Annotated in this window: 49 protein-coding genes and 1 tRNA gene; 21 read left to right on the top strand and 29 right to left on the bottom strand. The window is 38.5% G+C overall.

Features of this window, described 5'->3' with window-relative positions:
* Positions 1–192 precede the first annotated feature (192 nt).
* Positions 193–1248: a dTDP-glucose 4,6-dehydratase gene (gene rfbB, locus QZ574_RS17815; protein ID WP_297092054.1), complete on the bottom strand. Its 1056-nt coding sequence runs from the start codon at positions 1246–1248 to the stop codon at positions 193–195.
* A 154-nt stretch (positions 1249–1402) separates the two neighbouring features.
* Complete coding sequence (gene galE, locus QZ574_RS17820; protein ID WP_297092056.1) at positions 1403–2431, bottom strand: UDP-glucose 4-epimerase GalE; 1029 nt, start codon at positions 2429–2431, stop codon at positions 1403–1405.
* Between the two features lie 148 nt (positions 2432–2579).
* On the opposite strand from galE, the gene QZ574_RS17825 reads away from it, so the two are divergent.
* The 3 genes from QZ574_RS17825 to QZ574_RS17835 all read left to right on the top strand — a co-directional run bounded on the left by QZ574_RS17825 (position 2580) and on the right by QZ574_RS17835 (position 4685).
* Positions 2580–3728, top strand: a complete 1149-nt coding sequence (locus QZ574_RS17825; RefSeq protein WP_297092059.1) for an SPOR domain-containing protein — start codon at positions 2580–2582, stop codon at positions 3726–3728.
* A gap of 149 nt (positions 3729–3877) precedes the next feature.
* Positions 3878–4243: a DoxX family protein gene (locus QZ574_RS17830; RefSeq protein WP_297092062.1), complete on the top strand. Its 366-nt coding sequence runs from the start codon at positions 3878–3880 to the stop codon at positions 4241–4243.
* A gap of 232 nt (positions 4244–4475) precedes the next feature.
* Positions 4476–4685: a dodecin family protein gene (locus QZ574_RS17835; RefSeq protein WP_297092064.1), complete on the top strand. Its 210-nt coding sequence runs from the start codon at positions 4476–4478 to the stop codon at positions 4683–4685.
* Between the two features lie 61 nt (positions 4686–4746).
* On the opposite strand, the gene QZ574_RS17840 is transcribed toward QZ574_RS17835, so the two are convergent.
* The 3 genes from QZ574_RS17840 to mtnA form a co-directional block, all read right to left on the bottom strand.
* Positions 4747–4989, bottom strand: a complete 243-nt coding sequence (locus tag QZ574_RS17840; protein ID WP_297092066.1) for a hypothetical protein — start codon at positions 4987–4989, stop codon at positions 4747–4749.
* 341 nt (positions 4990–5330) lie between these two features.
* A complete protein-coding gene (gene mtnP, locus QZ574_RS17845) occupies positions 5331–6083 on the bottom strand; it encodes an S-methyl-5'-thioadenosine phosphorylase (protein ID WP_297092068.1) in 753 nt (250 codons plus the stop codon).
* A complete protein-coding gene (gene mtnA / locus QZ574_RS17850; RefSeq protein WP_297092071.1) occupies positions 6080–7192 on the bottom strand; it encodes an S-methyl-5-thioribose-1-phosphate isomerase in 1113 nt (370 codons plus the stop codon). The genes mtnP and mtnA overlap by 4 nt, the downstream gene beginning before the upstream one ends.
* A gap of 230 nt (positions 7193–7422) precedes the next feature.
* Here mtnA and QZ574_RS17855 point away from each other — a divergent pair, with 230 nt between their 5' ends.
* The gene (locus tag QZ574_RS17855) at positions 7423–8046 is read left to right on the top strand and encodes an HAD family phosphatase (protein ID WP_297092073.1); all 624 of its coding nucleotides are present in this window, start codon (positions 7423–7425) and stop codon (positions 8044–8046) included.
* On the opposite strand, the gene QZ574_RS17860 is transcribed toward QZ574_RS17855, so the two are convergent.
* From QZ574_RS17860 to QZ574_RS17870, 3 genes are read right to left on the bottom strand one after another with little or no spacing between them, the layout of a single operon-like run.
* Positions 8038–9378, bottom strand: coding sequence for a peptidylprolyl isomerase (locus tag QZ574_RS17860; RefSeq protein WP_297092075.1), 1341 nt, complete (start codon positions 9376–9378; stop codon positions 8038–8040). The two genes, QZ574_RS17855 and QZ574_RS17860, sit on opposite strands and share 9 nt — an antisense overlap.
* 4 nt (positions 9379–9382) lie before the next feature.
* Positions 9383–10192, bottom strand: coding sequence for a peptidylprolyl isomerase (locus tag QZ574_RS17865; RefSeq protein ID WP_297092077.1), 810 nt, complete (start codon positions 10190–10192; stop codon positions 9383–9385).
* Between the two features lie 3 nt (positions 10193–10195).
* On the bottom strand, positions 10196–11017 hold the full coding sequence (locus QZ574_RS17870) for a peptidylprolyl isomerase (protein ID WP_297092079.1): 822 nt from the start codon (positions 11015–11017) through the stop codon (positions 10196–10198).
* A gap of 54 nt (positions 11018–11071) precedes the next feature.
* Between QZ574_RS17870 and QZ574_RS17875 the strand changes: the two genes are divergently transcribed.
* The 4 genes from QZ574_RS17875 (at position 11072) to QZ574_RS17890 (ending at position 13837) form a co-directional block, all read left to right on the top strand.
* Positions 11072–11974 carry a hypothetical protein gene (locus QZ574_RS17875; RefSeq protein WP_297092081.1) on the top strand — a complete coding sequence of 301 codons (903 nt, stop codon included), beginning with the start codon at positions 11072–11074 and terminating at the stop codon, positions 11972–11974.
* Complete coding sequence (locus QZ574_RS17880) at positions 11961–12500, top strand: GNAT family protein (protein ID WP_297092083.1); 540 nt, start codon at positions 11961–11963, stop codon at positions 12498–12500. The genes QZ574_RS17875 and QZ574_RS17880 overlap by 14 nt, the downstream gene beginning before the upstream one ends.
* A gap of 145 nt (positions 12501–12645) precedes the next feature.
* Entirely contained in the window at positions 12646–12912 is a 267-nt protein-coding gene (locus tag QZ574_RS17885) for an acyl carrier protein (RefSeq protein WP_297092085.1), read from the top strand.
* A 109-nt stretch (positions 12913–13021) separates the two neighbouring features.
* Positions 13022–13837 carry a mechanosensitive ion channel domain-containing protein gene (locus QZ574_RS17890; protein ID WP_297092087.1) on the top strand — a complete coding sequence of 272 codons (816 nt, stop codon included), beginning with the start codon at positions 13022–13024 and terminating at the stop codon, positions 13835–13837.
* A 29-nt stretch (positions 13838–13866) separates the two neighbouring features.
* Here QZ574_RS17890 and QZ574_RS17895 read toward each other — a convergent pair whose 3' ends face one another.
* The 3 genes from QZ574_RS17895 to QZ574_RS17905 all read right to left on the bottom strand — a co-directional run bounded on the left by QZ574_RS17895 (position 13867) and on the right by QZ574_RS17905 (position 15858).
* Positions 13867–14838 carry a DUF4252 domain-containing protein gene (locus QZ574_RS17895; protein ID WP_297092089.1) on the bottom strand — a complete coding sequence of 324 codons (972 nt, stop codon included), beginning with the start codon at positions 14836–14838 and terminating at the stop codon, positions 13867–13869.
* Between the two features lie 86 nt (positions 14839–14924).
* The gene (locus tag QZ574_RS17900; protein WP_297092149.1) at positions 14925–15380 is read right to left on the bottom strand and encodes a hypothetical protein; all 456 of its coding nucleotides are present in this window, start codon (positions 15378–15380) and stop codon (positions 14925–14927) included.
* Positions 15325–15858, bottom strand: coding sequence for an RNA polymerase sigma factor (locus QZ574_RS17905; protein WP_297092091.1), 534 nt, complete (start codon positions 15856–15858; stop codon positions 15325–15327). The genes QZ574_RS17900 and QZ574_RS17905 overlap by 56 nt, the downstream gene beginning before the upstream one ends.
* Positions 15859–15981: 123 nt before the next feature.
* Between QZ574_RS17905 and QZ574_RS17910 the strand changes: the two genes are divergently transcribed.
* The 4 genes from QZ574_RS17910 (at position 15982) to QZ574_RS17925 (ending at position 20045) form a co-directional block, all read left to right on the top strand.
* Positions 15982–16560, top strand: a complete 579-nt coding sequence (locus tag QZ574_RS17910; protein ID WP_297092094.1) for a manganese efflux pump MntP family protein — start codon at positions 15982–15984, stop codon at positions 16558–16560.
* A 72-nt stretch (positions 16561–16632) separates the two neighbouring features.
* Positions 16633–17082 (top strand): 6-carboxytetrahydropterin synthase, encoded by a 450-nt coding sequence (locus tag QZ574_RS17915; protein ID WP_297092096.1) that lies wholly within the window; start codon positions 16633–16635, stop codon positions 17080–17082.
* 26 nt (positions 17083–17108) lie between these two features.
* Positions 17109–19883: a DNA polymerase I gene (polA, locus tag QZ574_RS17920; RefSeq protein ID WP_297092098.1), complete on the top strand. Its 2775-nt coding sequence runs from the start codon at positions 17109–17111 to the stop codon at positions 19881–19883.
* A gap of 3 nt (positions 19884–19886) precedes the next feature.
* Positions 19887–20045, top strand: coding sequence for a hypothetical protein (locus tag QZ574_RS17925; RefSeq protein ID WP_297092100.1), 159 nt, complete (start codon positions 19887–19889; stop codon positions 20043–20045).
* A gap of 25 nt (positions 20046–20070) precedes the next feature.
* On the opposite strand, the gene QZ574_RS17930 is transcribed toward QZ574_RS17925, so the two are convergent.
* Positions 20071–20997, bottom strand: a complete 927-nt coding sequence (locus QZ574_RS17930; RefSeq protein ID WP_297092101.1) for a tRNA-dihydrouridine synthase family protein — start codon at positions 20995–20997, stop codon at positions 20071–20073.
* 140 nt (positions 20998–21137) lie between these two features.
* Between QZ574_RS17930 and QZ574_RS17935 the strand changes: the two genes are divergently transcribed.
* The 3 genes from QZ574_RS17935 (at position 21138) to rnpA (ending at position 23377) form a co-directional block, all read left to right on the top strand.
* Positions 21138–22091, top strand: coding sequence for a DUF4271 domain-containing protein (locus tag QZ574_RS17935; protein ID WP_297092103.1), 954 nt, complete (start codon positions 21138–21140; stop codon positions 22089–22091).
* 37 nt (positions 22092–22128) lie between these two features.
* The gene (locus tag QZ574_RS17940) at positions 22129–22875 is read left to right on the top strand and encodes a uroporphyrinogen-III synthase (protein ID WP_297092105.1); all 747 of its coding nucleotides are present in this window, start codon (positions 22129–22131) and stop codon (positions 22873–22875) included.
* Between the two features lie 61 nt (positions 22876–22936).
* The gene (gene rnpA, locus QZ574_RS17945; protein WP_297092107.1) at positions 22937–23377 is read left to right on the top strand and encodes a ribonuclease P protein component; all 441 of its coding nucleotides are present in this window, start codon (positions 22937–22939) and stop codon (positions 23375–23377) included.
* 32 nt (positions 23378–23409) lie between these two features.
* Here the strand turns inward: rnpA and QZ574_RS17950 are convergent, their stop codons facing one another.
* The 4 genes from QZ574_RS17950 to QZ574_RS17965 form a co-directional block, all read right to left on the bottom strand.
* The gene (locus tag QZ574_RS17950; protein WP_297092108.1) at positions 23410–24501 is read right to left on the bottom strand and encodes a chorismate mutase; all 1092 of its coding nucleotides are present in this window, start codon (positions 24499–24501) and stop codon (positions 23410–23412) included.
* A 2-nt stretch (positions 24502–24503) separates the two neighbouring features.
* A complete protein-coding gene (locus tag QZ574_RS17955; RefSeq protein ID WP_297092110.1) occupies positions 24504–25400 on the bottom strand; it encodes a prephenate dehydrogenase in 897 nt (298 codons plus the stop codon).
* Between the two features lie 290 nt (positions 25401–25690).
* Complete coding sequence (locus QZ574_RS17960; RefSeq protein WP_297092112.1) at positions 25691–28189, bottom strand: T9SS type A sorting domain-containing protein; 2499 nt, start codon at positions 28187–28189, stop codon at positions 25691–25693.
* A 274-nt stretch (positions 28190–28463) separates the two neighbouring features.
* Positions 28464–30911 carry a T9SS type A sorting domain-containing protein gene (locus QZ574_RS17965; RefSeq protein ID WP_297092114.1) on the bottom strand — a complete coding sequence of 816 codons (2448 nt, stop codon included), beginning with the start codon at positions 30909–30911 and terminating at the stop codon, positions 28464–28466.
* 1047 nt (positions 30912–31958) lie between these two features.
* Between QZ574_RS17965 and QZ574_RS17970 the strand changes: the two genes are divergently transcribed.
* On the top strand, positions 31959–33407 hold the full coding sequence (locus QZ574_RS17970; RefSeq protein ID WP_297092115.1) for a glycoside hydrolase family 32 protein: 1449 nt from the start codon (positions 31959–31961) through the stop codon (positions 33405–33407).
* Between the two features lie 56 nt (positions 33408–33463).
* Here the strand turns inward: QZ574_RS17970 and QZ574_RS17975 are convergent, their stop codons facing one another.
* The 3 genes from QZ574_RS17975 to QZ574_RS17985 form a co-directional block, all read right to left on the bottom strand.
* A complete protein-coding gene (locus tag QZ574_RS17975; protein ID WP_297092118.1) occupies positions 33464–35050 on the bottom strand; it encodes a TrkA C-terminal domain-containing protein in 1587 nt (528 codons plus the stop codon).
* A gap of 168 nt (positions 35051–35218) precedes the next feature.
* Positions 35219–35923: a dipeptidase PepE gene (gene pepE / locus QZ574_RS17980; protein ID WP_297092120.1), complete on the bottom strand. Its 705-nt coding sequence runs from the start codon at positions 35921–35923 to the stop codon at positions 35219–35221.
* A gap of 129 nt (positions 35924–36052) precedes the next feature.
* Entirely contained in the window at positions 36053–36874 is an 822-nt protein-coding gene (locus QZ574_RS17985; protein ID WP_297092122.1) for an outer membrane beta-barrel protein, read from the bottom strand.
* Positions 36875–37093: 219 nt separating this feature from the next.
* Here QZ574_RS17985 and QZ574_RS17990 point away from each other — a divergent pair, with 219 nt between their 5' ends.
* The 3 genes from QZ574_RS17990 (at position 37094) to QZ574_RS18000 (ending at position 40948) form a co-directional block, all read left to right on the top strand.
* Entirely contained in the window at positions 37094–38761 is a 1668-nt protein-coding gene (locus tag QZ574_RS17990) for a DEAD/DEAH box helicase (RefSeq protein ID WP_297092124.1), read from the top strand.
* A 348-nt stretch (positions 38762–39109) separates the two neighbouring features.
* Positions 39110–40165 (top strand): histidine kinase, encoded by a 1056-nt coding sequence (locus tag QZ574_RS17995; protein WP_297092125.1) that lies wholly within the window; start codon positions 39110–39112, stop codon positions 40163–40165.
* Positions 40166–40195: 30 nt separating this feature from the next.
* Positions 40196–40948 carry a LytTR family DNA-binding domain-containing protein gene (locus tag QZ574_RS18000; protein WP_297092127.1) on the top strand — a complete coding sequence of 251 codons (753 nt, stop codon included), beginning with the start codon at positions 40196–40198 and terminating at the stop codon, positions 40946–40948.
* A gap of 93 nt (positions 40949–41041) precedes the next feature.
* On the opposite strand, the gene QZ574_RS18005 is transcribed toward QZ574_RS18000, so the two are convergent.
* The gene (locus QZ574_RS18005) at positions 41042–41467 is read right to left on the bottom strand and encodes an OsmC family peroxiredoxin (RefSeq protein ID WP_297092129.1); all 426 of its coding nucleotides are present in this window, start codon (positions 41465–41467) and stop codon (positions 41042–41044) included.
* A 25-nt stretch (positions 41468–41492) separates the two neighbouring features.
* Positions 41493–42017, bottom strand: a complete 525-nt coding sequence (locus tag QZ574_RS18010) for a peroxiredoxin (protein WP_297092130.1) — start codon at positions 42015–42017, stop codon at positions 41493–41495.
* Between the two features lie 321 nt (positions 42018–42338).
* On the opposite strand from QZ574_RS18010, the gene QZ574_RS18015 reads away from it, so the two are divergent.
* Together QZ574_RS18015 and QZ574_RS18020 are read left to right on the top strand one after the other, a co-directional pair.
* Complete coding sequence (locus QZ574_RS18015; RefSeq protein ID WP_297092132.1) at positions 42339–43835, top strand: Gfo/Idh/MocA family oxidoreductase; 1497 nt, start codon at positions 42339–42341, stop codon at positions 43833–43835.
* A 143-nt stretch (positions 43836–43978) separates the two neighbouring features.
* Positions 43979–44052 (top strand) — tRNA-Ile (locus QZ574_RS18020).
* 230 nt (positions 44053–44282) lie between these two features.
* Here the strand turns inward: QZ574_RS18020 and QZ574_RS18025 are convergent.
* The 8 genes from QZ574_RS18025 to QZ574_RS18060 all read right to left on the bottom strand — a co-directional run bounded on the left by QZ574_RS18025 (position 44283) and on the right by QZ574_RS18060 (position 48314).
* Complete coding sequence (locus QZ574_RS18025) at positions 44283–44630, bottom strand: hypothetical protein (RefSeq protein ID WP_297092134.1); 348 nt, start codon at positions 44628–44630, stop codon at positions 44283–44285.
* Positions 44631–44795: 165 nt separating this feature from the next.
* Positions 44796–45062 carry a hypothetical protein gene (locus tag QZ574_RS18030; protein ID WP_297092136.1) on the bottom strand — a complete coding sequence of 89 codons (267 nt, stop codon included), beginning with the start codon at positions 45060–45062 and terminating at the stop codon, positions 44796–44798.
* A complete protein-coding gene (locus tag QZ574_RS18035) occupies positions 45059–45628 on the bottom strand; it encodes a tyrosine-type recombinase/integrase (protein WP_297092138.1) in 570 nt (189 codons plus the stop codon). The genes QZ574_RS18030 and QZ574_RS18035 overlap by 4 nt, the downstream gene beginning before the upstream one ends.
* Before the next feature lie 239 nt (positions 45629–45867).
* Entirely contained in the window at positions 45868–46140 is a 273-nt protein-coding gene (locus QZ574_RS18040) for a hypothetical protein (protein ID WP_297092140.1), read from the bottom strand.
* A gap of 230 nt (positions 46141–46370) precedes the next feature.
* The gene (locus QZ574_RS18045) at positions 46371–46700 is read right to left on the bottom strand and encodes a hypothetical protein (protein ID WP_297092141.1); all 330 of its coding nucleotides are present in this window, start codon (positions 46698–46700) and stop codon (positions 46371–46373) included.
* A gap of 348 nt (positions 46701–47048) precedes the next feature.
* The gene (locus QZ574_RS18050; protein ID WP_297092143.1) at positions 47049–47357 is read right to left on the bottom strand and encodes a hypothetical protein; all 309 of its coding nucleotides are present in this window, start codon (positions 47355–47357) and stop codon (positions 47049–47051) included.
* A gap of 21 nt (positions 47358–47378) precedes the next feature.
* Complete coding sequence (locus QZ574_RS18055) at positions 47379–47723, bottom strand: hypothetical protein (RefSeq protein WP_297092145.1); 345 nt, start codon at positions 47721–47723, stop codon at positions 47379–47381.
* Positions 47724–48038: 315 nt separating this feature from the next.
* A complete protein-coding gene (locus tag QZ574_RS18060; RefSeq protein ID WP_297092147.1) occupies positions 48039–48314 on the bottom strand; it encodes a hypothetical protein in 276 nt (91 codons plus the stop codon).
* Between the last annotated feature and the right edge of the window lie 106 nt (positions 48315–48420).

Here is a 48420-nt window from a genome sequence, read left to right on the forward strand (position 1 = left end):
CGCTAATCTCATTTTTACTGGCATAATTCTATTTTTTAATTTTGAAAAATGTGGCGCAAAGATAGTATAAATTTCTGCTCCTAAAACTTTTATGCCATTATTTTTGGTTTTCTGTACTTTCTTAACTTTTCAAAAAAAAGAAAGGATACGTCGCTGTATCCTTTTCTCATTTTATCTCTATTGCTACAGATATTATCTTTTCACATACTGCTCTTCATAATATTTCTGGTAATCGCCCGAAGTTACATTTTCCAACCATTCGGTATTTGCCAGGTACCAGTCGATGGTCTTTTCAATGCCTTCTTCAAACTGTAATGATGGTTCCCAGCCCAGTTCATTTTTAATTTTTGTGGCATCAATAGCATAACGCAAATCGTGCCCGGCACGGTCTTTTACATAGGTAATCAGTTTTTCTGAGGTTCCAATTTCACGGCCCAGTTTTTCGTCCATTTTGCGGCACATCACCCGAATCAGGTCGATGTTGGTCCATTCGTTAAAACCACCAATGTTATAGGTTTCGCCAATTTTCCCTTGGTGGAAAATTACATCAATGGCCCGGGCATGGTCAACTACCCAAAGCCAGTCGCGAACGTTTTCGCCTTTACCGTAAACCGGCAAAGGCTTGTTGTTTTTAATGTTATGAATAAACAATGGAATCAGCTTCTCGGGGAATTGAAACGAACCATAATTGTTAGAGCAATTTGAAATTACAGCGGGTACACCAAAAGTGTCGTTATAGGCCCGCACAAAATGATCGGAACTGGCTTTTGATGCCGAATACGGACTGTGAGGATCATAAGCGGTTTCTTCGGTAAACATTCCTTCGTCGCCTAATGAGCCATAAACCTCATCGGTTGAAATATGATAGAAGCGTTTGCCTTCAAAATTGTCTTTCCAGATATGCTTAGCGGCGTTTAGCAAATTAACAGTGCCAATAACATTGGTAAATACAAACTCCGTTGGATTTGATATGGAACGGTCCACATGCGACTCGGCAGCCAGGTGAATAACACCATCAAACTGCTTCTCAATAAATAACTTTTGAATAAAATCGCTATCCACAATATCGCCTTTCACAAACTCGTAATTGGGTTTATTTTCGATATCCTTCAAATTGTTCAGGTTTCCGGCATAGGTAAGCTTATCCAGATTTACAATTTTGTAATCGGGATAATTATTTACAAATAAACGAACTACATGCGAACCGATAAATCCGGCGCCCCCTGTTATTAATATTGTTTTTTTCATGTTCAAGTTATTTATGTTCAAATGTAGCTTTTTCGTCAGAGAATTAGAAATTGCAGGAAAGTAAAATATGTTCAATTTTTCTGAAATACAATCAGAAAAAAGGCAGTGCCTTTAAGCACTGCCTATTTAATCTGTTTTATTTCACCTGATACGTTTATTCTATTCCCCGCACCTTTTTCTCCCAGTTCCATGCCGACAAGAGTGTTTCGTCCAGGCCTTTCTCTGCTTTCCAGCCCAATTCTTCATTGGCATAAGTAGTGTCTGCCCAAATCTGTTCCACATCTCCTGCCCTGCGGTCAACAATTTTGTAGTTTAGCTTAAGGCCGGTAGCACGTTCAAAACCGGTAACCACTTCAAGCACCGACAAACCATCTCCTGTTCCAAGGTTGAAGATTTCGTAATTTGTTTTGTTTTTACCTTGCAGTAAACGCTCAATAGCAATTACATGCGCTTTTGCCAAATCTACCACATTTATATAATCGCGAATGGCTGAGCCATCAGGCGTATTATAATCATCTCCAAAAACTTTTAATTCATCGCGCAAACCGGCCGCTGTTTGGGTAATAAACGGCACCAGGTTTTGTGGTACTCCTAAAGGCAGCTCTCCAATAAGAGCTGTTGGATGTGCCCCAATGGGATTAAAATAACGAAGCGCTATTCCTTTAATTCCGGGATAAGCAGCTACGCTCTCTTTTAAAATATCTTCACTTACCCGTTTGGTGTTTCCGTAAGGCGATTCGGCATCTTTTCGTGGTGTAGCCTCGGTTACCGGCAACTTTTCGGGCTGGCCATAAACGGTGCACGACGATGAAAAAACAATGTTTTCAACATTAAACTCTCGTTGACAATCTAATAGGTTCATTAACGAAACCAGGTTATTTCGGTAATACTCCAAGGGAATACCCACTGATTCACCAACCGCTTTAAATGCGGCAAAATGAATAATGGCTTCAATGCCTTCATTTCGTTTAAAGAAATCTACTGTTTTCTCTTTATCAGCTAAATTAAATTGCTCAAAAGTTGGTTTCTTACCTGTAATTTTCTCGATGTTATCTAAAACATCAAGACTTGAATTGGAAAGGTCGTCAATTACTACAACCTCGTAGCCCGACTCTTGTAATTCAACAACTGTATGGGAACCAATATAGCCGGTTCCTCCTGTTACTAAGATTTTTTTTGCCATGTTTTTTTGGTTTGAGCTGTAAAAATAAGAAAATAAGAACATATTTTTCTTTCGTTACCAAAACAAGTTTACCTTTTCAGAAAACTTAATTTTTAGGGAATTGCAGATTACTTTATGTTTTGTAATTTTACCATCTAAAATTAAACAAGTGAGTTTCGGTAAAGAAATATATACCCTTCTGCTACAAAACGATATTGTAACAATTCCCGGGTTTGGTGCTTTTGTTTCAGAGTATCGCCCGGCGGAAATCAACGATAACAGCGATGAAATAAAACCCCCGTCGAAAGCCATAACTTTTAACGATCATCTGAAAAACAATGATGGGCTACTGATTGGGCATATTGCTGAAAAACTACACATTTCGCATTTTGATGCCTTACTAAAAGTTGAAAAAGAACGCGATGAAATTCTTTTTCAGCTCGACAAAGGCGACGAAGTATTCATTGAAGGTGTTGGAACACTGAGTTATAACGAACAGGGCAAAATTTCCTTCAGCGCTGCTGAAGACGAAAATATGCTACTTGACTCGTTTGGACTGGAAGCCTTAAGCGTTGATGAACCGGAACCTCAGGAGACAATAGAGTTAGAGCAAGAACCTGAGCCGGAAGCGAAAGACATTCTAATTGAAAAATCGGATGAAGAACCCTCTACCGAAATACAAAGTGCTGCAGCAAAACCTGTAGAAATTGAAGCTGAGCAAACAAACAGCGAAGCAGGGTGGGATAAAACAGCGAAAGAGAAATCTCCACAACAAATTACAGAAACGGAACCTGTTGAGCAAGAAGAAAAAAAGAAGAAAAAAGCCTGGTTGTTTTTATTAATTCTTGTTCCGTTAATTGCAGTTGCCGGTTTTATTTGGTGGAAAGGACAAAATCCTGCCCCTACCGAACTAAACCATACAAACAATACCCTATTAATTGAAGAAACGAAACCGACAGCTGAGGTAAATATTGACACGCTTGCAACTGACACTGTTACTGTATTCGTTCAGGATTCGCTTGCAGCAAGTGACACCAGTGTTTCAAGCATAGAGGAAGAAGTAATTCCTGCAGAAATTCAAAGTGCTGATTCTATTCGGTACTACCTGGTAGGTGGTAGTTTTTCGGTAAAAGAAAATGCCGATAATTACCTGCTCGAACTTCAACAAAAAGGACACGAGGCTTTTCATGTTGGGAAAAAAGGTCGTTTTTTTATTATTGGTATTGGCAGTTATAAAACCTTTGATGCAGCAGAAAGGGCGAAAAATGAATATATGAATAACAATCCCGGGGCAGAACTTTGGGTTTACAAAAAATAAAATTTTAAAACTTATTGATTTGAACAAACCTGTGTGCTGTAAAGCCTCAGTTCAGAAATAGAACCCCGTATAATTGGAAGCAAAACAACTGAATTTTAATTCAACAAATAACAAATAACGCTTGCAAGCGTTATGTAAAAAACTGCTTTATGAACATAGCACTCTGGATTATACAAATTATTTTAGCTGCACTTTTTTTAACCTCCGGTTCAATTAAGCTTGTTTTACACAAAGAAAAACTTGAAAAAGTTTTTGAATGGATAGACGACTTCTCGCAACCACAGCTAAAAATTATCGGAAGCTTTGAGGTGCTTGGCGGATTGGGGCTTTTTTTACCCGGTGTATATGCTACATTAATGATTTTGATACCGTTGGCTGCAATTGGGCTTGCTGTTATTATGATTTTGGCCATTATAGTTCATTACCGCAGGGATGAAAAAGGTGAATTAATAATTAATATCATCGTTTTACTCTTTCTCTTACTGGTTATTGTCGGCCGTTTTCTTTTGGGATAGCTGTATTGGCATCAAAAACAACCGGAACATTACCCCCCTGTTTCCCGAAAAAATAACTTCCTGCCACCAAACTATTTGCGTTTACGTTTCGTAAAATGAAACGAGCATGTAAAACATTACACCCGAGAGGATTATAAAAATACGTGCGAGTTCCATACTATACCGCTAAGAACAAATAATTTTAATAGTATGAAAACCTTTACAGTTTATTAGTAACCAAAATTGAAACGTTATGCCTAACAGTGTTTACAAAATCGTGGAGTTGGTAGGAAGTAGCCCCGTATCGTGGGAAAAAGCCGCTCAGAATGCCATAACTATGGCCTCAAAATCGTTGCGTGATTTACGAATTGCAGAAGTTTGCCAGATGGATATGCACATCAACGCAGGCGAAATTGAATCGTATCGTGTTAAACTGAAAGTATCGTTTAAATACGAAGATTAGCTGCTGTTTGTGGTTTAATTTAAGCCCCCAAATTATGCCGGTATTAAGCTGGCATCAGTAACTATGTGCTTCGTTTCCTACCCTCCAAAACAAGCCCGGCCGAACTGAAATGTAATCGTTGGTGTTTTTTTAAAAGCAAAGAGTCAAGCTGCCGGGCAAGGTCGTATTGTATAAAAATATATTCATCAAAACCCACAAGATTTACTGGTTCGGCAGCGTAAATATGATTATCATTCAAAATCCAGGGCCCGGTTTCGTTTTCAAGATAAAAGAATCGCTCGGTTCTTATTCCAAAATAATACAACTGTAAACCCGGTTTTTGCAGATAGAAGGGAGCAGAATATTTTACTAATTCTTCTGTTACTATTGGTGAAGAATTACGGCAACCAATAAGCAAAAAAAGACAACAATACATCAAACGAAAGAAATACATTATTTTCATGCCTCAATATAGAAAACACATAAAAAAAAGCGGCCCTCGATATAGAGACGCCGCCGGAAACTGAATAGCCAAACAAAGCAGGTTGGCTGAATTATTTAGTACTAACTGAACGGTAATAAAAACTGCGTTTCATGGCTTTGATGCAGTTGTTAAACAACTTACAAATGTTATGCCAAAATCGTATTTTCACTCGTTTGTTGCACCTATTTTTTAAATGACGTTATGGTTTCAGAAAGAAGTTTAATTACATTCCCAACATTTTCGTTAAAAACACTCAACACTTCTTCCCAGGTAACCGGGGCTTCATCTACGTTCCAACAATCATAATCGGTACTTAATGCCACTGCGGCATAAGGTATTTCCAGCTCGTTAGCCAAAATACACTCGGGTGCGGTCGACATATTTATAACATCGGCACCCCAGGTCCGAAACATATTTGATTCGGCTCGTGTAGAAAATCGTGGCCCTTCAATGGTAATTACCGTTCCGGTTTTATGAAAGCGGAGATTAAGTTTACGGGCATTGTCAATCAAATTCTCGCGTATATTCCAACAAAACGGGTCGGACATTGGCGTGTGATGCAACTGACCGTTTTCAAAATTCTCGATAAAAGTATTTTTCCTAAACCGCGTAAAATCAATAAACTGGTCAAGCACAACAAGTTCTCCTCTGCCAATTTCTAACCTAAGACTTCCGCAAGCTGTTGTAGCCAGTATGTGCGTGCATCCGAGCTCCTTTATTGCCCAAAGGTTAGCGCGGTTATTTACCTGTGTAGGCGGAATAGAATGATCGCGGCCATGCCGGGATAAAATACAAACATCAACTCCTCCGATTTTCCCGTACTTAAAGGTCGACGATGGCATTCCGTATGGTGTTTTATGCTCCACTTCACTGGGTTCATGCAGGATATTCGGATCCTCCAGTCCTGAGCCTCCAATTATTGCAATTTTTGTCATAACTTATTTTTTATTTTGTCAGGATACATCTCTGAAATACTTTTTTTATTGGCCTTGCAAATGCCACGTTCGCTTATTAAAGCCGTAACCAATCGTGCCGGGGTTACATCAAATCCATAATTGGCAACTTTGCTATTTTCAGGAATTAAATTCACTGATTTTAATTCATTTTCATGCCACCCTTCAATTTCGGCAACTTCTGTTCCATCGCGCTCTTCAATTGGAATTTCTTTCAAACCATCTGTCATTTCCCAATCAAAAGTACTTGAGGGCAGTGCCACATAAAAGGGTATTTTATTATCAAAAGCTGCTAATGCTTTTAAATAGGTTCCAATTTTATTGGCCACATCACCGGTACTTGTAGTTCTGTCGCTGCCAACAATTACCAGGTCAACCTTTCCGTGCTGCATTAAATGGCCACCGGTATTGTCTGGTATAACTGTGTGCGGCACGCCCTGTTCGCCAAGCTCGTAGGCTGTTAAGCGAGCTCCCTGGTTACGCGGACGTGTTTCATCTACCCAAACATGCACGGGAATTCCTTTTAAAAATGCTTTGTAGATGGGAGCAGTAGCTGTTCCCCAGTCGATACAAGCCAACCATCCGGCATTACAGTGAGTAAGAATATTTACTACTGCGCCTTTCTTCTTATAAATGGCTTCAATAAGCTTGAGGCCGTGCTCGCCAATGGCTGCTCCAAAGTTTATTTCTTCTTGCTTTAAAGCTTCCACTTTTGCCAGCACCAGCTCTGTAAGGGCTTTCTTATTTTTGTTTTCGAGTATAAAATTTAGGAGTTCGTCAACTGCAAAAGCCAAATTAACAGCTGTTGGCCTTGCTGTTTTTAAATGGTTGCCAACTGCGCGAATTTCCTGTTCAAAATTTGTTGTCTTTAAATTAAAAAGAGCCAGGTACATACCGTAGGCTGCTGTAATACCAATCAAAGGGGCGCCTCTTACCACCATTTCTTTGATGGCGAAATAAGCATCACCGGGAGTGAGCAATTGAAAAACTTCGAAACAAAACGGCAGTTTTCGCTGGTCGATAACCTCAACTATTGCCGGGTTTGTTTTGTTTATCCAAATGGTATGATGATGTGTTCCCTTAATTTTCATGCCTAAAATTTTTAGTTTTCAGGTGGTTCTAAATGAAGCTCGCCTGTTTTTAATCTTTCACTTAGGTGTGAGTAACTTTTATCATGCTCGTTTCATTACCTGAATTTTGGCTTTATGGGTTTGAATTATTTCAATCCGGAAAGCCTGCTATTTTTGTTAGCAACAAGTTTAACATGAAATTAAAAAAGATTTTACCTAAATGTTTAATTTCGCAGAATAAATTTTAAGAAATGAAAGCAGACCTTTCGAACATTAAAAATATCATTTTCGATTTAGGCCGGGTTTTATTAAACCTCGATTTTGATGCATCAATACAAGCGTTTCAGCAACTGGGCAGCAACGGCGAACTGTTAGACCATAAAAATGCCTATGCCGATCCGGCATTTTACCAGCTGGAAATTGGCAAAATAAGTCCGGATGAATTCAGAACTACAGTAAGGAAACTACTTAATAACTCCAATGCCAGCGACACTGAAATTGATGATGCCTGGTATGCTATGATTCTGGATATTCCTGAAAACCGGGTAAAAAAGCTGTTGGAACTCGGTAAAAATTATAAGGTTTTTCTTTTTAGCAACACCAACCAAATTCATATCGACAAATTGCTCCCCGAGTTTAAAGCGCAACATGGTATCGACTTTCCATCGTTATTTGATGCGGTTTATTACTCGCACGAACTTAACGACCGAAAACCAGAGGTAAGTTCGTTTGACAAAGTAATCTCGCTGGCCAATGTTGTTCCGGCAGAAACCTTGTTTGTTGACGATTTGGAAAAGAATATAATTGGCGCCCAACAGGCCGGATTACAAACCTTTTGGTTGCAAGAAGGCATGGAAATGGCTGAATTATTTTAAAATCCGGACACGCCTGATTCGAATGTCTTTAACGGGACGCCATCTACGATCGGTTTCTACCTGAACGATTTGGTCTACCACATACATTCCTGAAGTTACCTGCCCAAAAACGGTATAACTCCCATCGAGGTGAGGTGCTCCGCCCACTGTTCTATAGGCGTTACGTTGCGCTGCCGAAAATTTATAGTTGTTGGTTTCTTCCAGGTCGTCCAGCTCATTATCGAAATATTTTCGGCCGCTAACAATATAAAACTGCGATCCGTCCGATCGTCGTCGCTGGTTTTTTGTATCTGGCTTACGGGGCGATCCAATCATTCCGCGTTTATGGTACAAGCCGGACACCAGGTGAGCCGGAATGGTGTAACCCGGCCCCCGAAACCCAACATTAGCGCCAGGTTTGGCATAACGGGTATCGGCTGCACCACTCTGTATACCAAAGTCTTTAATCACACGGTGTATCAGTAAACTATCAAAATAACCTTCTTTGGCCAAACGAATAAAATTATCGCGATACTCGGGTGTTTCATTAAACAACTTTATGCTTATATCTCCGGCATCGGTTTCCAAAACAAGTCCTTTTATTTTTCTGTTCTCTGCAGCAATTTTTTCATTCGCGGTATTTTTGAGAATTTCCAAAGGTTCCGCTTCATTTTTTTTCTTTCGAAGCATTGCCAGGATAAATTCAGCCGGTATCGCAAAACTTTGCATTTCGTAATTTACTGTTCCTGAATAGGCTACCCCAATCGCTTTTCCTCCATCAACAAAAATTGGTGCGCCAAACTGCGATTTTCTTATTCGGTTTGTAATCCGATAAAGTTTAGTCCCCCTAACCGTTGCAAGATTGAGTACTTTCCCGGTAAAAAGCTGCAACGTTTTTCCGGTTTTTGGAGCCACATATAGTGATTTTGTAAAATTGGGAATCGTATCCGCTGAAAGTGTAATTGGTTCTCGTTTTATGCTATCTACCTGCAAAATAATCAGATCGTTAATACGGTCGAAAGCCACAAAACCATGTGCGGTGTACTTTCTGTTTTCGTTAAAAGGTGTTACCGAAACATTTGTAGCCTGATTGACCAATGAATACTTGGTTACCAGCAGGTTTTCACCCACAAAAAAGCCCTGCCCCGATTCCAGAATTCGCGTGCCGTCATACGAATCAATTTTAGCAATTGATGGCAGCAAACGATTCCATTCATCCTGTTGGCGTGAGTTGGTGTTCTCCGGTTCGCTTATCGCATCAGCTTTATGCTGCGTTTGCTTCTCTGTTTTGTTTCCACATGCGCCTACAACTATTGCAATAGCCACCAATATTATGAGCTGTTTTATCTTCATCGTCCTATTGAATCACCCGCACCTTTATTTTAACATCGTTGTACGGCCGGTTGTTGCTGTCGGTTTTTAATGCCGCGATTTTATCAATTACATCAAAACCGGCAATACACTCGCCAAAAATGGTGTAACTACCATCCAGTTCGGGGTAGCCTCCCACGTTTGTATAGGCCTGGCGCTGTGCTTCAGAAAACTCAAGCACCCCCGGAGTAAGGTTGTATTCGGCCTCTATTTTTGCTTTTATATCATTTGCTATGGCTCTGAATTCTGTTACTTTTTTCTCTTGCTTTAATTGCTTTAGTTGCCCGCGAATTTCCGGAGTCATATACTTCGCAATGATTTTTTTACGTATTGGACGATTTACCGCCAACTCCATTGTATCAAGAGCGCCGGGAGTAAACACACTGCCTTTAACGATAAAAAACTGAGAAATATCTGACTGCTTAAAGGGATTAATCTCATCGGGTTGGCGCGGAGCACACAACGATCCCTTTTTATGAAAATAGTGTTTAAGAATTTCATCGTCAACCGTTTTATCCGGGTCGCCATACCCGATACGTTTCCCGGGAGGGGCATTTCGCGAGCTTTTAGAACCACCCTGAATCAGAAAATCTTCAATAACCCGATAAAACAGGGTACCATCGTAATACCCGTCTTCAGCAAGCTCAATAAACGCATTGCGATGTTTGGGCGTATCGTCGTGCAAGCTAAAACGCATATTGCCATAATTTGTGGCTATTTCAACAATTCGCGACTGCGCATCAGACTGAAACCCCAAAACACAAATACAACATATAATTAAGAACGTTTTCACCATAAGCTACTTCGTAAATTCAATCTCCATTTTAATATCTTCAACTGGCCGGTTGTTTTTATCGGTTTCAACCGCTGCAATTTTATCCAACACATCAAGTCCTTCAACAACCTCGCCAAAAACAGTGTAATCGCCATCTAACGATGGATAACCGCCAATAGTGGTATAGTCTTTTCGCTGCTCTTCGGTAAACATTCGTTTGGGTTGCAGTGCCCATGCACTATCGGCTGCTTCTCTTAACTCTGCAACACAAATATTAAATCCATCGCGGTCGTTATTTTTTCTGTAGCCATCGAGTTCGTCTTTTGCCGCATCAAATTTTTGTTTTACAAAATCGTTTTTGGCCCGGCTGTTCAACATCATTTCCATTGTATCCAGTTTGCCACTGGTAAACACTTCGCCCTGAACAATGTAAAACTGCGAGCCACTCGAGCGTTTCTCCGGATTTGAAGGACCTCCGCGGCGAGCTGCTGCCAATGCACCTTTTTTGTGGTAATACTGTGGTAATATTTCAGCCGGCAAGGTGTAGCCCGGATTACCGCTACCCAAACGCTGCCCGGGTGTTGCATTTTTCGAATCAGGGTCGCCACCTTGTATCATAAAGTTTTTCATTACTCGATGAAAAAGTAAACCCTCGTAATACCCTTCTTCAATTAGTTTTATAAAATTCTTTTTATGCTCGGGTGTTTCATCGTACAGCCTTAATTTAATATCGCCAAAACTGGTTTTAATTAGTACAAGATTATTTTTTTCTTTTTGTGTTGCATTGCTGCACGAAACGCCAAAGCCAACCAAAGCAATTAATATTAATACAATTAATTTCTTCATTCGTATTTAATTTTCTTATTTTGATTTTTATAAAATTCTCGTAAAGATAAAAAGATGACAAACATTCACTCCTGTCTTCTGGCAATGTTCATTCTTTTTTCATGTTCAAATCCTGAGAAAAAGGAAAACAAGGATGCAGTAACGCTGCAGGCAGAAAAATATATTCCTGAGGTTTCGGATAAATTAACAGAACTGTCGGGCTTACTGATTTACGACGATTTGTATTGGGGATTTAACGACAGTGGCGGTAAAAATAAACTTTACGGTTTTGCAGCGTCAGGAAAAATAAAAAAAGAAATTGAATTTGATGCCGCCAAAAACAGGGACTGGGAATCTATTACCCAGGACAACAAAACCATTTATGTAGGTGATTTTGGCAATAACATGGGCAACCGCAATAACCTGCTTATTTATAAAGTAAAAAAGAAGGATATTTCGAAAAAAAAGGAACAAAAGGTAGATGTAAAAGAAATTAAATTCAGTTACACAAACCAAAACCGTTTTCATTATTTCGATAAAAGCACACCGTATGATTGTGAAGCTATGGTGGCTTTTAAAAACCACATTTACCTGTTTAGTAAAAACTGGCGCGACCGAACCACCTGGCGTTATAAAATTCCTACAAAAAAGGGGGAATATAAAATTCAGCCAATCGACACCTTTCAGGTAAATGGGTTGATTACCGGAGCTGATATTAGTCCGGATAAACAAAAGCTGGCCTTAGTTGGCTACGAAAACTACCACTCTTTTATCTGGTTATTTTCCGATTTTAAAGGAGATAGTTTTTTTGAAGGGAAAAGTCAGTTTATTGAGCTAAAAGGCATTAATGGATCGCAAACCGAGGGAATTTGTTTTTTAAACAACCAAACGCTGCTGGTTTCGTGCGAGCGAACCAATTCTTTTATGCAGCAGGTATTTCTATTTGATTTAACAAAAACAGAGCATGGAACACATTAGGGTTGATTCCAAAATAAGGCTCGAACAAGTTAATACCTCAATGGCTCCGGTTATTTACGAGGCCATTGATAAAGACCGCGAATATTTAAGCAAATGGCTTCCCTTTGTTGAATACACCAACCGAGTTGAAGATACCAAAGCATTTATTGCCAGCATAACCCGAAACGACAATAAAAAGGACCTTGTTTACTCCATTTATTACCAGGAAAACTTTGCAGGATTAATTGGCTTTAAAGATACCGACTGGGTGAACCGGAAAACAGAACTGGGCTATTGGCTGGTTAAGAATATGCAAAAAAAAGGCATAATCTCCAGCTGTGTGGCCAAACTAATACGTTTTGCTTTCCGGAAACAAAAGATGAACCGTATACAAATAAAAGTTGCAGCCGGAAACCTGCCGAGTGAAAAAATTCCGGGTAAGCTTGGTTTCACTTTTGAAGGTACTGAACGACAAGGAGAACGCCACAAAAACGGCTATGTGAACCTAAAGGTATATAGCCTACTCAGAGAAGAAATGAAACAGTAAATGCAACTTTTTCCGCTTTTTAGTGTCGATAACAATGAAAAACTGATAGTATAATACAGATTATAAAGCAATAACAAGGCATAACTAACTGAAAATTTATATATTTGACCCGTAAATTCATTTGTTCGAATTTTAAAACAAAATAATGGAAACAGAAACAATTGCAGAAAAGTCGTTACGAAGAAACCTCTACCGGGTTTTGCGAAAAACAGGTGTTACCCGTGATAACATTTGTTTGAGCGCCTCGTTTATTGAGGATCTGAATTTCGACAACATCGATTGGACGATTTTTACTTACTACCTCGAACGCGTTTTTAACATTCGTATAAAAGATGAGGAAATTAGTAATTTCGCCAATGTAAACGACACGCTTATTTACCTAAAAGGCGAGTTGGTGTACTCTAGCAACTAAATTTTAAAAACATTTTATAAAAGGGACTCAAGTTAATTTGAGTCCCTTTTTTTTGAACATTTTTCAAGAATATTTGTATATTACAATAAATTTAAAACAACCAAATATTATGGAAAAAGTAGAAAATCTTTCAGAACAGCTTTACTCTTTAGTAATGTTTTACGGCCCAAAATTAGTGGGAGCCATTATCACACTTCTTATTGGTTTATGGGTTATCTCGATTATAAGGGGAGCTTTACGCCGCCGATTTGAGAAACAAAATGTTGACCCCTCGTTGCGCGGATTTCTGAACAGTATGATTGGCATTTTATTAAAACTGATGCTTTGGATTGCTGTAATCGGGATGATGGGCGTTCAGATGACTTCGTTTATTGCCATTTTAGGTGCTGCCGGTTTGGCGGTAGGTATGGCTTTATCAGGAACATTGCAGAATTTTGCCGGCGGGGTGATGATTCTGATTTTTAAGCCTTTTAAAGCTGGCGATTTTATTAATGCCCAGGGACATTCGGGAATTGTAAACGAAATTCAGATTTTTAATACGATTCTGAAAACACCGGACAACAAAACCATTATTATTCCAAATGGTGGGTTATCAACCGGTTCGTTAACCAATTTTTCGGCTGAACCAAAACGGCGTGTTGACTTTACTTTTGGTATTGGCTATGGCGATGATGTTGACAAAGCCAAAGAGGTATTGATGAAGCTGATAAAAGAAGACGACCGTATTATTAACGATCCTGCAGAACCCTTTATAGCAGTTAGCGAGCTGGCAGATAGTTCGGTTAACTTAGTGGTTCGTGTTTGGGCCGAAGCAGCTAATTATTGGGGAATTTATTTCGATTTAACCGAAAAAGTTTATAAAACCTTTGATAAGGAAGGCCTTAACATTCCTTTCCCGCAAATGGATGTGCATGTTCACAAATAATTAAATAAACAATAGCATAAAAAAGGCTCTCAATTGAGAGCCTTTTTTGTTGTTATTTTGATCACGGTTTTTCCATCCTCTTCTGTTTTTGAAAGCTGTTCAATCTCACTCCTCTTCAAAAGATCTTTAACTTCTTTGCTTTTTACCTGCTTGCCATCTATAAAATAAACGGTATTGGTATCGCCCGGAGTACTCAAAAAAATGGGCTGCCTACCGTATTTCTCCGCCATCTCGCGGTATTTCTCTGCCATCTCGCGTTGCTTCTCAAATTGAATCTGTGCCTGCTTTTCTATTTCAGCAATTTGCTCATCCGAAAGCCTTGCCTTTTCTGCCATTTCCAATGCACGTGCTTCCATCTCTGCTATTTGTTCCTCATCAAAATGATAGGGCTGATATGTACTCCCTCCGGAGAAAAAACCTGAACGCGAGTTATCAATTTTATATAAATTTTCAAGACCACGAAGATTAAGCGCTTTGTTCAAATAAGCAACGTTCGACAAATCAATATTCCCTGACAGCTCGACAAGGTTAGTAGCGGAATTCGATTTAGTTACCAACGCTAAAGCTGTAATTACTTCATCATCACGCTTCAAATAAACTTTTACATCTTCCCCCATTCGCTTTTCGGTTTTCAGCAATGAATAAGCACTTTTCTTATAATGTGCCAGAATTTCCTGGTGCAATTCTGCAGTTCCTGCTGTGGGTTGTTTTGCCGGTTTATTATCGCCTTCAAAAAAACCAGTGCTGTGCAGTCCAAACTTACTTTGCGAAACAACCATAATATTATCGAGATTTTCAAGAGCCTCGGCCAGTTCCGAATCTTCATCAATATTCTTCTTTCGAAGGTAAAGTTCAAACATATCGCTACTTAACAGACTGGCACTAAAACCATCCTGCTCTGCATACTTTTCTGTTAACTGCTCAAAAAAACTCTGAGACTGCTGTGCTAATACCGGCAGTGAAATACCGATTACCAACACCATTAAAACTAATTTTTTCATTTTTATTAGCATTTTTATTGTTTTACTACTATTACACATTAAAGGGCTCACAAAAAAACAACCACTAACCTGCTGATTTTAACCCACTAATTAATTATTATTTCTACATCATCATCAACCCAAAGCACCAACATTTCATCCTGTTCTTGCGTAGGTTGTAAACTTTCTGACACCTGAAATAAAGCTTGTTCCATTACAAAAAACTGATCTTCCAGTTTTGTTTTCTTTTTAGTTTTTACATCAAGAAAGACGGAGAGCACAATAACGACCATAGCCGTCGCAGAAATAATAGAATATAAGCGCCTGCGAGTACCTTTCTTTTTATTGCTTTCTTTTTCAATTGCGGCAAATAAATCCGATTCGAGCCCCTGCGGAACAGCTGCCTCTTCCTGGTAAAATGAAAATATTTTTTGCTCAACTAACTGCTCCGCGTCATTTATAACCGCTGATTTAAGTTCTTTTTCTTCTTCCAACGAAGTTTCTGCCTTATAATATTTCCCTAGCATATTTTCCAGTAGTGTCATAATTGTAAATTTTTTCAACTTCCTGTTTTACCTTCTGCCTTGCCCGCGACAAGATTACCCGCAGGTTTGCAATTTCATATCCGGTCATTTGTTTAATCTCTTCAAAAGAAAATCCATCAATGTCGCGCAGCTGAATTACCGTCCGGTATCTCTCCGGCAAATTGTCAATCACCTTTCGTACCTCGTAAAATTTCTCCTTCACATCCTGACTTGTTTCTTCCGCTTCCTTGTTGAAAAGCCGGTACTCATGAGCATCATCCATTAACTCCGGTTTTTTCTTTTTTAGTAAATCAAAGCTGTAATTCCGCGCCATTGTAATTATATACCCCGACTGGTTGCTACAATTATCCAGTTCCTTCTTACGTTTCCATAGCCTGAGCATTAATTCCTGCAGGGCATCGCGGGTTTCTTCCTCATTTTTAAGAATACGAAACAACATCGGGTACAGCTTTACCGAATACGGAAGAACTTTATTTTTAAACTCATCAGTGGTCATCTGTTATATTGGACGAGTTCGGTTCAGTTTTATAACAACATTTAAGAAAAAATTACAGTGCCCCGCTGAAACGGAGATCCAGAACCAGCGTAAAAACATATTTTATTACTTTTGCCGCACATAATGACGACTGCAAAATTTATAACTTTTTTACTCATTGGTATAGGATTAAGTTTCGACTCCTTTGCTGTTTCCGTTTCGTGCGGATTAATGAAAAGAGAAATCAAATTTAACCAGGCAGCTCTGGTAGCTGCATCACTGGCTTTTTTCCAGGCACTATTCCCCGTACTTGGATGGCTAGTAGGTGAAGCGTTAAAAGACCTGATTGCCTCTGTAGATCATTGGATAGCCTTTGGGTTACTTGCTTTTATTGGCGGGAAGATGATTGTTGACGGAATTAAGGAAGATGGGGCTTTAAAAAGTTTTGATCCCTTTAAATGGAGCGTATTGCTGGGCCTGTCGGTGGCAACCAGTATCGACGCTTTGGTGGTTGGCCTTAGTTTTGGCTTTCTGGATGTTCCAATACTTTACCCGGTGCTGGTAATTGGCCCGGTTACTTTTATAGCATCAATGCTGGGCATGCTGTTTGGGAAAAGCATATCGGCCAAAAGAAGCCATCAATCTCTAATCGTTGGAGGTATAATACTTGTTGCAATTGGCTTAAAAATATTGCTTGAACATCTGTTCCTGCCAACATCTTAGTGTCTTTTCTTGTTTTCATGAATAAAATGCCTGGAGAAAAACGTAATTTCACCACTTTAAAAACAAAATTTAATGGCAAAAATAAGAGTTACCAAAAAGTTTCATTTTGAAATGGCCCATGCACTCTACCAGTACGATGGATTGTGCCGCAATATACACGGGCATACCTACAATATGGAAGTAACCTTGCTGGGCGAAATAAAACACGAGGAAGGCCACCCAAAAGACGGAATGGTACTGGATTTTGGAAAGCTCAAAAAGCTGGTGAAAGACAAAATTGTTTCGGTCTTCGACCATAGTCTTGTGGTAAGCAAAACCTATGCAAATAAACACAAGTCACATCTTTCGGAGATTACAGATCGTGTAATTGTGTTTGATTTTCAACCCACATCAGAAAATATGTGTGTGCATTTTGCTTATATTCTTCAACAAGTATTACCATCAAGTGTTTCATTATACAGCATTCGGCTTTACGAAACAGCAACCTCTTACGCCGAATGGTTTGCCGAAGACAACAAGTAAATTCTAAACCCTTGAAAATTTAAATTATGCCTGAAAATAAACAGCAAAAACTTTTTCTTTTAGATGCATTTGCACTGATTTACCGTAGTTATTTTGCCTTTATCCGCAATCCGCGTTTTAACTCAAAAGGGGTAAACACCTCGGCTATGCTTGGGGTAACCAACACCTTAGTTCAGCTTATTGAAAAAGAAAACCCGGAGTACCTTGCGGTAGTTTTTGATGTTTCGGCCCCAACCTTCAGGCACGAAATGTTTAGCGAATACAAAGCTAACCGCGAAGAAATGCCGGAAGACCTGCGAAAATCAATCCCCTACATTCGTAAAATTATTGAAGCCTTTAATATTCCGATTATTGAAAAAGCCGGATACGAAGCTGATGATGTTATTGGCACACTGGCCAAAAAGGCAGAAAAAGAAGGATTTACTACTTACATGATGACCCCCGATAAAGACTATGCCCAACTGGTTTCGGATAAAGTATTTATGTACAAACCGGGTAAGGGCGGAGGAGATGTTGAAGTGTGGGGCCTGCCCGAAGTTCAGGAAAATTTTGGCATTGAAACCGCCGACCAGGTAATTGATATTCTCGGGCTAATGGGCGATTCGGCTGATAATATTCCCGGATGCCCCGGTGTTGGCCCAAAAACTGCCCAAAAACTGATTGCCCAATACGGAAGCATTGAAGCGCTTTATAAAAACACCAACGACCTGAAAGGCAAACAAAAAGAGCGGCTGGAAGAAAACGAAGAACAGGTTAAACTTTCAAAAGTTTTAGCAACAATTATAACCGATGCTCCGGTTGATTTTGATAAGAAACAACTGATGCGTGATGAGATTAAAAAAGAAGACCTGAAAAAACTTTTTGATGAGCTGGAGTTTAAAACACTTATCTCGAGATTGAAACTTGTTGATGCTCCTGAATTATCAGCAACACAAGGGACTTTATTTGGCAGCTCTGAAGAAGTTGCACCAGAAATACCGGCTACGAAAGAGAATATATCATCGGTTCCACACCAGTATTACCTAATTGAAAACGAATTGCAACGAGCCAGTTTGCGTGCCGAACTTTCCGTTCAGAAAGAATTTTGTTTTGATACCGAAACTACTGGCCTCGACACCCAGTTAGCTGAGATTGTTTGTATGTCGTTTGCTTTTCGTCCGCACGAAGCTTACTGCGTTACTTTGCCCCCAAACCGCGATGAAGCGCAACAAATAATGAATGAATTTAAAGCATTATTTGCCGATACCAACATCACTAAAATTGGTCAAAACATTAAGTTTGACATTCTTATTCTGAACAACTATGGTATTGAAGTAAAAGGAAAACTATACGATACTATGCTGGCCCATTACCTTGTTCAACCCGATATGAAACACAACCTCGATCAATTGTGTTTGCAATACCTGAATTACGAGAAGGTACCTACCGAACAGCTGATTGGGAAAAAGGGGAAAAACCAACTAACAATGCGATCGGTGGCTACCGAAAAACTTCGCGACTATGCGTGCGAAGATGCCGATTTAACGCTTCAGTTAAAAAATGCCCTGGATCCGGAACTGGATAAAACCAATGTTCGCGAACTTTTTGAAACACTGGAAATGCCTTTAATTCCGGTTTTGGTAAAAATGGAAAGTACCGGGGTAACACTTAATTCTGAAGAACTGAATAAATACGCAGTTGTTTTGCGCGAGCAAATAATCGACCTTGAAAAAGCCATTATTGAGCTTGCCGGCGAAACCTTTAATGTCTCGTCGCCCAAACAGCTGGGACCAATACTTTTTGAGAAACTTAAAATTGACACCAACGCCAAAAAAACCAAAACCAAACAATACTCTACTTCTGAAGATGTGCTAATTCGTTTGGTTGACAAGCACCCGATTGTACAAAAAATTCTGGATTTCAGGGGCTTAAAAAAGCTACTTTCAACTTATGTAGAAGCCTTGCCCCAGCTTGTAAATCCAAAAACCGGAAAAATACACACCTCTTATAATCAGGCAATTGCCGCTACCGGACGTTTAAGCTCGGTAAATCCCAACCTGCAAAACATTCCTATTCGCGATGCTGCGGGAAGAGAGATAAGAAAAGCCTTCATTCCTTCCGATGATGAGCATACTTTCTTTTCGGCCGACTACTCGCAAATTGAATTGCGAATTATGGCTGCCCTGAGTGGCGATGAAGAAATGCAACGTGCCTTTAACGAGGGGAAAGATATTCATGCTATAACGGCTTCGAAAATTTACCAGGTGGAAGAAGAAAAGGTAGATGCCGATATGCGCCGAAAAGCTAAAACAGCAAACTTTGGAATAATTTACGGCATTTCAGCCTTCGGCTTATCGCAGCGTTTAAATATTCCACGCACAGAAGCCAAGCAGCTTATTGATGGCTATTTCGAGAATTTTCCGAAAATAAAAGCTTTTATGGATAAGCAAATAAAATTAGCCCGCGAAAACGGTTATGTTGAAACAATTAAAGGCCGGCGCCGCTACCTAAACGACATAAATTCGGCCAATGCTGTGGTTCGCGGAATGGCCGAACGAAATGCAGTAAATGCTCCAATTCAAGGTTCTGCTGCTGATATAATTAAAATTGCCATGATTAATATTCATAAAAACATGGAAGAACAGCAGTTAAAATCGAGAATGATTTTACAGGTACATGACGAACTGAATTTTGATGTGTACAAACCGGAGTTGGATACAATGAAGAAAATGGTAAAAGAAGAAATGGAAAATGCAGTGAACATTGGTGTGCAATTAACCGTTGAAAGTAATGCCGCTGATAATTGGTTGGATGCTCACTAACAAATGAATTACGAAATTGACACAGAAGATGATTACCGCGAGGCCTTAGACAGGTTTTTAGCAATTTGCAGCGCACCACAATCGGAAGGTGAGGTTAAAGAAATGTACCTGCTAATGGCCTTAATGGAAAAATATGAACGCGAGAACTGCTCCTCGAATTAATTCGTTTTTTAGCAACTCTATGTTACTATTGGTCAAAAACCGTTCGAATAGCAGACCTATATTTATTCATTTCTTTTGCTTTATTAACCAGTTTCAATACCTTTTTATGAGCAGGGAAACTATGTGAAAAATAAATCCAAAACTGCTTCATTTTATTCAAGGCATTGCCTTCGTTATCCATGGCTTCCAGATAGCCTTCCAACACGTATTTATGAAATAAAAAAAGCAAACTATCGCGCTTCTCTTTTGACAATTGCACGCCCATAATTTCATTCGGCAGCAAGGGATTCATCAGAACTCCACGTCCCAACATCCAGGTGTTTGTTTGCAAAAACACCTCTTTTTTTTCCGTGTAAGTTTTTACTGAAAAAATATCGCCATTATAAACAAGCCTGTGCTTTAACTGCTGACGGGCAAACAAATAGGCATTCTCGTCAATTTCTCCAGAATACAACTGGCTGGCTATACGAGGATGATAAATTACCTCTTTTATTGGAAACTGGTTCAGCACATCAATCACGGAGCTCAACTCTGAGTCTGATTGCAAACCCGACCTTAATTTTACCGAAAGTTCTCCTTCAGATGTACTAAAAAAACGTTCCAGTATTTCGTAAACTTTAGCCGGTGTTGCCAACAATCCAGCCCCCTTACCCCGATTAGTAACCATCGGATACGGACACCCCAGGTTCAGGTTAATTTCAGCATAATCTAAATCACGAAGTTGCTTCGCCATTAGCGCCAGTTCATTACCATCTTTAGCGAGCACTTGTGGTACAACACGCATTTGCCGGTTATTCTGTGGCGAAATCTCGCGAAAATACTTCGGTAAAATCTTGTTGTGCTTAAGCGAAATATAAGGAATAAAATAAGCATCAATTGAATTAAAAACCGCTGCATGAGCTGCTCTGTAAACAAAATCGGTAAAACCCTGTAATGGAGCCAGGTAAATCATTATTTGCCTCTTGTATCTATTTATATTGTTTTGCAAAGAAACAAAAATTACCTTGTTACTAAGCCTAAATACAGGCTTTAGTTGTTGTTTCTTTTTATCCTTCTGATTTTAATATTTTGGTATCTTTGCCGCAACAAAATATGGCGGCAAATTACACATACCAGGATACGATTACAGGAAGAAACCTAATTGAAACTCTTCCGGTTAATAAATCGATTGAGCATAATTTACAGCGCCAGCGTCCACAATCGTTAACATCGTTTGAAAGGCGCGATACGGTTGTACCCAAACAAGAAAAAAAGACCTATACCGCAACTCAAATTAGGCAGTGGCGATTAAACCAGGAGAATAAACTACTTATTGACAGTTCAAAATATATTCAGGCACGTCAACAACACGACCTAAATACGGAGCAGCTATCAATTCCGAAAGTGGTTCTGCCAAACCGCGAAAGAGATAATTCAAACTCCGATTGGTTAACCATCGTTATTTTTTTAGCCATAATCCTGTTTGCTACCATTAGGTATACTTATGCCAAATACATTCAACACCTTTTTTTGTCGTTATTAAATTATGCCACCACGGCACGTATGTTAAACGACAAAAACTACCCGGTTTTTCATGCTGCATATCGGCTCGATGTTATTTTTTACCTTCTGTTTGCCACCCTAATCTATCAATGTTTAAATCTTTTTAAATGGGAGAATGCCATGCTGAATCCCCAATATTTTGCATTTGTATTTGGGGCTGTTTTACTTTACTTTTTTGGCAAAAAACTTATTTACACAGTGTTAGGATTGCTGTTTGAAACGCAAAATGAAACAAGGGAATACTTGTTTAATATGGATAATTTTAACCGTTCGCTCAGTATAGTTCTTTTGCCAATTGTTGTTTTAGTGGCCTATGCTCCCCTTCAAACCCCTTTATTTATAGCTCTTTCAGGCATTGTAATACTTTGTATTTTTAACCTTATGTTACTTCGCAGGGGGATTATTATATTATTGAAAAAACAATTTTCGTTATATTATCTGTTTTTATACCTTTGTACCCTTGAAATTTTACCCTTGCTTTTAATTTATAAAGTTGTTGTTTGAATAAGAAGGGGGAAAGTCTCATTAAAAGCATAAAATTTTGAAAGTCAAGAGCATTTTAGTTTCACAACCAGAGCCAAGTACAGCTAAATCGCCGTACTTCGAGTTGGCAGAAAAAAATGGGTTGAAGATTGATTTCAGACCATTTATTCAAGTTGAAGGAGTTCCTGCAAAAGAATTTCGCCAAACACGAATTCAGATACTGGAGCATACGGCTGTAATTTTTACAAGCCGCACTGCTATCGATCATTTTTTTAGAGTTGCACAGGAGCTGCGCATCACTGTGCCCGATTCTATGAAGTATTTCTGTATTTCTGAGGCTACGGCATTTTATTTGCAAAAGTACATCGTATACCGCAAGCGTAAGATTTTTTATGCTGATGGCCGATTTACCGACCTTGTTAATGTAATGAAGAAGCATAAAGATGAAAAATTTCTTGTGCCGCTATCTGATATTCATAAACAAGAAATTCCAAGCCTGCTTGATAAGGGAGGATACTCGTATACCAAAGCAATTTTATACCGCACAGTAAGTGCCGATCTTTCAGATCTGGCAGATATAAAATACGATGTTCTCGTATTTTTTAGTCCTTCCGGAATAAAATCACTGTACCAAAACTTCCCGGATTTTGAGCAAAATTCAACGCGTATAGCCTGTTTCGGGCCATCAACGGCAAAAGCCGTTCGCGATGCCGGACTAAGGCTGGATATTGAAGCTCCTACTGCCCAGGCGCCATCAATGACTATGGCCTTGGATCAGTACATCAAAAAGAGTAATAAGAATTAAATAGAAAAATATATACTTTTGAAAGGCCGTCCGTCGTTTGACGTATGGCCTTTACTATTTTATGCCTATAGTTGATAAAATATCGCCTCAGGGTTCTTTCGGCTTTAAAAAGAAGGAACATTTATGCAGCAAAAAGCTAATTGACAAACTGTTTGCTGAAGGTGAATCGTTTTTATCTTTTCCGATTAAAGTGGTTTATATCGCCTCTGATCTTACAACTAAAGTACCTGTTCAGGCTGCTTTCACGGTGAGTAAAAAAACATTTAAAAGAGCAGTGAAACGAAACCGCATTAAAAGACTAATGCGTGAAGCTTATCGTTTGAATAAAAATATTCTATTGCCACTCCCTGAGAATCAGCAACTGGCTGTTTTTTTCATTTTTATTGGTAAAGAACTGTATGATTACAACAGAATAGAAAATGGAATAAAAAAGGCGCTTTTCAAATTGTCAGCTCTTCATTCGGATGCACCCGCTAATAACACAAAAAAAACTCCGGAATAAAATCCCGGAGCTGTTCTTTGTATTCTCATTATTTACTCTTCATCCATTATTTCAGTCTGCATACGAACAGAATCTTCGTGAATTAACTGAAAAAGTATTTTAACAAACGTTTCGTTAATACTCATACTTTTCCCCAGATTTACCCGGTTTTCCATCAACTGGGTCCAACGATTCATTTGCAAAGCTGTAACATTATTATCGCGTTTATACTGTCCAATTTGTTTAACAATTTCAACGCGCGATGCAAGCGTTTCGAGCAGTTCAGCATCAATTGCATCAATTCGGTTACGAAGCACATCAAGTTGGTTTTCAAAATCAGGGTTGTCGGCATTTTCATAACGGATAACCAGTTTATCAAGTAGTTTTCCAAGATCAGCAGGCGTGAGTTGCTGACCGGCGTCACTTAATGCACACGAAGGATCGCGATGCGATTCAAGCATTAAGCCCTCCATTCCCATATCAAAAGCTTTTTGAGAGATTTCAAAAAGATACTCACGTGTTCCGGCAATATGACTTGGATCACAAATTACGGGTAAGTTTGGCAGTGTTCGTTTTAATTCGATTACTGTTTTCCAGTTGGGATAATTGCGGTATTTTGTTTGACGAAATGGAGTAAATCCCCGATGGATTCCCACAATATTTTTAATACCAGCCTGGTTAATTCTTTCAATGGCTCCTACCCAAAGTTGCACATCGGGGTTCACCGGATTTTTTATCATCACCACCGCATCAGTACCTTTCACTACATCTGCAATTTCCTGCACTACAAAAGGGCTGGCTGTTGATCGGGCACCAATCCATAACACGTCCAATCCTGCTTTTAGGCATTCTTCAGTATGCTGGGCGTTGGCCACTTCGGTACCAACCGGCAAGCCGGTTTCTTCTTTTACCTGTTGCAGCCATTTCAATCCAATCGATCCAACGCCCTCAAACGATCCCGGGCGTGTTCTGGGTTTCCATACCCCTCCCCTAAAAACAAAAACGCGCTTATCTTTAGCCAGTAAACGGGCAGTTTCCATGGTTTGTTCTTCCGTCTCAAGACTACACGGTCCTGAGATCAGCAATGGATTGTCGATATTTGGCAACCATGCTTTTATCGGATTAATGTCTAATTTCAATGTCATGATTATTTTGTATAAAGTTTTGTTATTCGTTCTTCATTTTTTACAAAGTGTGGATTTTGTCCTTCTAAAATTCCACGAATATTATTGGCATTGCGTATTAATTTGAGCATCTTTTCATCATCGGCACTCTTCATGCTATCCCGAAATTCAATCAGGTGTTTAATGTATACGTTAAGCGATTCAACAACATATTCTCGATTTTGTTGAAAAATAGGATGCCACATTGTTGCCGAACTTTTTGCCAGGCGAACAGTTGAGCGAAAACCTCCACTTGCCAAATCGAATATAATTTTACGGTCTTCTTTATCTTGGACGGCGTTGGCCAACGCATAAGCGGCGGCGTGTGGCAAGTGCGAAACAAAAGCAGTACTATGATCTTGCTCATCCGAAGTCATATAGGCGATATCCATTCCCAGTGCCTGAAACATTTTTTCAATTAAAGCAACGTGCTGAGGCCCGGAGTTTTCCTGATCGCATAAAATGGCAATTTTGCCTTCAAACAGTCCTTCCAAGGCAGCTGTTGGCCCCGAATTTTCAGTTCCCGACATTGGGTGGGCAGGTACAAAATTTCTTCTGCGCTTGTGTTTTGCTACGGAGTCGACTATCACTTTTTTTGTTGATCCCATATCGCTAACTGTAGTACCACTGCCAATAAGGTCGAGCACACGCGGCAAAACTTCCAGTTCATGGTTTACAGGTATTGCCAGAATTACCAGGTCGGTATCGCAAACCGCCTTCTCAAGTGGTTCAATGCTATCAACCAGTCCAATTTCAAGGGCTTTTTTGGCATGATCTGCATTCGCATCAACTCCGACTAATTCTGTAGCAAACCCCGATCTTCGCAAGTCCTTTGCTATTGACCCCCCAATTAAGCCAAGTCCTATTACTGTTGTTTTCATTTTATACTATCTGTTTTTTATTCCTAGTCAATTACCAAAGCTGTTTTGGTTTAGCAACAAAAAAAAGGCCCCGAATTTTTTCGAGACCTTTCTGTAAAATATCTTAAGTTTTAACAATACTTTACTTTTTGATCCCGGTTTCAGAACCATAATAAAAATAGAAGTAAAAATAGTTATTGTTAAAAACTGTTGTCATTTGTTTTATTTCTGTCAGCAAATATATGCATATATTTCAAAAATGAAATTTTTATGCTGCTTTTACTCCGAATTTTAAATGCATTCCTCAAAAATTAGTTTTTAATTAACTTTTTCGTGAGTACCATTTTGTCGTTTTGGCTAATTTTTATAAAAAACATCCCATCTGCAAAATCAGAAAGGTTAATTTCATCTGTGTATGCTCCGGTAACGTCCCTTTCTTCCTTTAAAAATATTTTTTGCCCAAAGGCATTATACACTTCAATTCGCAAATCGGCCTCGTTTTGTGATGGTGCAACCTTTATGGTAATAATATCGGTAAACGGATTTGGGTAAATAGTAATTTCCCCTGGAGATAACAATGTAACTCCGGCAGATACAGGTTGCTGTATTCGCAAATTATCGATTGCCCAACCCCATCCTGCCGCATACGGGTCGGAGTACAAGCGAAAACGAATAAGTATGGTATCTCCTGCAGCAAAGTAATCGTTATCGGTAAGGTTAATTTCGCGATTAAAGAACATTTCAGAATTACCCCTGGTTTTAGAGTCTTGCTCGCCGGTTACAATGCCACTATTGTAGCTTGTTGACCATGTGGTTTGTTTTGATGCATCGTAGCCATTGGCAAGAGCCTGCCAAGTCTCTCCCTGATTTTTACTACCCTCCACAATAACGTAATCGTAAAAATCACTGTCTCCGTATAACGAAAAGGCTGCCCCTGGCTCCACAAGAACAACTTCATCAAAGGTCATAACTCCGCCTTCCTTAAGGATGATTGGTTTTTTCAAAAAAGTTGAAAAATCAAGTTCCTCATTATCAACGCCGGGTGCAGGATAAGGATGTGGACTATGCAAGGCACCATCACTAAACCCAATAGCTGTATAAATGTCAAAATCGGAAATTAAAAAATCGGATGTAGTTCGGTTAAAATTATTAATGTAACTAGAAACAGGTTCGAAAATTTCTTCCACTTTAAAAACAAAGTATTCTATATCAGGCAACCTGGAACTATTTGAAACCTGTGCTCCATCTACCGCATGAATGGCATAAGAAATTTCATCACCATCTTTAATCGTATTTGTATCAAATGGGAAAACACCAATGAAACGATTATCATAATCATGAATCAATGGGAAAGACTCCTGCTCAATACCATTAATAAAATACTGTACATAAACGGTATCTATTCCAAGGTTATCGCTAACATTTGCCAGCACTTGCTGCTCCCCATCTATGGTAATAAAATAGGCTATTTCATCATGAGCAATAACCGGCTTTTCTGTATCAGTTCCAACATGAATGGTATAAAACTCCTTGGGAGCCAGAGCAGGTTCCGTCCGTTTACGATCCATTGTATCCTGAACCTCTACGATATATGAAATCATTTCTGTTCCGGCTTCAGGCGTATAGGTAACCGAATATTCCCGATTGTTTTTATCCTCAATCAGGAATAACGTGTCCGAATGAGATTCAAACTCATCTAATGAATAAATTACCTTGGCACTTCCCTGCTTAACACCATAATCACTATCAAAACTCCCTTCAAAAACCAAAGGTCTTAGTTCTTCTATATCTTTAACCTGATTAAAACGAATAAAAATATTACTCCATCCCATATCATCCATAATTCCCCGAGTTAATGGTCCAGGGTCATGAACAGCTTCCGCCAAACCTACTGCATGAGTCATTAATGAATTTTCGTTTCCGTGAGGATATGTATCGTCGTTTAAATGGTATACACTAGAGCCTTCATTAAATGATATGGGTGCATAAAGTTTTGGTTTATTTCCATTATTCCGCTTTTTTGCAATAGGACTATTGGCATATAAATTCGAAGATTGCAGAGCATTCATCAATGCCCTACTTGCATTCTCAAAAAAAGAGGTATCTATAAGCTGTTGCGAGTTTATGGCACCTCTTTCAACCAATAAATCAAAAGAAGTCGCGTCGCCAAACTCATAGTATGCATAGGCACCAAGGTCATCTGTATCGTCAACAAAGAAAAAACCAGTGAATCCAAGGCCATGACCAATTTCGTGCAGCACAACCGACACAAAGTCGTAAAGGGTGTCCGGACAATTCATATCTTTCCCCAAATACCAATCAATTTTACTGCTAAACTGGGCAACCATATCATATCTGCTTTCACCATTAAGTTCTTGCTTAGCTATTTTTTCGGCTATCGCCACAGGGTAATACCTATCTTTGAAGGGTGCATCCTTAAAATTCTTATAATAAGTTTCAGGGCCACAACTACCAAGCACATTTTGCCCCAAACTACTACTCCAAGTAGCTTTCATTCGAATCGGTATGTCCGACTCAACAATCGTTTCCCAAATATTTACTGCATATTCAAATGCTTCTTTTGCCTTGGGGGTAAAACCCAAATAGTCAACAACAATATCTGATTTTGCTGCACCACCCGATTTTAATAAAAATTCGGCCGGTGGCTGGATTCTTGCTCTTTCAACTTTTCCGGATGCATAACATACCGGATGTGGAACTTTTATACATTGGTTGTGGTGTTGGTGTTGTGCCGAGGCAAAAATTGCACACAACATCAGCAGCTTAAAAATTATATAATACTTACTCATTTTCTGTTTTCAATAATAAAATTACTCACATGGCAAATGTTTATATTTTAAAGTAATTTGACAAAAAAAAGTTCATCTAAAATGAACTTCAGTTAATAAAAAATGCCGGAATGAAAATTCCGGCATTACCTAATTTAAGGTTGTAATACCAATCATCTAATATTCTAACCTTTGCGCTTTTTTCTCATTTAATAGTTTGTATAACACCACCAACGATGTTACAAGACCTGCAAATGCTGCAATAAATGCAACCATTAATAATGTTTCCATAATTCTAATTTTTTATGATTTTTTGTGTAATAGTATTTAATTGATTATCAGAGATGCTTGCCATGTAAACTCCGGGAGCCACATGAGGAAGATCAATTTGAATTCTACTGGAATTAGCGGCATCATAAAGAGTTTCGCGATGCACAGTTTTTCCGTAAAGGTCGGTAATAATAACTTCCACGTCGGCAGCAACGTCCGATTGAAAACCATCGATAAAGATGCTGCTTTTGAATGGATTTGGATAGATCGTTACATCTTCAGCAGTTAATGACTCATCAACAGCGGTAGTAACTTCTTGGATCGAAAGGTTGTCGATTGCCCAACCCCAGCCGGTTATGGCTTTATCTGATGCTAAACGAAAACGGAAGATTACAGTATCGCCAGCTGCAAAATCAGGATTATCTGTTAAGTTTATTGTTTGTTTCAAAAACAGGTTGTCTGCTCCGGCTGCTTGTGATACTGCACTTTTTAATGAGCCTGTAAATTGCGAATTCCACAGCTCATCTACACTTGAATCGTATCCATCGGTTACCGGCAACCAACTTTTACCATTGTTTTTGCTGCCTTCAACAATTACAAAGTCCCAAAACTTATCTTCCGTATAAACTGTTCCTGCTTCGCCCGGTTCAACTAAAACTACCTCATCAAAACTCATTAAACCATTTTCTTCCAGAACAATCGGATATTTTAACTGGGCAATCAGGTTATATTTATTGTTGTCTGCATTTGATTCAGGATAAGGATTTATAGTATGCAAGTTGCCACTGATAAATCCTGCTGGAGTTGTTACTTCAAAATCAGAAATTTCAAAATCGGTGTTTGGCGAATCGAAATTATTGAAATAACCACGTATAGGTTGTTCTGCTTCAAAAACTGAAACAGCGTAATATCCACTTGTAGGTAAACGACGTTTGTTGCCACGATTAGTATTGTCGATAGCAACCACACGATATTCAACCACATCTTCACAGTTAAGTTGGCATGGAAACTCAAGCTTACCAGAATACTTATCAGCACCTTCGCTATTGAGCGTAAAAGCATCCTGATCCTGACCGTTAATACGGTATTCTATCTGAACTTTTTCTATTGCTACATTGTCGGTTGCAATTGCCGAAACATTAATAAAAGGGTGTTGTGCATTAACCAATTTTTCAGGATTGTGCTGTAACACCGGAGGGAAATAGTCGTCTCCAACTCTAAATGTCAATTTTTGCTCGGGTGCTCTTTCAGGATAGCTAAAGGTAACGTTTGCAGTAGTTTTAGCCTCGTAGTAATATTGAATTTTACCTTTGGCATAGTTTAACGGCAGTTCACCTTCAAATTGTTGATTTTCTTCGTTGTATTTTAAACTAACGGTTTGAGAACTTACAAAGTTATCGGTTGAGAAACTTATCTTTACCGATGATTTATCGATATCCATTTCGCCACCAACCTGAACAAAAACAGGTAGTTTTTCGCAGGCCTCTTCAAAATCTTTAATCTCATAATCATCAAAACTTACTGATTTCCATCCCAGACTAGCCAATACGTCAAGGGTTTTTTCTCCAATGGCATGAATCGCTTCTCCTTTAAAAATAAACGGCGACATTAAAGCATTGGCATTTCCGTTTCCAAACTCATTCTCAGGGTAGTGGTAAATGCTACTTCCGTTATTCCAGCTTTTCGGAGCATACACATTGATACTTTCTGAAGTACTGTTATTTTTCAAATTAAGATTTTCAGAAAGCAATTGTGCTTTTAGTGCTGCAGATGGGCAGGCAAAAAGGTTTTCATTTGCCAGTTGTTCATTTAACTGATTGTAGATGTAAACATCGTAAATACTGGGCAATTTTGCATTGTTGTTTAGCGTTCCCACTCCGTTTTCAACGTCGAAAAAACCAACAAATCCAAGTCCGTGTACTAATTCGTGCAACACAATAGTTACAAAATCGTACTGGTTTGACGGGCAATCTCCGTTGGTGCCATAATACCAGTTGACACCACTGTTAAACGAGCATTCAATATCCGGTTCAGAACCGTTTAACTCGCTTTCAGCAAGCTTCTCGGCTAAGGCTACAGGATAGTATACATCGCTTAAACGGGCTCCGTTAAAGTTGCGGTACATACTGCCCGGCGTACTTTGTGCCAGAACATTTGAGCTTTTGCTTTCCCATGTTGCACGCACCTTAATCGGCATTGACGACGAAATAAGGTTTTCGTAAATAGAAATGGCATACAAAAATGCAGGTTTTGCATTTTCTGGGAAATTTACGAATTCAACCTGGAAGTCGGAATTTAATACCGATCCTGATTTCAGGTTTGATTCGTGGGGTGCGATAAATGATTTCTTACTGTCTTCTGAAGCAATGTTAATCGGGGCATTGATCTTAGTGATCCGATCCTGATCTGATTGCTCTGCCCGGGCATAAAAAGCGCCAATTATTACCAGGGCAATAATAATTAAATGTCTCATTACAATTTAAATTAGGGTTTGTTAAAATTGCCATGCCGCAAGATCAATAAGCGCAAAGGCCTTACGGCATGTTTAGGAAACTTACTGGCGGTGTACCTGTTTCAATCGGGTTTGTTTGTTATTGAAACAGTGGGTTTGTATCTCCCGCTTTGCTTATTTCCTAAGACTTTTTTCAGTAAACAAAGAACTTAATCTTCTTGGAAAACGACTTCTTCTTTTATTTATAGTTCTGTATAAATCTTCATTACAAAGATCATTACAAACAAGAAAAAACTCTAATTATAATTGCTGAATGACAATCTGCTGATTAACCAAAAACGTTGGACAAGAAGCTGAGACTTGTAAACACTTTTGAGATAAAAACAGGAAATTGGGATAATTTGCTGATTGACTTGGTGCAGATTCCTTAAGGCATTTTTACTGTTTCTACCTACAAGGCACTCCTATTTTTACACACCATAACTTCAATCGTGTTTTCTCCCTCTTACTTGTTTTCCGATTTTCTGTTTCAATTTTGATTTACCGGGTTTGTTATGCAAATCAATGGGTTTGTTGAAACCAAAATCTAAGCTCAACAAGTTACGCTCAACTATGGCTAGTAACTAAATCCTTTCCTGGAAATATCAGCGTCCTGAATAATTAAATGGTTTTGCTTCATTACAACTTAAATTAGGTTCTATCTTCTTAATTATAAATAATGAAACATTCTTTTGATACGGAATAATCCCTTGCAAACCAATTGATCCGAAAAAATAACATTGCATAAGTAAGAAGCCGATTTACACCCGTTTGTATTTGTGTAAAGCGTTGGGTTTGTTGCTTACCTCCTCAAATTATCTTCCCTTTAAAAAAAGGTTTTTAATGCAAAAAAATACAACTTTTGATTTTAAAATTGATGATTGATGTTGTGTTGAAAATCAAAAGCGCCAATCAAAGAACGGTTCTATATCTATGGGTTTGTGGATGTAAATGTATGAATTAATTTTATTAAACCAAATAATTTTTCATAAGTTTAGCCTGACAACAAAAATTTAGATTTAGAATTTTATGAACTTTTTATCAACAGCCTTACTCGCTATTCTACTGACAATTAGCACTTCTGCAAAAAATAACGAGAAAAATATTTACGATGAAATTTATCGTCCGCAATTTCATTTTACGCCGGAAAAAAACTGGCACAACGACCCTAATGGACTTGTTTTTTATGATAACGAGTATCATATGTTTTACCAATACAACCCCAATGGAAATGAATGGGGCTACATGCATTGGGGGCACACCATTAGCACCGACCTGGTGCATTGGCAACATTTTCCAATTGCGCTGTACCCTGATGAGGAATCGACCGACAAGGAGAAATGTACAGCCTTTTCGGGTTCGGCAATTGTTGACGAACAAAACCTGCTAAACAAACAAACCAACGATACCAAAACACTGGTAGCCTTTTACACCAGCCAGCATTGCGGGCAACGTATGGCCTACAGCACAGATAAAGGCCGAACCTGGAAAAAATACGAGGGTAACCCCATTATTCCTTTTGATGAAAAAGATGATGCCCGCGATCCAAAAGTAATTTGGCATGAAGAAAGCGAAAAGTGGATTATGGTGCTTTACCGCAAACAAAATGAAGAGGAAAATTCGAAAGGTGTATCATTCTACACCTCAAACAATCTTATCGACTGGAAATGGGAAAGTCATATTGCCGGTTTTTACGAATGCCCCGACCTGGTAAAATTTACAGTTACCAACCGCCCCGATGAAGTAAAGTGGGTGCTTTTTGATGGCGATGGCAGCTACCTGATGGGAAGTTTTGACGGAAAAACCTTTGCTCCAGAAAGCGCCAAATTAAAAAGCGACTGGGGAAAAAATTACTATGCCACACAAACCTGGAGTAATATTCCGCAATCAGACGGGCGTGTGATACAAATTGCCTGGATGCGTGATGGTAAATTCCCCGACATGCCCTTTAACGGGCAAATGTCGTTTCCGTGCGAACTAAGGCTTACAAAATTCGACAGTGGCTATAAACTCATTCGGAAACCTGTTTCTGAAATTGAATTATTGCACGACAAACAGTATACATGGGAGAATAAGAATGTTATACCCGGAATAAACGACAACAAACTAAAAAAAGTATCGGGTGATTGTTTGCATATTATTGGAGAATTCGACTTAAAAACCGCTGATAATTTTGGATTTATGTTACGCCATAGCAACAAAGCAACAGGCACAGAAATTCTGTACAATGTGAAGCGTGGCACCTTATCGGTATTAGGATGCACGGTGCCACTTCCGGCTGTAAACAATAAAATAAAACTTGAGATTCTTTTAGACCGCTCTTCCATTGAAATATTTGCAAACGATGGGCAAGCTGTTATTTCCAACTGTTTTACACCAGACGAAAAAGCAACCGATGCCGTACTTTTTACCAATGGAGGAGAACTGGGGGTTGACAAACTGGATGTTTATAAAATGAAATCGATTTACGAGGACTAAAAGCGAATACAGGCAACAATGATCTGTTAGCTTTTATTCTCGCCTGTTCTTATATGTTAGAAAAACATAGTAATAAGCTGTACACAAACAATAAGCAACACCATGGCAACCGGATATACGGTAGCATAAGCAATGGAGTGTGCATTGGTTTCTGTCATTGAATCAGCTGCTGCAAGACCAGGTGTGCTAGTCATGCTTCCGCTTAAAGCACCCAGTAAGGATAAAATATTCATTTTAAAAAACCATTTCCCCAGGAGCCCTGCAACCACCATGGGCAAGAGGGTTATTGCTGCGCCAAATAAAAATAGTTCAATACCGTACTCATTAAATGTTTCCACAATTTTTTGGCCTGCGCCGGTACCAACGGCAGCCAGAAACAATAACAAACCAAACTGCCTGATTAATTGATTGGCAGCTCCGGTCATGGTCCATAATATGGGGCCGGTTTTACCTATACGACTTAAGATTAAGGCCACAACAAGTACACCTCCGGTAAGCCCCAAACTAAAAGCAAACGAACCTAATGAAATACTTACCTTACCTACCAACACACCCAAAATTATTCCCAGAGCCACCGGTAAAATATCGGTATCGGAAAGACGTTTCTGATCGTTGCCAAAAATTTTTATTACCATATCCATATTGGCACGACTACTTGCAATTACAAGTTTATCGCCAAACTGCAGTTTAGACCCCGGGCTGGGAGAAATATTAATACCTGCCCGACGAATACGAGTAATTGTTGCTCCATAGGTTTGAAGCAGGTTTATTTGTCCGATAGTTTTATTTACAACTTCTTTGTTAGTTACCAAAACCGAGCGAACATCGTACTTCGGATCGATAGTAATTTCCTGTTTTGTTTTAGGCCCAATTAACAATTCCATATTTTTCAGAGCCTCCTCAGTCCCCACTGCTTTTATGAGATCGCCCTTGTACAATACGGTTTCAGGGCTTGGAGTTACAGCAACACCTTCATGCACCACTCTTGAAACTACCGCTTTGGTCATAAACCGAATTCGTAATGCGCCAATCGATTTTCCCACAACGTTTTCATTCTCAACAATAAAATTGCGCTTCACCACCTCCGGATACTGATTATTTAACACTGATTTATACTCTTCTTCTGCCTTTGAAACAGGGCTACCCAATATTTTAGGCAAAAACCGAATAAATAAAATCACACCAATTACTCCAAATGGATAACCTACTCCGTATCCGATTGAAGCCAGTGGCGACCCGGTATAATCGATTGCTGCCGCTAAGCCCGGCGTACTCGTTAACGAACCGGTTAATAATCCTACTGCTATATTTGGATCGACATGAAACAATGTAATTACCAGCACAGTTATCAGCGAGGCCAACACAATAAGCAAAGAGGCAAAACCGGCTAGTTGCCGACCTTCTTTTTTAAACGACTCGAAAAATCCCGGCCCGGCCTGAATCCCAATGGTGAAAATAAAAAGCACCAAGCCCAGGTACTGAAAATCTTTTGGGATTACAACTCCGTAATGACCAAAAACCAGTGCTACAAAAATTACTGCCGACACATCAAGCGACAAGCCGAATATTTTTATGCGGCCAACAATAAAGCCCAACGCAATAATTACGAACAGGGCAAAATAGCTATTTCCGAGTAGTTCCATGGGTGATTTATTTGCATACAAAGGTAAACAATACTTTTAGGGCAAAACAAAAACCAGAACCGGATAAAAACAGCAGGCAGAAGAATTAATGTTAACTACAGGAACAAAAAAAACCGGATAAAAATATCCGGTCTATGCTGTTTGTTAATGGTTATTGAAAACTTTCTACTAAAGCAAAAAACCAAAATCATCACCTGCTGCCAGCTCTAACGGATCTTGTCCTTTCTTAAAAACTCTGCAGGTCCGGGTTCCGATCAAATCAATCGTTCCTTCTTCTATCTTAAACATCGTTCCTTCGCGCAAACCAGCAACGTAGCACTCCGGATTAATCTCCAGAAACTCCTGAATTCGCTGTTCACGTGTTTCGCCACCATGCCCTTCGGGGTTGGCATCCAAATAGTGCGGATTAATCTGAAAAGGTATTAATCCGGTACAATCAAATCCTTTTGGGTCGACAATTGGCATATCATTGGTTGTTCGTAACGTTGGACAGGCAACATTCGAGCCGGCGCTCCAACCAATATACGGTACTCCGTTATAAACGCGTTCCCTTATCGGGTTCATCAATTTCTTATCATGAAGCATTCGTACCAGTTGCCAGGTATTTCCCCCACCTACCACAATGGCTTTTGCTTCTTGAATTGCTTTAACCGGATCGCTGAAAGTGTGAATACCCTTTACATGATGACCAATTTCCGCGAAGCGCTCTTCTACCTTCTCGCAATAGGTATCAAACGAAAAAGTTACCGCTGCATAAGGAATAAAAACGGCAGTTACAGGCTCCTCTCCCAGAAATTTTTTTATCTCATTCTTTGGATAGTCCAGATAAGGCTCACCCGGCATTGTTGAATTACTAATTAATAACAGTTTCATTTTTTCTGATGGATTATTGTTTGGATTGCAATTACCGTAAAGTTCATGAATTTTTCTATGATAATTATTGGCTTTTTTTCTTATTCAAACAAGCCCTTTGGCTTACCTGTACAATACTTAACAAACACACTAAAAAGCCAATAATGTTATGCCGAATGTAAAAGGCGTTAGTTCAGGACCTTTTTCCGTCTTAAACAGCGGAACCAAATCGTATGATGCAAATACTTTAAACCAACGGTAACCGGTGCGTAACATAAGCGAATACTTAAACCTATGCATCGAAAAATCATCTACCACTTTCAGTTTTTCTTTCTTTTCGTCTTTGTATTTAATTTTTGTATGGCTACTTAAACGAAAGCTACCCATCACTCCGGCTGAAATAAATATCCGGTTATCAAAATGATTGATTGGAATTTGAAACTCAAGCAGCAAAGGCAGGGTCAACGATTCAAGAGCCAATTTCGATTTCTGGTTTTCGTTAAAATACAGGAACTCTGGCGTAATAACACCATCATTTCCTTTTACAATTGTGGTATTATCATCAAGTCGGTAACTTTGCAGGTGCAGGCCAAGCCCTGTAACCAGACCAATGGTATTCCTGTTTTTTTGCAAGCCGATACTTTGCTGAAAAACATTGACATACGCCGAATTGGAACGAAAAACATCGTTCTCCATAAATTCTGACTGATAACCCGAATAATCGGGATTAAGCAGCATATTAAAACCAAAATCGAATCCAGCCCAATGACCTGAGAATTTGTCTTGCCAAAGGTTTAATCCATTATGTGTAACTTCAGTGATGTCAATCTTGCGTAAAAACCGTTTCGGATTATCTATCGGGATAATGGTGTCGGTTTCCTGGGCACCAACCCGCAAGCCAGATAAACATAAGCAAACAAGCAATACAAGCTGAAACAGTATAATTTTTTCAATGGGTTTTAGTCGCTTCATATCTAACAGTTGCTTTGAATATGAATACCAGCAAATGTAAGCCATTGCTAAGAAATTTATGCGATTTGAATGTTAAAAATGGAAAACATAAACGTATAAAAATGGTGCGCAAGCATTTCCACATTTCTTCAACAACGTTAAATTTAAGAAAGAACACAGCATAAGCACCTGAAATACAAATAAAAAGAGTACCTTTGCGCCCACTTTAAAAAATTGAATATGAGTTTATTTGAAACAATGGGGTTAAAAGCCGAAATTTTAAGTGCCATTCAGGAACTTGGCTTTGAAAATCCCACGCCGGTACAAGAAAAAACCATCCCGTTTTTATTGGAAAGCGACCAGGATATGGTTGCGTTGGCACAAACAGGAACGGGAAAAACAGCGGCATTTGGCTTACCCATTGTTCAGCAGTTCGACAGTTCGGTAAAAGCACCACAAGCCTTAATATTAAGTCCGACACGCGAATTGGCACTGCAAATTGCCAATGATTTGCAGAACTTTTCGAAAAATATTAACGGAGCAAAAATTGCAACTTTATATGGCGGTTCCGACATCAGGAAGCAAATTACGGCTCTTGAAAAAGGAGCTCAAATTGTTGTGGGAACACCGGGCCGTACGCTCGACCTGATAAAACGAAAAAAACTAAGGGTACACGAGATTAAGTGGTTGGTACTTGATGAAGCAGACGAAATGCTTTCGATGGGATTTAAAGACGACCTGGATGCTATCTTGGCCGACACTCCGGCAGAAAAACAAACCTTGTTGTTTTCGGCAACCATGCCTAAAGAAATTGTCTCCATTGCCAACAAATACATGGCCAATCCGCATGAAATATCGGTTGGTAAGAGAAACACAGCTGCCGAAAATGTAGAACATAATTATTACCTCGTGCATGCAAAAGACCGCTACATTGCACTAAAACGGGTAGCCGATATCAACCCGAATATTTATGGTATTATTTTTTGCCGTACACGTGCGGAAACTAAAGATGTGGCCGACAAGTTAATGCAAGACGGGTATAATGCCGATGCACTGCATGGCGATCTTTCGCAGGCGCAGCGCGACCACGTAATGTCGCGTTTCCGTGGCAAACACCTGCAAATGCTGGTAGCTACCGATGTTGCCGCACGCGGGCTCGACGTTAACGACCTTACCCACGTAATTAACTATAACCTGCCCGACGACCCGGAGGTATACATCCACCGTAGCGGACGAACAGGACGTGCCGGAAAACGAGGAATTTCAATTACGCTGATTCACATGCGCGAGAAAGGAAAACTACGCGATGTAGAAAAAAAAGTTGGTAAGAAATTCCTAAAAGTTGCAGTTCCTTTAGGGAAAGAAATTTGCGAAAAACAACTCTTTAACCTTATTGACAAGGTTGAAAAAGTGGAAGTTAACAACGAACAGATTGGTGAATTTATGCCGGTTATTTATAAAAAACTAGCCTGGCTCGAGCGGGAAGAACTGATAAAACATTTTGTATCAGTTGAGTTTAACCGCTTTTTAAAATACTACGAAAACGCCAAAGATATAAATGTTGACGAAGCCCGCGAGAAGGAATCGATGCGGGGCGAACGCAGAAAAGGCGGACGCGACGGACGTGAACGTGGCGACCGGGGAAAAGGCCGTGGAAACAGAGGTAATATGTCGCGTTTCTTTTTTAGCCTTGGTAAAAAAAGTGGCGTCAACAAACGAGCCATCATCGATTTAATTAACCAAAACACTCCGGGCAAAAGCATCGATATTGGCAGCATCGAGGTGTTGAAAGGCTTCTCATTTTTCGAAATCGACTCGAGGTATGAAAACGAGTTGGTAAAAGCCTTTAAAAATGCCCGGATCAGAGGACAAAAAGTAAATATTGAAATTGCCAACAAAAAGAAATAACAAGTAGCTGAAAAACAAAGCTACAAATTATACGAAATAAAAAATCCGGTCTTGTTTTGAGACCGGATTTTTTATGCCCAAAACCAACAATTTTAGAAAAGTCGCCTAAAGGCTGTTGCACCAGTTAAGCAAAAACCGTTTACTATTCGTACCCAAAAATCACCCATCCAGCAACTATTTTTTTCATATTAGCTAAGCTTTCAGCAACTTTACATTAACAAGAGCAACGTAGCAATAAGGTGCGTAAGAAATTAAAACGCTCAATTTCCCCCCGGCTGAGCAACCCGTACAGCTCTGGAAAAAATGTTCTTCTGAAATTGTTTTTTATTATCTTCATAAAACCAAAAAATGGCAAACCTGGCAACAACTAAAAAAATAACAAAACTACTGATTAAACACCTGCGAATATTGGCAGGCGCAATGGTAATTAGCATTGTTTTTAGTCTTATCCTGTTTCAAAAAATTTTTAATGCCGGACTTTTAAACACGCTGATTATGACCTTTATCCAGTTGGAGCTGTTTTTATGGCTGGGCATCCGTTTTTTCAGATCGATCGACCCGGAAAGTGCAGGATTCAGAAGAAAAACAATAGTGCGTTTTTTATTATTCTACCTCACTGTTCTGCTTATTGCCTGTCTGCTTTTTTTACTCACATATCTTTATCATTTTACTAAATCGGGGTATAGCTATGCCGAATTTTTCCCAAGTCTGCTTAACTCCGAGCTACAAACATTTGTTGCCGCCATTTTAATCGGTTTTGGCATTGGAGCCCTGTTTTTCTTTTATACACAGTGGACCGACGCCATTAAACGTATGCAAAAGTTAAAAGAAGAGAAGCTGATTTTTCAGTACGAAACGTTAAAAACGCAGGTAAATCCACATTTCCTGTTTAACAGTTTAAACACGCTTTCGTCGCTGGTAAATACTAATGCCGGTTTGTCCGAAAAATTTATCCAGAAGCTTTCGGCTGTGTACAGGTATGTGCTGGAGCATCAGGATAAAGATTTGGTAACACTTAGCAGCGAAATGCAATTTGTGAAAGACTTTTTTTACCTGCAAAAGATACGCGATGGCGAAAAAATAGAGCTGAAGGTTGACTTCTCAGAAATGAATAATATACAAATTATGCCGGTATCAATTCAAATGCTGGTAGAGAACGCCATTAAACACAATGTGGCCACACGCGCCGAGCCTTTGCACATTACTATTCATTTTGAGGGGATGGACAAACTGGTGGTGCGCAACGACTTACGGCAACGAATGCAGCTAAGTTCCTCATCAAAAATAGGATTAAAAAACCTGAATGAGCGTTGCAAACTCATTCTTAAGCGCGAAATTGAAGTACAGGAAACCCGTGATGAATTTATTGTTAGAGTGCCACTAAAGCTCACAAAAGCGATTTAAAAAACCACTTTCTAACTTAGAAAACAAAAAATGAAAGTAGTAATTGTTGAAGACGAACACCTGGCCGCTGAAAAACTTATTCAGCAATTAAAAGCCATTGAGCCGGAGCTTTCGGTTTTGGCAGTGCTTGAATCGGTTGAAGAATCGGTTAATTGGTTTTCGAACAAGCCTGCTCCCGATTTGGTATTTATGGATATTCAGCTTGACGATGGCCTGTCGTTCGAGATTTTTGATGAATGCGAAATAACAGCTCCTGTAATATTCACAACAGCTTTTGATGAGTATGCGATTAAAGCCTTTAAAGTAAACAGTGTTGACTACCTGCTGAAACCAATTGCCCTTGAAGCTTTACGCCAATCGTTGGAGAAATACAGCCTGGTTTATGGCCAACAACAACTATTTGAAGAAAAAGTAGCTAAGGTTATTGAGCAACTCTCGAAATCATACAAATCAAGATTCTTTATAAAAATTGGCAACCGCTTTCAATCCATTCAAACAAAAAACATTTGTTGCTTTTTTGTACAGGAACGTAATACTTTTTTGAAAACTACCGAAGGAAAAACCTACGACCTCGACTATTCGCTTGAGCAACTCCAAAAAATGGTAAATCCGGATCAGTTTTTTCGTATTAACCGTAATTTCCTGCTAAATATTAATTGCATTAACGAGATTGTGGCTTTTTCAAGCACCCGCTTAAAACTGAAGTTAACAACAGCCTTTGACACCGAAGTTATTGTTAGTCGCGATAAGGTTTCTGAATTTAAACGCTGGATGGATAAATAAAAAGGAGCCATTTCTGACTCCTTAATCACCTTATTTTTTATCTAATGCTTTCCTGGCAGCATTTATCACGCTGTTCCAGGTAAGCCAATTGTTTTAAACCAGTTTTGCGTCTAATTCAATCTCGGCAGTTCCGCCGGCATACAAACGCGATATCGGACATTTTTCTTTTGCTGCTGCTGCCAGCTCGGCAAACTTCTCTTGCGACAATCCTTCGCATTTGGTAACATTCGTTAGTGTAATATTGGTAATAGCCGGTCCGCCATCAACCTGCCCAAGTGTTACTGCAGCCTCTGTTTCAACGCTTTCGGGTGTTAAACCTTCGCCACTAATAAGCGCAGCCAAAAACATCGAATAGCAACCAGAGTGAGCCGCTCCAACCAGTTCTTCAGGGTTTGTTCCTTTTCCATCTTCAAAACGCGATGCAAAAGTAAACGGCCCGCTGTAACCGGTTATGTTCATATTCCCTTTTCCCTCTTTAAGAGTTCCGTTCCAAACAGAATTAACTTTTCTTACTGACATGATTTTAAAATTTTAAGTTTAAGTACTAAAGTGTATTGTCTCCTGGTTGCCAGTTACATCCGGTAAGGCCAGGATTTTGTGTAGCTTCCAAGGCACGCAATACTTCTGCCACATTACGTCCGGTAGCATCGTTATTGCAATTTACCCATTGAATAACCCCTTCCGGGTCAACAATAAAAGTAGCACGGTAAGCTACGCTACCTGGTTGCAAAATACCTAATTTTTTGCTTAACGACTTCGATGTATCTTCAATAAGCGGATAAGTTAGATTAGCCAAACGCGGATCGTTCGATTTCCAGGCCAGGTGAACTTCAGCCGTGTCGGTTGATACACCATACAATTCGGCATTTAGTTCTTCAAACTTAGCGTGGCTGTTATTGAATTCTACAATCTCTGTGGGGCAAACAAAAGTAAAGTCTTTTGGGTAAAAATAGATAACCATCCATTTACCTTCTTTTTTGTGATCTTCTGACGTTACTGTCCCAAATTGGTTATCAGCCAACACTGCTTGTTTCTTAAACTTAGGGAATTTATCTCCTACTGATTTCATGATTTTTTAGTTTTTTGTGATTATCAAATCTATAATTGATTTGATGCAAATGTAGATGTTAAACAAGCACGTGTCAAATTGATTTTTTTGAAGCCAAATAGACAAAAGCTATACCTGCAAATTTATAACATCTGAGGATGTGCCTTGTTCAAATAACTAAACCAATAATCAGTAACTCCAAGAAAGTAGATCAGCCTCCCTTTTTTTAAATTTGTTTAACAGCATTCTTTGTTGAAGCAAACCCTTATATCATTATATTTAAAAGTTTTTTTGAATAAAAATTTAAGAAAAAATACCTATCCGATTAAAACTAAAATTATTATGGAGAAAAAATCAAAAAAGACATCGGTATCAAGAAGAGCATTTCTTGGAACAACAGCAGCTGTAGCAGCCGGAATTACTATTGTTCCGCGTCATGCAGTAGCCGGTTTGGGGCACAAAGCTCCCAGTGACAAACTCAACATTGTTGGCGTTGGTGTTGGAGGAATGGGTTTTGCTAACTTAAAAAACCTGAAGTCGGAAAATATTATTGGTTTATGCGACGTTGACTGGAAATACACTGCAGGCAACGGAGTTTTTGACATGTGGCCAAAAGCTAAAAAATACAAAGACTGGCGCAAAATGTACGACGAACTGGGCAAAGAAATGGATGGTGTTGTTATTGCTACTGCCGACCATACGCATGCTATTACAGCTGCCCACGCTATGACCATGGGCAAACACGTTTATCTTCAGAAGCCTTTAACGCACTCGGTTTACGAGTCGCGACTACTAACCAAACTTGCTGATAAATACCAGGTGGCCACTTCAATGGGTAACCAGGGATCATCGGGCGAAGGCGTAAACCTTACTACCGAATGGTTGGCCAACGGCGAAATTGGTGAAGTAACAAAAGTTGAAGCATTTACCGACCGCCCCATCTGGCCTCAGGGATTAAATACTCCGGAGCAAGGACAGTGGGTTCCTGATACTTTAGATTGGGATTTATTTGTAGGTCCGGCAAAAATGCGTCCTTACAACGAAATTTACCACCCTTGGAACTGGCGTGGCTGGTGGGATTATGGAACTGGTGCTTTGGGCGATATGGCCTGCCACATCCTGCACCCCGTATTTATTGGTTTAGAATTAGGCTACCCAATTCATGCACAGGGTAATTCTTCCTTATTGCTCAACGACTGTGCCCCGGTTTCTCAATCGGTAAAACTTACTTTTCCTGAAAGAAAAGCTACCAAGAAAATGAAAATGAAACTGCCACAGGTTGATGTTCATTGGTACGATGGAGGCATTAAGCCCATGTTGCCTGAAGCCTGGCCCGATGGGAAAAATCCGAATAATGCAGGAGGAGGCGTACTTTTTCACGGAACTAAAGACACACTGGTTTGTGGTTGCTACGGAAAAGACCCCTGGTTATTGTCGGGGCGTAAACCCGAAGCTCCGAAATTCCGTCGTCGCATAGAAACGAGCCATGAAATGGACTGGGTACGTGCTTGTAAAGAAAGTCCTGAAAACCGTGTAGCCACGGCATCCGATTTTAGCGAAGCCGGTCCGTTTAACGAAATGGTGGTTATGGGCGTGCTTGCTGTTCGTTTACAAGGTTTAAATAAAGTGTTAGACTGGGATGGCGAAAACATGGAGTTCACCAACCTCACCGATGATGAAACTATTAAAACAGTGGTAAAAGATGGTTTTAAAATTCACGATGGTCACCCAACATTTAACAAAACATGGACCGACCCTATGCCTGCAAAAGAATTTGCTGCTGAATTAATTAAACACACCTACCGTAAGCCATGGAGCTTACCAGATATGCCTGCATAAATTTTTTTAGAATTATACGAGAAAGGTGTCGGGAAAGCTGACACCTTTTTCTTTAGCTAATTTTGACGAAATGCTTGCGTATATTCATCCAAATTTGTAAACTTGCACCCCGAAAATCGTATGCAAGAATACATTTTCACTTCGGGCCTATAGCTCAGTTGGTTAGAGCACCTGACTCATAATCAGGGGGTCCCTGGTTCAAGCCCAGGTGGGCCCACCCTGTTGAAAATCAGAGAGTTACACAATTCAAAGTGTAGCTCTTTTTTTGTTAATTACACTAAATTTGCCAAGTTTTTGCCAAGTCGGATATTGAATCTACCTCTTTTTTACCTTGGCTATGTCATGAAGAAACTGGATTGGTATGTTATAGCATTTGCTGGACGATAGCTTCTTAATATCCAAGAAATACCTTGCACGGATTTCAATTAATTTTCCGTCTAATACATATCATTCAAATTCTTTAAAAAAATCTTTGGCTGCTTTACTTTTGGGTTGGTATCTTTTTGAATATGTTCTTCTTTCCTCATTTTCAAAGGCTAAATACAGCTTATTCTCCATAGCCAATTCATACATACGTACCCAGTTAGTTCCAAACTTTTCTTTGTACCTTTTTATTATAGGCTTGTTGTAGGCATTATAAAACTCAGCTTCAATCACAAATTTCCCTGAACTATCAGAATAAATTTCAACATCATTCTTCTTACACCAAGAGACCACACTTCGTATATCCTTTTTCTTTATAAAACTCAATATTTCTTTAATATAAATCCTTGATAATCCATTTTTACCATTCATTTTATCTCTTTAAAAGTTACTAAAAATAATATGGAATCATGTCGCACATCCTTATGATGGGGGATTTAGCAAGGTACGAATATAAATGTGGAAGATGAGTAATTGATTGATTTGGTAATTAAAGTAAAACAACTGTTTTTTTCAAAAGAGAATCATCTAATTGGACTATAAATCATACTTTAAAAGATTATTTATTTCAGCGTATCTCCGATAAAATTCTTCGCTGAAATCGTATTCAATAAAATGAACTGAGTCAAACGGTAAATTTTCCAATAATTTTGCGTGAATGTTGTTTAAGAAAAGCATGATTTGATTTTCTTTTTCAATTCCAAAAACACCACAATGGCGCATATAATCGAAAAACTGGTTCTCGTCAAATAATACACTGTTAAATGACTTACCTGATAATGTGGTGAAACTTATTTTTTTCATTCTAATTCAAGATATACATCATTTATAATTTCTTGCTGTAAGCCCAAGTATATTCTGGTTATAGCCACACTTGAATGCGACAAAATAGAGGATAACAGAACAAGTGCATGCTCACTTCTATCCATATTTTCGTAGATTTTTCGGGCAAATGATTTGCGTAAACTGTGACTGGAGATTTGAAGCTGCTTTGAATTAAATATTTCTTTTAGGATTTTATTGATACTTTGGGTTCGATAAACCGTACCCTTTTGAGAAACAAAAACGAAATCATCGTCTTTATATTTGATATTCATTTCATCCAGCTTGTTGGTCAACTTTTGATACGATGTTTTCACTCGGTTATTTAATGTAATACACCTTTCTTTTTTTGTCTTGGTTTCCTTGATGATTAATTTTTCCTGTTTTAAATCTTGGTGTTTTAATTTTAGGGTATCGGAAATTCTGGTTCCAATATTTATTGATGCAATAATAAAAAAACCCAAAATGCACTTTTTATCATCTTTTAGGAGCTTCAAACCTTTATTTAATGCTATGTCGTATTCGATAAAATCCGAGGTTTTATTCATAGTTATAGATTTTGAAATCGGGGCTAACCTACGGAATAAATGCACAATAACCTCCTCATCTTCAGACTAATAAATATTTTCCCAGTCGATATTTCTGAGATTTTAACGTAAGCCTTTGGGGATCTTGTAGATGCGATAAAATATTTAAGTTCATTAAATGCTTTATAGAAGATTTTTTAATTATTTAAAAAGAAACGGCACAAATCATTTGCGCCATTTCTTAAAATGAATCTCGGGTTTTATTCTTCACTGTCATGAAATATGTCATATCCGAATCCATGGTCATTTGCTACTTTTTCTAATGCAAAATGTTGTAATCTTGTAAACTCATCCGAAACAAAAATCATGTTTTGGTTCAAATCAAGGTATACATACTTATCAGGATCTTTTAATAAAAGATTTGGCATAAACGTGATTACATTCTCTTCTAGTCCCGTTCCTCCAAAGTAACCACCAATTATATAACATATGTCTGTGGTTAATCTCAAAAATTCAATATCTATTTTTTTCATTATACTTTTTTTATTTTTTTACTGAGCAGAACATTTTTCATTGTTCCACAATTTTTTCTCTCTAATTCAAAACTCATTGAAACAATCGTTTTGATTTTATTTCGTCAAAATTGACGATAATTCACATCACAAGAATTTCGATGAAACTTTCCATGTGCACCTGAGAAATCTCAACTGTTCTTGTTTCGTATTAGTCTTAGTGTAAAATTTCAACTTAGCTTTAAACAAAATCACCCATCTGGGGCATTTCGCTCTACCAATCGTTGAAGCTTTTTTCTTCTTCTAATTGCTATGCTTTTCCTACAAAATCCTTTTTTTAGACCATGGATTTTTTTATCTGAAAACTTTAGTCCGTACCTAACGTATTCGTACCCCAACTCCTCCATATATTCACTCACAATTTTTGATTCATCTGATTTATTGTAACGAGCAAATCCCATATTGTAGTCAACATTATATTCTGATATACCAAGCATATCCCATGTAATAAAATCATTGTCTTTTATTATTGAATCTACCCTACATTTAATACTCTGATGTTTTGTTATTCTTTTATTCATCTTCTAATTATTTGTATTTTAAATTGTAATATTTCGTAGATGAAATCTATCTCGATATGGACAAAGCGATTCCATTATGACCTTTTTTATGGTCAGGCACTTTTGTTTTAAAAAAGTTAAGAGTTTATTGAAAAGGAGCTACAATCCTTAAGGTATGCGCTATTATAGCTAATTCAATTCTGGGTTTTTTTAACATATTTCGATATAATATCGAATGATTCACTTTCCTGTGAATATTGCGCAAAAATTACTTTGCTCTATATAGTATTATATGTATTCCTTTTTTAAAATATTCAAATAGTTATAGTTCAAAGAAATTGGTTTGTTTATTAAATTTTCAGTTTCTGGTTAATTTTTATAGTTTTCAATAATCTGTTGTAATTTATTCTTCCTTCTTTTAGTTATAGGAATGGGATTGTAAAACCCACCAGTATTACGATGTAGTCTACCATCTGAGTATTTATCACTATAATGTAAATATTCAATTCCTAACTCTTTCATGTAATCAAATACTATTCTGGCTTCATAGGTTAAATACCTTTTTTTGCGATCTTTAAGATAAATACCCAGTTTCCTCCACGTAATAAATTCTTCATGAAGTAAAAGCTTATCTACTTTATCTCTTATTTCCAGTTTTGGTGTAATTCTTTTTTTCATCTTTCTAAATTTTTCATTTTTCTAATTATCATCGTCATTACGATTAATGTGTTTTAGTTTATTTTTCCTTCTGATTTTATTAAATGGTTGATTTGCCACAATTCCCAGCCATAAAACATTATCTACAGTATAGCCATCAGGCAATTTTAAAAAGCCAAATTCTAACAGTACTCTTTCTGCTACATCGAAGGACATAAATTGCTCAAATTCGGGATGTTCAGTAATTGGAAGAAAGAACACATTAAAAAAAACTTCTACCATACCATAGTTAACGTCCTCGTTATTATTAATAGGTGTTATTTTCGCTACAACATAACTGTCAGGTGGTGGGAACTTTTCAGGATAAATAAAAATTGGTTCATTCATTTTATATTGGTCATTAATTCATTTTTAAAATTTAATTGGCATTAACTTATACCAATATTGTTTATATTTTGTCACATAGCTATCGCATTGCAGAGACTGCTCGTATTCCTAATCCACTGTTACACTGTCGTATAACTTTTCAGAAATCAATGTCGCTTTTTGCGATACTTTAAAGTTCTGATTGTTGCCCTGTTAGATGATCAGTTTAACAAGGCTTTCAACGAGGATCATTATTTTAATACTTAGATATTCATATCGAATAATTCACTTTTCATTGAATTGAGAATAAATGATTTCACATTTATAATAGGCAGGTTAAAATATATAAATCTCTTGATAAAACTTAATCATTTCCTCCATCATTGATCCCTCAAGATAGCCTGAAACATATTCGTCCCCAAATTCTTCCCATTGCTCATCTGTAAATTCCAGATCATAGTATTCACGAAAATATTCCCGATTAAATTGGGGTAATACCAGCTTATTTCTTTCATTTGTTAAGTAAGCTATAATTTCCTGATCAGACATTTTATTTATTTTTTTCATATCATTATTTGCTTTAACCTGTACAAGCGAGGTTTCTAAATTCATGTTTTTTATCGTAGATGAAATCTACTTCGATGACGTCCCCCCGAAAAACTGGACATCTCTAAATTTGAGGATTCGGCAAAATATTAATATGTTTAATTGATAAATA

Source organism: uncultured Draconibacterium sp. (genome assembly GCF_913063105.1).
GTDB lineage: Bacteria > Bacteroidota > Bacteroidia > Bacteroidales > Prolixibacteraceae > Draconibacterium.

Coding starts and splice junctions, on each gene's coding strand:
- QZ574_RS18035 (WP_297092138.1), bottom strand. CDS start 45,628: ATGAATAAAACCTCGGATTTTATCGAATACGACATAGCATTAAATAAA.
- QZ574_RS17975 (WP_297092118.1), bottom strand. CDS start 35,050: ATGGAACTACTCGGAAATAGCTATTTTGCCCTGTTCGTAATTATTGCG.
- QZ574_RS17990 (WP_297092124.1), top strand. CDS start 37,094: ATGAGTTTATTTGAAACAATGGGGTTAAAAGCCGAAATTTTAAGTGCC.
- QZ574_RS17885 (WP_297092085.1), top strand. CDS start 12,646: ATGGAAACAGAAACAATTGCAGAAAAGTCGTTACGAAGAAACCTCTAC.
- QZ574_RS17905 (WP_297092091.1), bottom strand. CDS start 15,858: ATGACCACTGATGAGTTTAAAAATAAAGTTCTTCCGTATTCGGTAAAG.
- galE (WP_297092056.1), bottom strand. CDS start 2,431: ATGGCAAAAAAAATCTTAGTAACAGGAGGAACCGGCTATATTGGTTCC.
- QZ574_RS17935 (WP_297092103.1), top strand. CDS start 21,138: ATGGCGGCAAATTACACATACCAGGATACGATTACAGGAAGAAACCTA.
- QZ574_RS18025 (WP_297092134.1), bottom strand. CDS start 44,630: ATGAATGGTAAAAATGGATTATCAAGGATTTATATTAAAGAAATATTG.
- rfbB (WP_297092054.1), bottom strand. CDS start 1,248: ATGAAAAAAACAATATTAATAACAGGGGGCGCCGGATTTATCGGTTCG.
- QZ574_RS17860 (WP_297092075.1), bottom strand. CDS start 9,378: ATGAAGATAAAACAGCTCATAATATTGGTGGCTATTGCAATAGTTGTA.
- polA (WP_297092098.1), top strand. CDS start 17,109: ATGCCTGAAAATAAACAGCAAAAACTTTTTCTTTTAGATGCATTTGCA.
- QZ574_RS17985 (WP_297092122.1), bottom strand. CDS start 36,874: ATGAAGCGACTAAAACCCATTGAAAAAATTATACTGTTTCAGCTTGTA.
- mtnP (WP_297092068.1), bottom strand. CDS start 6,083: ATGACAAAAATTGCAATAATTGGAGGCTCAGGACTGGAGGATCCGAAT.
- mtnA (WP_297092071.1), bottom strand. CDS start 7,192: ATGAAAATTAAGGGAACACATCATCATACCATTTGGATAAACAAAACA.
- QZ574_RS17960 (WP_297092112.1), bottom strand. CDS start 28,189: ATGAGTAAGTATTATATAATTTTTAAGCTGCTGATGTTGTGTGCAATT.
- QZ574_RS17855 (WP_297092073.1), top strand. CDS start 7,423: ATGAAAGCAGACCTTTCGAACATTAAAAATATCATTTTCGATTTAGGC.
- QZ574_RS18030 (WP_297092136.1), bottom strand. CDS start 45,062: ATGAAAAAAATAAGTTTCACCACATTATCAGGTAAGTCATTTAACAGT.
- QZ574_RS17835 (WP_297092064.1), top strand. CDS start 4,476: ATGCCTAACAGTGTTTACAAAATCGTGGAGTTGGTAGGAAGTAGCCCC.
- QZ574_RS17955 (WP_297092110.1), bottom strand. CDS start 25,400: ATGAAAACAACAGTAATAGGACTTGGCTTAATTGGGGGGTCAATAGCA.
- QZ574_RS18050 (WP_297092143.1), bottom strand. CDS start 47,357: ATGAAAAAAAGAATTACACCAAAACTGGAAATAAGAGATAAAGTAGAT.
- QZ574_RS17880 (WP_297092083.1), top strand. CDS start 11,961: ATGGAACACATTAGGGTTGATTCCAAAATAAGGCTCGAACAAGTTAAT.
- QZ574_RS17870 (WP_297092079.1), bottom strand. CDS start 11,017: ATGAAGAAATTAATTGTATTAATATTAATTGCTTTGGTTGGCTTTGGC.
- QZ574_RS17890 (WP_297092087.1), top strand. CDS start 13,022: ATGGAAAAAGTAGAAAATCTTTCAGAACAGCTTTACTCTTTAGTAATG.
- QZ574_RS18060 (WP_297092147.1), bottom strand. CDS start 48,314: ATGAATTTAGAAACCTCGCTTGTACAGGTTAAAGCAAATAATGATATG.
- QZ574_RS17895 (WP_297092089.1), bottom strand. CDS start 14,838: ATGAAAAAATTAGTTTTAATGGTGTTGGTAATCGGTATTTCACTGCCG.
- QZ574_RS18045 (WP_297092141.1), bottom strand. CDS start 46,700: ATGAATAAAAGAATAACAAAACATCAGAGTATTAAATGTAGGGTAGAT.
- QZ574_RS17970 (WP_297092115.1), top strand. CDS start 31,959: ATGAACTTTTTATCAACAGCCTTACTCGCTATTCTACTGACAATTAGC.
- QZ574_RS18010 (WP_297092130.1), bottom strand. CDS start 42,017: ATGAAATCAGTAGGAGATAAATTCCCTAAGTTTAAGAAACAAGCAGTG.
- QZ574_RS18055 (WP_297092145.1), bottom strand. CDS start 47,723: ATGAATGAACCAATTTTTATTTATCCTGAAAAGTTCCCACCACCTGAC.
- rnpA (WP_297092107.1), top strand. CDS start 22,937: ATGCCTATAGTTGATAAAATATCGCCTCAGGGTTCTTTCGGCTTTAAA.
- pepE (WP_297092120.1), bottom strand. CDS start 35,923: ATGAAACTGTTATTAATTAGTAATTCAACAATGCCGGGTGAGCCTTAT.
- QZ574_RS17865 (WP_297092077.1), bottom strand. CDS start 10,192: ATGGTGAAAACGTTCTTAATTATATGTTGTATTTGTGTTTTGGGGTTT.
- QZ574_RS17910 (WP_297092094.1), top strand. CDS start 15,982: ATGACGACTGCAAAATTTATAACTTTTTTACTCATTGGTATAGGATTA.
- QZ574_RS18040 (WP_297092140.1), bottom strand. CDS start 46,140: ATGAAAAAAATAGATATTGAATTTTTGAGATTAACCACAGACATATGT.
- QZ574_RS17995 (WP_297092125.1), top strand. CDS start 39,110: ATGGCAAACCTGGCAACAACTAAAAAAATAACAAAACTACTGATTAAA.
- QZ574_RS18000 (WP_297092127.1), top strand. CDS start 40,196: ATGAAAGTAGTAATTGTTGAAGACGAACACCTGGCCGCTGAAAAACTT.
- QZ574_RS17830 (WP_297092062.1), top strand. CDS start 3,878: ATGAACATAGCACTCTGGATTATACAAATTATTTTAGCTGCACTTTTT.
- QZ574_RS18015 (WP_297092132.1), top strand. CDS start 42,339: ATGGAGAAAAAATCAAAAAAGACATCGGTATCAAGAAGAGCATTTCTT.
- QZ574_RS17925 (WP_297092100.1), top strand. CDS start 19,887: ATGAATTACGAAATTGACACAGAAGATGATTACCGCGAGGCCTTAGAC.
- QZ574_RS17965 (WP_297092114.1), bottom strand. CDS start 30,911: ATGAGACATTTAATTATTATTGCCCTGGTAATAATTGGCGCTTTTTAT.
- QZ574_RS17950 (WP_297092108.1), bottom strand. CDS start 24,501: ATGACATTGAAATTAGACATTAATCCGATAAAAGCATGGTTGCCAAAT.
- QZ574_RS17915 (WP_297092096.1), top strand. CDS start 16,633: ATGGCAAAAATAAGAGTTACCAAAAAGTTTCATTTTGAAATGGCCCAT.
- QZ574_RS17875 (WP_297092081.1), top strand. CDS start 11,072: ATGACAAACATTCACTCCTGTCTTCTGGCAATGTTCATTCTTTTTTCA.
- QZ574_RS17930 (WP_297092101.1), bottom strand. CDS start 20,997: ATGATTTACCTGGCTCCATTACAGGGTTTTACCGATTTTGTTTACAGA.
- QZ574_RS18005 (WP_297092129.1), bottom strand. CDS start 41,467: ATGTCAGTAAGAAAAGTTAATTCTGTTTGGAACGGAACTCTTAAAGAG.